Annotated in this window: 14 protein-coding genes; all 14 read left to right on the top strand. The window is 57.4% G+C overall.

Annotated elements, in window-relative coordinates; genetic code table 11:
• The first annotated feature begins 451 nt into the window (after window positions 1-451).
• A complete protein-coding gene (locus tag KR51_RS05625) occupies window positions 452-10,282 on the top strand; it encodes a type I polyketide synthase (protein WP_022605765.1) in 9,831 nt (3,276 codons plus the stop codon).
• Between the two features lie 6 nt (window positions 10,283-10,288).
• Window positions 10,289-16,792 carry a type I polyketide synthase gene (locus KR51_RS05620; RefSeq protein WP_022605763.1) on the top strand — a complete coding sequence of 2,168 codons (6,504 nt, stop codon included), beginning with the start codon at window positions 10,289-10,291 and terminating at the stop codon, window positions 16,790-16,792.
• On the top strand, window positions 16,785-23,984 hold the full coding sequence (locus tag KR51_RS18655; protein ID WP_022605760.1) for a non-ribosomal peptide synthetase: 7,200 nt from the start codon (window positions 16,785-16,787) through the stop codon (window positions 23,982-23,984). Before KR51_RS05620 ends, KR51_RS18655 begins: the two co-directional genes overlap by 8 nt.
• A complete protein-coding gene (locus KR51_RS05610) occupies window positions 23,981-29,926 on the top strand; it encodes a non-ribosomal peptide synthetase (RefSeq protein ID WP_022605758.1) in 5,946 nt (1,981 codons plus the stop codon). Before KR51_RS18655 ends, KR51_RS05610 begins: the two co-directional genes overlap by 4 nt.
• A 55-nt stretch (window positions 29,927-29,981) precedes the next feature.
• Window positions 29,982-30,323, top strand: a complete 342-nt coding sequence (gene panD / locus KR51_RS05605; RefSeq protein WP_022605757.1) for an aspartate 1-decarboxylase — start codon at window positions 29,982-29,984, stop codon at window positions 30,321-30,323.
• Between the two features lie 33 nt (window positions 30,324-30,356).
• A complete protein-coding gene (locus tag KR51_RS05600) occupies window positions 30,357-33,695 on the top strand; it encodes a condensation domain-containing protein (RefSeq protein ID WP_022605755.1) in 3,339 nt (1,112 codons plus the stop codon).
• Window positions 33,696-33,734: 39 nt separating this feature from the next.
• Complete coding sequence (locus tag KR51_RS05595) at window positions 33,735-36,914, top strand: non-ribosomal peptide synthetase (protein ID WP_022605753.1); 3,180 nt, start codon at window positions 33,735-33,737, stop codon at window positions 36,912-36,914.
• Between the two features lie 60 nt (window positions 36,915-36,974).
• Window positions 36,975-37,220 carry an aspartate 1-decarboxylase gene (locus KR51_RS18070; protein ID WP_232214538.1) on the top strand — a complete coding sequence of 82 codons (246 nt, stop codon included), beginning with the start codon at window positions 36,975-36,977 and terminating at the stop codon, window positions 37,218-37,220.
• A 227-nt stretch (window positions 37,221-37,447) separates the two neighbouring features.
• Window positions 37,448-43,522 (top strand): non-ribosomal peptide synthetase, encoded by a 6,075-nt coding sequence (locus KR51_RS05590; protein WP_022605751.1) that lies wholly within the window; start codon window positions 37,448-37,450, stop codon window positions 43,520-43,522.
• Complete coding sequence (locus KR51_RS05585; RefSeq protein ID WP_022605750.1) at window positions 43,519-44,607, top strand: TauD/TfdA family dioxygenase; 1,089 nt, start codon at window positions 43,519-43,521, stop codon at window positions 44,605-44,607. Before KR51_RS05590 ends, KR51_RS05585 begins: the two co-directional genes overlap by 4 nt.
• Entirely contained in the window at window positions 44,608-49,116 is a 4,509-nt protein-coding gene (locus KR51_RS05580) for a non-ribosomal peptide synthetase (protein ID WP_022605748.1), read from the top strand.
• Between the two features lie 8 nt (window positions 49,117-49,124).
• The gene (locus KR51_RS05575) at window positions 49,125-53,510 is read left to right on the top strand and encodes a non-ribosomal peptide synthetase (RefSeq protein WP_022605746.1); all 4,386 of its coding nucleotides are present in this window, start codon (window positions 49,125-49,127) and stop codon (window positions 53,508-53,510) included.
• A gap of 49 nt (window positions 53,511-53,559) precedes the next feature.
• Window positions 53,560-53,781 (top strand): MbtH family protein, encoded by a 222-nt coding sequence (locus KR51_RS05570; RefSeq protein ID WP_022605744.1) that lies wholly within the window; start codon window positions 53,560-53,562, stop codon window positions 53,779-53,781.
• A 188-nt stretch (window positions 53,782-53,969) separates the two neighbouring features.
• A partial coding sequence (locus tag KR51_RS19295) for an FAD-binding protein (protein ID WP_022605742.1) occupies window positions 53,970-54,099 on the top strand: 130 nt, incomplete at its 3' end.

Here is a 54,099-nt window from a genome sequence, read left to right as displayed (position 1 = left end):
TCCCATTTGATATTAGCTTTTGTTATCAAATCTACCTAGATGGCTACGATTAGCGTCAATTCTCGAGGTCAGTTCTACTCCTCTACCCAGCAAAATGACTGAATTTCGCGGTCAAATCATCGATTTGCAGATTGTTCTAGCGCGAATTATTTTCCCTGTTGCAATTTTCCTTAAAGAGATCTATTCTCAGTAGTGTCTAAAAACTAGAAAAGAGATCTGGATTGCCAGATCCGCCTGGGTTTGGAGCTGTGGTTTTGCTGGACTTCTCAGGGATGAGGCCTTTCTGCTGTGGCAACTTGCTTCTGATAAGCCGCTCGTCAAGTTCTGCCTTGGGCTTAGTTGAAACGACAGGAGATTGCCGTATTTGTGTTCGTTTTGAGTTCGGTTGACCTCGGCTAGAGATTTGCCTGCTTCACCATGCGAACGGTTGTTTGTTGAGGCGTACGAGAGAGTGACACAACAAAGTTTGGGGCTTCTTGACACCGCGACTGATTTGGTGGCACTACTCGGTATGCGAGCAAATGCCACCCCCGAAGGCGAAACCTACGCATTCTGGGTTGATGGCGAGGATCGGCTCGATCTCCTTTCAAACCAAGTATTAGACCGCAAGGCTCGCGCGATTGCGGCGCGACTCTTAGCCTGCGATGCCCGGGGCGAGCGCGTGCTGTTGGTGTTCCCAGCGGGATTGGATTACATCGCCGCATTCTTTGGATGTTTGTACGCTGGCGCGATCGCCGTCCCCACCTACCCGCCGCGTCCGAACCGGTCTTTGGAGCGCTTCCAAGCGATCGCGGCGGACGCGCAGCCAACTGTCGCACTGACGACCCCGGAGGTTTTGGAACGGTTGCAACCTAAAGTTGCTGCTCTGACGGATCTCCAAGAGTTGACTTGGATTGCTTGCGATCGCGAGCTCTACGACACTACGACCGATCCAGACTGGCAGCCCCACCAGCCAGCTCCCGAGGATTTGGCCTTTTTGCAATACACCTCTGGTTCTACCGGTGCGCCTAAGGGTGTCATGGTCAGCCACGGCAACTTAATCCACAACCTGAAATGGATCGCCCGGAAATTCGGTCATACACCCGAGTTGCAAGGGGTCATTTGGTTGCCGCCTTACCATGACATGGGCTTGATCGGCGGGATTTTGCAGGCGCTCTATTGCGGCGGCAAGGTTACGTTAATGGCCCCCGTTGATTTTCTCCAGAAGCCCCTACGGTGGCTGCAGGCGATTTCGCGATTTCGCGCCACCACTAGCGGTGCTCCGAATTTTGCTTATGACCTTTGCGTTCGGCGCATTACCCCCGAGGAGCGATCGCAGCTCGACTTGAGCAGGTGGCAAGTGGCCTTTACCGGGGCCGAGCCCGTGCGGTCTAGCACCCTCAAGCGTTTTGCCGAAACCTTTGCAAGTTGCGGTTTTCGCCCACAGGCGTTTTATCCTTGCTATGGCATGGCGGAGGGGACTCTGCTCGTCGCAGGAGGAGACTGCAGTGCCCGCCCGCACGAGTTGCATGTGGATGCTGCAGCCCTACGCAATCGCTGCATCATGTCCGGAACGCCTGGGGCGGCAGACGCGCGCGTGTTGGTGAGCAGCGGCTACACGGTACCCGACCAAACGCTTGTCATTGTCGATCCAACCACGGGGTTGTCCTGCCGACCCAATCGCGTTGGTGAGATTTGGGTCGCGGGGCCAAGCATCGCCCAAGGCTATTGGCAGCGCCCCGAACTCACCCAGGAAACCTTTGGCGCACAGCTACCCGGTTCCGAGTCAGGGCCGTTTTTGCGCACGGGGGATCTGGGCTTTTTGCAGCAGGGCGAATTGTACGTGACGGGTCGCCTCAAGGATTTGCTGATCTTTCGGGGGCAAAACCACTACCCCCAGGACATCGAACGGACCGTTGCCGCCGCCCATGATGCTCTGCGCCCCAATGCTAGTGCGGCGATTGCCATCGAAGTTTCTGGAGCTGACAAGCTCGTTGTAGTGCAGGAACTGGAGCGCCAGCACCGCCGCAATCCGAATGTGCTGGAAATTGCTGCAGCGGTACGCCAAGCAATTGCCAAAACCCACGATCTACAACTCCACAGTCTTATGCTGCTCAAGCCCGGCAGCATCCCAACAACCTCCAGTGGCAAGGTCCAGCGGCATGCCTGTCGGGACGGAGTCGTCGATGACACTCTAGAAGCCATCGCCACTTGGACCGCAGATGAGGGTACTCACGCGTCGCCCTCAGCAACCGATCGATCCGAACGCCCCGCATCATCTACCCAATCTTTGACCGAGCCGGATGCAAACGGATACTCGGTAGGAGCGCTCGAAGCAGAGATCGTCGCGCGGGTTGCCGAACGCTTGCAGATCCCCGCCACCGAAATTGACCCCAACGCCGAGTTTGCCAGTTTGGGTCTTGATTCCGCTACGACGGTCGCCCTTTCGGGAGAACTTGAAGCTTGGTTGGAACGGCGCTTATCGCCAATTGTCCTCTACGACTACCCAACCATTCGCCAGCTAGCCCAGTATCTAGCGGACGAGGGTGCTGAAGCCTCTGCTTCCCAACCTCAGCCAATACCTTGCTCGGGATCGGATACCGACACGACTGAAGTTGCAATCGTTGCCCTCGACTGTCGCTTCCCTGGTGCCGAGAGCCCGGAAGCATTTTGGCAGTTACTCAAACATGGCGTCGATGCGATCGCGAGCGTGCCGAGCGATCGTCAATGGGGCGACCTGCCGCAGATTCCCCAGGCGGGCGGTTTTCTCGACGCAATCGATCGCTTTGATGCGGCTTTTTTTGGGATCTCGCCGCGCGAGGCAGAACACCTCGACCCCCAGCAGCGCTTATTACTAGAAGTGGCATGGACGGCCTGCGAGCGGGGGGGTCTAACGCGAGAGCATTTGACTGGGAGCAATACGGGGGTCTTCGTCGGCATTAGCGGCAGCGATTATGGCCGTCAGGTAGCGCAAACCCCGGACGGTGTCGGTCCCTATGCCGGAACTGGTAATGCTGCGAATATGGCGGCGAACCGCCTGTCTTATTTCTTGGATCTACGCGGCCCCAGCTTGGCGGTGGACACGGCTTGCTCGTCATCACTGGTAGCCATTCATCAAGCGGTCCGGAGCCTGCGGCGGGGCGAATGCGATCTCGCGATTGCCGGAGGTGTCAATGCCATTCTTTCCCCGACGCTGACGGCGATCTTTGCCCAAGCGCAAATGCTGGCGGCGGACGGACGTTGTAAAACCTTCTCTGCCGATGCCGATGGCTACGGACGCGGCGAAGGCTGCGGCCTGATGGTGCTCAAACCCCTAAGCGCGGCGCAGCGCGATGGCAATCGCGTCTTGGCCGTGGTCCGCGGCTCGGCCATCAATCAAGATGGTCGCAGTAACGGTATTACCGCCCCGAATGGTCGCGCCCAACAGGCGGTCATACGTCAGGCCTTGGCCGACGCACGCGTTGCCCCGGCGGACATTCAGTACGTCCAGGCCCACGGCACGGGTACCCCCCTTGGCGATCCGATCGAAATTGCGGCCCTGCGTGCCGTCCTCGATGAGGAGCGAACGCTAGAACAACCCTGTGCGATTGGCTCGGTGAAAACCAACATCGGCCATCTCGAAGCTGCCGCTGGAATTGCCGGTGCGATCGCAACCGTCCTGGCCATCCAGCATGAGGAAATTCCGCCCCAACTCCACTGCCAAACCCTCAATCCCTCCATCGATCTAGATGGTTCGGCGTTAGCAATCGCGACCCAGTCACAAGCTTGGCTGATTGGAGATCGACCGCGTTTGGCGGGGATTAGCTCCTTCGGGTTTGGGGGCACTAATGCCCACATTGTTTTGTCCGACCCGCCCACTGCACCAATGGTAGTGCCCGCTAAGCCGAGCGATCTCCTTCGGCCCCTACACGTATTAACGCTCTCGGCCCCCAATGAAAAGGGCTTGCAAGCGCTAGCCCAACGTTATGTCCGGCATCTGAGCACCTCTCCCGATACCTCATTGGCCGACCTTTGTTTCACGGCCAACACTCGGCGCACGACCTTTGCCCATCGTCTGGCCCTGGTCGCTGAAGATAACTGCCAACTACAATCCCAACTCGAGAACTGGCTGCGCGATCGCCAGAGCGTTCCAGGGCGCGCGATCGCCGGTAGCGTTCCGCTCCAACAGCAGGCTGTCGTGGCCATGCTGTTTACCGGCCAGGGGTCGCAATACCTTGAGATGGGTCGGGAGCTATACGAAACCCAGCCCACCTTCAAGCAAGCCTTGGACCGCTGCGACGACATTCTGCAGGACTCCCTGGGGCAATCCCTCCTTGAGACCCTTTACCCCACCGATCCCACAACCGCAGGCCCTACACTCCTGCACCAAACGGGCTACACCCAGCCCGCCCTCTTTGCGATTGAATATTCCCTCTGCCAACTGTGGCTATCTTGGGGCATTCGACCCCAAGTGGTGATGGGCCATAGCGTTGGGGAATACGTCGCGGCTTGTATTGCAGGTGTCTTCTCCCTGGAAGATGGCCTCAAGTTGATTGCCGCTCGGGGTCGCCTGATGCAGCAACTCCCGGTCGGCGGCACCATGGTCTCGACCCTGGCCCCAGTTGAAACGGTCCGAAGCGCCATTGGCGAGCAACCCGGTGTGGCGATCGCCGCTATTAATGGCCCCGAAAGCACAGTTATCTCAGGCAAAGTCGAAGCCATGGGAGCTGTTGTCGAGAAGCTAACCGCCCAGGGCATCAAGACCACCGAACTAGAGGTCTCCCACGCTTTCCACTCGCCGCTGATGCAGCCGATGCTGGCTGAGTTCGAAACTGTAGCTCGGCAGATAAGCTATGCAGTCCCACAACTGAAGTTTGTTTCCAACGTCAGCGGCACGGTGGCTGGCGATGACGTTGCTACTCCCGAGTATTGGGTGAAGCACGTCCTGGCCCCAGTAAACTTTGCTGGTGGCATGGCAACGTTGCAGGAGTTGGGAGTGAAGTGCTTCCTCGAATGCGGGCCTAAGCCCGTCCTGTTGGGTATGGGGCGGCAATGTTTGCCAGCAAATGTTGGTGTCTGGTTGCCCAGCCTCAGGCCGGGGCAAAGCGACTGGCAACAGTTATTGGGAAGCCTCAGCGAGCTACACGTGCGGGGTATCGCAATTGATTGGCAGGGTTTCGAGCGTAACTACCCGAAGCGGCGTGACGTATCCATCCCCACCTATCCGTTCCAGCGCCAGCGCCATTGGCTGGATATTCCGGCATTCTCCCTATCAAGTCCCGCCGGTTATCGTCAATCCTTGCAACATCCGCTACTCGGTCGCAAAATTGCCCTCGCGAATGCCCAGGGTTATTTCGAATCATTCTTTAGCATTCGGCAGCTTTCCTATTTGAGCGACCATCGCGTTTTCGAGCGGCCTCTATTTCCGACCACAGCTTATTTGGAAATTGGTTTGGCCGCCGGGCAGCAGCTCTTCCCCGAACGGTCCTTCGCGATCGAGAAGATCGCCATCGAGCGAGGCTTTGTTTTACCTGAGGCTGAGTCGGTCGTGCTGCAGACACCGATCGCGTCTGAGGACAGTGAGACCTACCGCTTCGAAATCTTCAGTGCTATCCCCAACGACACCGACGAACCGGGAGCGGATCCCACTTGGCAGCGCTATAGCCAGGGAATCGTCCGTCGTTTATCCCAAGATTCTCCAATTCCCGAAATTTCCCTCGCTGACTGTCAGACTGAGTGCTCCCAAGCTCTGGAGGTGGCCGCACACTACCGCCGCTGTCGCCAGCAGCACATTGATTACGGCAGCACCTTCCAAGGCATCCAGCAACTCTGGCGCGGCTCCGATAAAGCCCTCGCTCGCTTGCAGTTACCCCATTCTCTCGTCCCTGAGGCAGCTCATTACACCTTCCATCCGGCCCTCCTCGATGCCGCCCTGCAGGTGCTGTTTGCCCTTGCTGAGGATGAGACCGGCTCCACTTATTTACCTGTAGCGGTCGATCGCCTCGAACTCTACCGTCGACCGGGCACCAACCTTTGGGCAATCGGCGAGTGGCAAGTCGCGGGCGCACACCCTCAGGCGCAAATCCACCTGCTGGACGAGACCGGTGCTGTGGTTGCCCATATTGCGGGTCTCCAGCTACGACCGGCCAGTGCTAGCGCCCTGATGGGGCAATCCCACTCCCTCGCACGCGATCTTTACGGTGTGGCTTGGAGGCCCCAAGGTCGCTTTGGCCGTCTGAAGGCACCTGAGTTTATTCCCGAGCCCGCCACGATCGCGGCTGCCCTCGAACCCCAGGTCCGCGCCCTCTTGCTCGACAATCCCGAGCTGAATCGGCAGCGACAAGAACAACTGCCTTTGCTCGAAGCAGCCAGCGGACAATTTGCAATCGCGGCGCTGCATCAGCTGGGTTGGAATTACCAAGCGGGGGAATCTCTGCAATTAGTGAGTGCAATTCAGCGCCTCCGCGTCGTTCCCCAACACCAGCGCTTGCTGGGTCGCCTGCTGGAAATGCTGGCTGAGGACGGGATCCTGGCTCGACAAGACGATCGCTGGCAGGTTCTCCAACCGCTGCCCAGTCCGGTTCCCCCAGCCGACGCTTTAGACGTTGACTCGGCGGAGTGGCAGTTGTTGGAACGTTGTGGCTCCAAATTGGCTGGGGTTTTGCGCGGTGCGATCGATCCGGTGCAGTTGGTTTTCCCCGCTGGCGACCTCAGCGCGGCGACCCGTCTCTACCAAGACAGTCCGGCATCGCGCGGGTTCAATTCTCTAGTACAGCAGGCGATCGCCGCCGCGGCAGCTGGCCTTCCCCCCGCTCGCGGCCTGCGCATCTTGGAAATTGGTGCGGGCACAGGCGGAACGACTAGTGCGATGTTGCCTCACCTCACGGAGCGGCAAACGCGCTACTGCTTCACGGATGTGGGCGCGTTGTTCGTGCGAGAAGCCCAGGAGCGGTTCGGTCGCGACTATCCCTTTGTTAACTACAAGGTCCTAGACATCGAACGGGATCCAAGCGATCAAGGGTTCGAACCTTACCAACAAGACGTAGTGGTGGCAGCCAACGTCCTTCACGCGACCCAGAATTTACGGCAAACCCTCGCCCACGTCCGGCAATTGCTGGCTCCCGATGGCATGCTGGTGCTTTTGGAAGGTACCCACAAACAGCGTTGGGTCGACCTGATCTTTGGTTTACTTGAGGGCTGGTGGCGCTTTAGCGATCGCGAGCTGCGTCCCGACCATCCTCTGTTGGCGGCCTCTCAGTGGCAACAGGTGTTACTCGAGACTGGATTTAGCTCGGTTGCGACTCTGCCTGCCGAACCCGAATTGGGCCAAGCCGCGATCGTGGCTCGTGCGGATGAGAGCATGGAACCTTCACCCAAACCCATTGGGGATTGGGTGATTTTTGCCGATACCGATGGCATCGCCCGGAACTTGGCCGAGCGCCTGCACGCCGATGGCGAAACTTGCACATTGGTGTATCGGGATACCCCACCCGATCCCACTGCGGACATCTCAACCCTACAGCTCGATCCGCAAGACCCGGGCAGCACCGACCGTTTGCTCGATCGGCTGCAAGAACGCGGGGCCGGACTCCAAGGCATCGTGCATTGTTGGGGGTTGGATGCCCCAGTAGCAGAAGCGATGGATGCCCCAGCCCTGGCTGCGGCTTCGCGGTTAGGCTGCGGAACGGTTTTAACTCTAGTCCAGGCTTTGATACGCGGTCAGGGGACGGAGTCCGAGCTCTCTGCTCCCAGGCTATGGCTGGTTACTCGTGCCGCCCAACCAGCGGGCGAATCTTTGGTAACTCTTTCCGGTGTCAGCCAGGCCTCTCTGTGGGGTATGGGGAAAGCGATCGCTCTGGAGCATCCCGAACTTCGCTGTAGCCGCATCGATCTTGATGCTAATTTGGCGATTTCGGCCCAAGCCGGGCAATTATGGGCCGAGGTGCGATCGGGAGATCCTGAAGACCAGGTGGCCCTCCGACAGGACCATCGTTTCGTCGCGCGCTTGGTAAGAAATCAGAATTTAGCGATCGCGCAGACAGCAGCAGGCACCGAGCTGCCAGTGGGGCCGTGTCGGCTTGAAGCAACCCAACCCGGTTTGCTCGATAGCTTGCAGTGGGTTGCGGCCCCTCGCCAGGCTCCCGGACCCAAGGAAATCGAAATCGAAGTGCGGGCCACGGGCCTGAATTTCTTGGATGTTGTGGCCGCTCTAGACCTGATTCCCTCCGAAGTAGACGGGGTTTCCCAAGCAGAACTCAAAGCGATGGGTGTCCTCGGGGGTGAATGCGCGGGGGTCGTCGCGGCTGTCGGCGCGGAGGTGACAACTGTTGCCGTTGGCGATGCAGTGGTGGCCCTCGCCCCCGGTGCCTTTGGCAGCTTCGTCACCGTTGGCGCGGAGGCCGTTGCCCCCAAGCCATCGAGTCTGAGCTTCGAGGAAGCCGCAGCTATTCCCGTCAATTTCCTCACCGCTAGCTATGCCCTGCAGGAGATCGCACGGTTGGCTCCCGGCCAGCGCGTACTGATCCACGCTGCTGCTGGCGGTACGGGCATGGCCGCCGTCCGGATCGCCCAACAACTTGGTGCGGAAGTCTTTGCCACCGCCAGTCCGGGCAAATGGGATACCCTCCGCGCCCTGGGCGTGCGCCACATCGCTAGCTCTCGCACCACAGAGTTTGCCAAGGAGTTCCTTGCCCTCACCGACGGGAAAGGGATGGATGTCATCCTGAGCTCGCTAACTTCAGAGGGCTTCGTCGAAGCTAGTCTCTCAACCTTGAGTCCTGGCGGCTGCTTTGTAGAGATTGCCAAGCGCGCAGTGTGGACCACAGAGCGCGTCGAGCAGGTACGTCCGGATGCCGCCTACACCGTTTTAGATATGGTGCGGCTCTCACGAGAGCAACCTGAGACTATCCAGCGGTTACTGGAGCAGATCTCGCAGCAGCTTGAATTGGCCGATCGCACCCCAACCCCCGTTCGGGTCTTCCCCGCTGAGGACGTCATCGCTGCCTTCCGCTGCATGCAGCAAGCCCAACATATCGGCAAGATCGTCGTCACGCCAGCACAACCACCAGCGGAATTGTCCCTGTCTTCCGAGGGGACATACCTAATTACCGGTGGCTTGGGCGGTCTCGGCCTTTTGGTTGCCGAGTGGCTAGTGAAGCATCAAGTACGCCACCTGGCATTGGTGAGCCGCCGCGGCTCCGATGCAACAGTGCAAGCAAAGTTAGCACTACTGGAGGAGCGCGGTGCCAAGGTTGACGTCATCCAAGCCGATGTTACCGACGAGGACGCAATGGCGGCGGCCCTGGAGCGAATCCGGCGATCGCCCTGGCCCCTCAAGGGCATCATCCATAGTGCGGGCGCCCTCGATGATGGCACCCTGCAACAACAAACCTGGGAGAAGTTCGCGACCGTCCTAGGTCCGAAGGTGCAGGGCGCTTGGATTCTGCATCGCCTAACCCAGCCAGACCCCCTGGACTTTTTTGTCTCCTTTTCATCGGCAGCGTCGCTGCTGGGCTCTGCCGGTCAAGCCAATCACTCGGCAGCCAACGCCTTCCTAGACGGATTGGCCCACTACCGCCAATCGGTGGGGCTACCTGGCCAGAGCTTTCAACTGGGGATCGTCGGCCAAGTGGGCGAAGCCGCCGAGCGCGGGGCCGATCGCCGCGGAGAGCGCCAGGGAATGGGGAGCATCAACCCCCAACAGGTGTTAGTCGCTCTGGAGGGGGTGCTGCGTCAACCCGAGATCCCCCAGGTGGGCTTGGCTGCCATTGATTGGACGACAGCAGCCCGACTCTCCCCTCAGTGGCGGGCTTGGCCCTACCTTGCAGACTTTGCCGCGAGCGGGGCAGAGATGTCTCCAGAAGGCGACACCGCGATCGCCTCCTTCGTCCAGCAGCTCCAACAAGCTCCAGCTCCGGAGCAACGCGCGCTCTTAGCAACCTTCGTCCGCCAGCAAGTGGCTCAGGTCCTTGGCATGGCCGATCCCGAAGCGATCGATGCAGAGGCGGGGTTCTTTGACTTGGGGATGGACTCGCTGACGGCGGTCGAGCTACGCAATCGCCTACAAACCGGGTTGGGGATTTCGATTGCTGCGACTTCTTTGATGGATTACCCCACCCTCGCGGCATTGTTGGAATTTTTGGCAGACCGGCTCCTGCAGCCAGAGGCAACGGTGGAGGCCGCGGCGATCGCGCCGGTGCCCCCACCACAAGACGAAGGAGATGCGTCCCTAGAGCAGCAATGGTCTGCTGAGGTCGGGGCGCTCTCTGAAGCAGAGATCGAGCAGCTACTCGATCGCGAATTGTTATCCGGGCTAGAGGACTAGAGACGCATGGCCACCACTGACCTGACCCCCTTACAAAAAGCGATGCTTCTGGTCAAGAAGCTGCAACACGAGCAAAACGTCGCCAATCGCGCCCGCACCGAACCGATTGCGATCGTGGGCATGGGCTGTCGTTTCCCCGGCGGTGCGGTTGACCCAGACGCCTATTGGCAGCTTCTGCAGCAGGGTACCGATGCGATTACGGAAGTTCCGAGCGATCGCTGGAGTCTCGATCACTTCTACGACCCGGATGTTAATGCCCCCGGCAAGATGTACGTGCGCAACGGCGGCTTCGTCGATGGCCTCCAAGAGTTCGATGCGGATTTCTTTGGGATTACCCCCCGGGAAGCCCAGTCTTTAGATCCCCAACAGCGCCTGTTATTGGAAGTTGTGTGGGAAGCCCTGGAAACCGCCAACCTCCCCACTACGGCCCTGACCAATACGCCCACGGGGGTCTACATCGGCATTTGCACCAACGACTACAGCCAACACCTGATGCAGCGGGGCTTCGAAGGTATCGATGCCTATTTGTCAACGGGCAATAGCCACAGTACGGCTGCCGGTCGGCTCTCTTATTTGCTCGGGCTTACCGGCCCCTGTTTGTCGGTGGATACGGCCTGTAGTTCTTCGTTAGTAGCGGTGCATTTGGCTTGCACCTCGCTCCGCAATGGAGAAAGCGACGTGGCCTTGGCCGCTGGCGTCAATCGGATTTTCTCCCCCATCAACACCATCAACTTCTGTAAGGCCCGGATGATGGCCGCCGATGGCCGTTGCAAAACCTTTGATATCAGTGCCGATGGCTTTGGGCGCGGCGAGGGCTGTGGCGTCTTGGTCCTCAAGCGACTCTCCGATGCCCAACGGGATGGCGATAACATTCTGGCTCTGTTACGCGGCTCGGCAATTAACCAAGACGGGCATACCAGTGGCTTGACCGTCCCCAACGGCCCCTCCCAACAGGAAGTCATTCGCCAGGCTCTGAAATCTGGCAACTTGAATCCCAGCGAGATCGGCTATGTCGAAGCCCACGGAACCGGTACGTCCCTCGGCGACCCGATTGAGATGGGTGCGCTGGGAGCCGTATTCGGTCCCCAGCGAACTGACGCCACACCGCTGCACGTGGGGTCGGCAAAAACCAATATCGGCCACCTGGAAGGCGCGGCTGGGATTGCTGGACTGATCAAAGTGGTCCTGCAACTACAGCACGAGGAAATTGCCCCTCACCTTCATTTGCAAAACCCCAACCCCTACATTGACTGGGACCAATTTCCCGTAGAGATCCCCACTAAAGCTATTCCTTGGCCCCGGAGCGAATCCCCTCGCTTAGCTGGAGTGAGTTCCTTTGGCTTCAGCGGCACCAACGCTCACGTCATCCTCGAGGAGGCACCGCTGCGTGAAACGCCCGAGGCCGAAGCCCCTAAAAGATCGCAGCAATTATTGACCCTCTCTGCCAAGGGACCGACCGCCCTCGAAGCGCAGGTCAAACAGTATGTCGAATACTTAGAAGCGTTGCCTACAGACGACTTGGCAGCGGCCTGCTACTACAGCCGCACCGGCCGGACCCATTTCGAGTCGCGGCTAGCTCTGGTGGGACATGATACGAATGATTTTCTTGAGCAGTTGCGTGCTTGGCAGCTTGGGGACAAAAGCACTCCCGCAGCAATTGGCAAGGACATCGCCATGCTGTTTACCGGCCAGGGTTCGCAATACCTTGAGATGGGTCGGGAGTTGTACGAAACTCAGCCCACCTTCAAGCAAGCTTTAGACCGCTGCGATGAAATTCTGCAGTACTCCCTGGAGCAATCCCTTCTTGAGATTCTTTACCCCGCCGATCGTGCAGCTGCAGACGCAGCACTTCTGAACCAAACCGGCTACACCCAGCCCGCCCTCTTTGCCATCGAATATGCCCTGTGCCAACTGTGGCTATCTTGGGGCATCCAACCCCAAGTGGTGATGGGCCATAGCGTTGGAGAATACGTCGCGGCTTGTATTGCAGGTGTCTTCTCCCTGGAAGATGGCCTCAAGTTGATTGCCGCTCGGGGTCGCCTGATGCAGCAACTTCCGGTCGGCGGCACCATGGTCTCGACCCTGGCCCCAGTTGAAACGGTCCGAAGCACCATTGGCGAGCAACCGGGTGTGGCGATCGCCGCGATTAATGGCCCCCAGAGCACCGTTATCTCCGGTGCAACTGAAGCCGTACGGCCGATTGTCGAGAAGCTGTCTGCTCAGGGAATCAAAACGATCGAGTTGAACGTCTCCCACGCTTTCCACTCGCCCTTGATGCAGCCGATGTTGGGCGAGTTCGAAGCTGTGGCCCAGCAGATAAGTTACGCAACTCCAAAACTGAAATTTGTCTCCAATGTCAGCGGCGAGGTGGCTGGCGATGACGTCGCTACTCACGAGTATTGGGTAAAGCACGTCCTGGCCTCAGTAAACTTTGCTGGCGGTATGGCAACGTTGCAGAAGTTGGGAGTGAAGTGCTTCCTGGAATGCGGGCCTAAGCCCATCCTGTTGGGTATGGGGCGGCAGTGCCTGCCAACAGACGATGGCCTCTGGTTACCCAGTCTCAGACCGAACCAGAGCGGGCAGTTACTGCAGAGCCTGAGCGAGTTATACGCCGCTGGGGTTGCGGCCGATTGGCAAGCCTTCGATCGCAACCAGCCCCTGCAGCGGGCTATTTCTCTTCCCACCTATCCCTTCCAGCGCCAGCACCATTGGTTGGCTGCCGAACCCATTGCGCCTGCAACCCCTGCAGCCCTTCCATCCCTCGAACATCCTCTCTTGGGCACTCGCCTGCCCGCCTCGGCCCATCGCCCCGGCGAATTAACTTGGGAGCGGTCGCTGGATCTCAACACCTTGCCGGGTTTGCGGGGGTATCGCGCTGAAGGGACGTCCGTGCTTTCGACTGGGGCTTATTTAGACATGGCCTTGGCCGCCGCACGGATTGCTTGGGGAGAGGGCAATCGCCAGGTTGAAGATTTACAACTCTCCAAGCCGCTTTTTGTCACGGGCGAGCGCAGGCGAGTCCTCCAAGCAGTCTGGATTGCTGGCGAAGATGGCAGCGCCCAATTCCAAGTTCATAGTCGCGAACTGGAGGCAGCAACTGATTGGACGCTCCATGCGACCGCAAATGTGCGGTCCGCCCCAACCGAACTCGTTGCCGCCGTGCCGACCTTTCCCCATTCGGTTGCACAGTCCCAGAATGTAAAAATCCAGCGCGGCCTCAACTTCGGAATCATGTATTTCGCCAGTGGCGAGGTGGATCTCGCCAGTAATCGCTATCGCTTGGTGATGGAAGGGAGCCGTTCCGTCGATCGCAACGGCTTTAGCCGCATCTGGATTCCCGAGCGCCACTATACCGCTCTCGGCTGCTTGTATCCCAACCCGGCCGTACTCCATGCGGCCTTAGCCCGCGAAACCCAGCAGATTCGCCTGCAGGCAGGCAGCGTGGTGATGCCCATCCACCATCCACTACAAGTTGCCGAAGAATGGGCAATGGTGGATAACCTGTCCGGGGGTCGGGTGGGGGTTTCCTTTGCCTCGGGATGGAATCCAGCGGATTTTGCCACGGCGCCAGATAGCTATTCAGAACGCTGGGAGCGCCTGGTTGATGGCATCCAAACCGTGCGTCGCCTTTGGCGCGGCGAGACCATTGAGGTGCTGGGCGGGGACGGCGAAATGCACGAGATCCGCTCGTACCCAACGCCGGTCCAGCCGGAGTTGCCCGTGTGGATGACTGCCGTTGGCAACCCCAGAACCTGCATTACCGCCGGGAAAATCGGAGCCAATCTCCTCACTCACCTGTTCGATCAAAATATCGATGCGCTAGCCGAGAAAATCGCGCTTTATCGCGAAGCCCGGGCCGATGCCGGCTACGATCCGGCCACCGGGAACGTCACCGTCACCCTGCCCACCTTTATTGGGGCTGACTTTGACACGGTCTGCGAACAGGTGCGCCAGCCCTACTGCGACTACATCCGCGCCTACATTCCCTTCCTGAGCGGATTGAGTTACAGCCGGGGGAGTCAAGTCGATCTGACAGCTCTCTCGGAAGAGGATATGGATCAAGCAACGGCGATGGTCTTCGAGCGCCTCGTTCGCGATCGCCGGGTGCTCTTGGGAACGCCCGAAACTTGCTTCCCCTTGGTGCAGGAGCTAGCCAAAATCGGGGTCAATGAATTGGGCTGTCTTCTGGACTTTGGTCCCCATCCCGATCTGGTTCTGGAAGCACTCCCCCATCTCAACCGCTTGCGGGAAGCTTGCGAGTCTTTGGATGTCGTGCTGCCCTCAGCGGCAGTAAGGTCTACCGAAAATCGCGCGACTCCGATCGCGATCCAGTCGCCAACAGCCGTGGCCCTAACCCCGTTGCAACAGCGTTGCACGGCAGCAATGGCCGGGCCAGACTACTACCAACAGCTAGCAACCTTGGGTGTTGAAGTCGATGGGGAGGGACGCGGCATCCAAGAGCTATGGCGGGGTCAAGGTGAGGCGATCGCCCGCCTGCAACTCCCTGATGGAGCCCAACCCGCGGCTGCAAACGATCTGCCTGCGGCTCTCCTGGAAGCCTGTTTGCAAGTTTGCTGGGCAGCACTCCCGGCGGCTGAATTCATGCATGCCGGTGCCCCGCGCTACCTCGGTGTGGGCGTCGGTCGAGTTCGGGTTTATGGGGCATTGCCGGCAGAAGTTTGGAGCCATGCCACGCTGCTGTTAACTGACGATCGCCAAAACCTGACTGGGGAGGTGAGCATCTTTGCTCCCGATGGCACCGTTTTACTGAAAGTTGAAGGCCTGCAATTCCAGCAAGTTGCACCCGGCACCGAAGCACCTGAAAGCGACCTCCTCGCCCAACTTCGCGCTGACTTCTTGCCGGCCCCGGTGGCCCTCGGAGCCTGGGTGCGGGAGCGCACGATCGCCTTAGAACAGCTATCAAAACTAGAGTTCTACCGGCAATTACTCCCGGCCCTGGCCGAGTTGAGCCGCGGCTATTGCCTGACGGCGTTGGCGCAGATGGGGGTCGGGTTATCTATGGGACAACGCCATACCGCCGCCGAACTCGATCGCCAATGTCAGATCGTGCCGGAACACCAACGGCTGTGGCAGCGCGTCTTACAAATTCTCCAGGAGGCCGGAGCGTTGGCTCGCGACGGCGACACATGGGAAGTGCGGCAGGCCCCGGGCAAGACCGACCCCGAGCAAGCCCTACAGGCGCTCCGGAAAATCTACCCGGCCTGCGATGCTGAATTGCAATTACTCGGCAAATGTGGTGGGGCGCTGGCGGCAGTTCTCCAGGGCCGGCAAAGCGCACTGGAACTTCTCTTCTCGGAAGGGTCTCTCGCCAATCTTGAGGCGCTCTACCGACATTCCCCGGCCGCAAAAATCGCCAATCAGTGGGTCCAGGATGCCGTTGCGAAGGCTTTGGAAACACTCCCGGTCGATCGCCCCTTGCGAATTTTAGAGATTGGGGCCGGGACCGGCGGTACGACGGCGTCGATGTTGTCGCTGCTGCCGCGGGATCGTAGCGAGTACGCCTTCACAGACGTATCTCACTTGTTTGTCGCCCAGGCCGAGCAGAAATTTAAGGACTATCCCTTCCTCGATTACCGGGTTCTTGACATCGAGAGAAGCCCCCACGAGCAAGGGTTGGAGGCCTACCACTACGACATTGTCCTTGCGGCCAACGTCCTCCATGCCACCGCCGACATGCGGCGAACCCTCGGCCACGTGCGGCAGCTCCTGGTTCCAGACGGGCTACTGGTGCTCCTCGAAGGCATGCAGCCCCAGGCTTGGGTCGATCTAATTTTCGGGATGACCCCGGGCTGGTGGGCCTTTGCGGATGCGGACCTGCGCCCGGATTATCCGTTGTTGACCTACCACCAGTGGAAGGAGATCCTGCCCGAGATCGGCTTCCCCGCCGTGGAAATCATGACGGCGGCAGCACCGGATTCCCCCCTTGCCCAACAAGGCATGGTTTTAGCTCGGGTTGCCGACCCTGATGCTGCTGACGTTGCGGCCCTGCGTCGCCCTCAGGAAGCGAGCACCTGCCCGGCAACGACCGCTGGCAAGCAAACCGTTCCCGCTGCTGCTGTCGGAGCGGTACAGCAAGAGATGCTGGCCCTTGCCCCCGAAGCCCGTCTGCCCGTACTGGTGACTTACGTCCGGACCGAAGCAGCCAGCGTCATGGGCATTACCCCTGCCGAGCGTCTCGACTGCGAGCGGAGCCTCTTCGAACTGGGGATGGATTCCCTGATGGCCCTCGAGCTGAAGAATCGCTTGGAATCAAACCTCAGCTGCAAGATTCCGGCGGTTGCGGCTTTCGAATATCCCACCATTACGGCCCTTGCGGGGTATCTGGCAACCGACATTCTTGGTTGGCAGTTGGCAGCACTGGAGATACCCCCGTTGGCAGAGCCCCAAGACGAACCCGTCGATGCCATGACTCGGATCGATCGCCTCTCGGATGACGAAGTCGACCGGCTATTTGCTGAAAAATTTGCGAGGTCAGACCGCAATGAGTGATTTTCTCGGGCGAATTCAATCGCTATCCCCCAAACGGCTGGCTCTACTGGCTTACGAGCTCAACGAGCAGCTCGAAAGCCTCCAGCAAGCCCAAAACGAACCCATCGCGATTATCGGCATGGGTTGCCGCTTCCCTGGCGGTGTCGTCGATCCAAACTCCTATTGGCAACTGCTGGCCTCGGGGCGCGATCCTCTCGTTGAGGTGCCGCGCGATCGTTGGGATGTGGAAGACTTCTACGATCCCGATCCCAGCGTGGCGGGCAAAACCTACACGCGACGCGGCGGTTTCATCGACGACGTCGATCGCTTCGATCCGGAATTTTTCAACATCAGCCCCCGCGAAGCCTTGGCCATGGACCCGCAGCAACGCCTGTTGCTAGAGGTTGGCTGGGAAGCCTTAGAACGGGCAGGCTATGCTCCGGAAGCGTTGGAAGGTAGCACCACCGGCGTCTACGTCGCGATCGGGATTGGCGACTATGCCAACCTCCAGGCGAGATCGCACCGATTGGAAGACATCGATGCCTACACCGGCTCCGGCAATGGGTTTTGCTTTACCGCCGGGCGCTTGTCCTATGTTCTGGGACTCCAAGGACCGAGCTTTGCCTTGGATGCGGCCTGTTCGTCGTCATTGATTGCTCTACACTTGGCCTGCCAAAGCCTGCGCGCCCGCGAGTGCGCCCAAGCTTTAGTCGGGGGCGTCAATTTGATCTTGTCCCCGGACTCAAACTTGACGTTCTCAGCGACGAATATCCTCTCGGCCCAGGGCCGCTGCCGCAGCTTTGACGCTGACGCCGATGGCTTCGTGCGGGCAGAAGGGTGTGCGGTCTTGATGCTCAAACGCTTGAGCGATGCCCAGCGCGATCGCGACAATATCATCGCTCTCGTCAAAGGGACCGCAACAAACCACTGCGGTGCGGGCGCGGGGCTCACCGTCCCCAGTGGCGCCGCCCAGCAAACCGTCGCGCGCCAAGCCCTAGAACAGGCAGGGGTTAAGCCGGCAGATGTCCAGTACGTCGAGGCCCACGGTACCGGTACCCCCCTGGGCGATCCGATTGAGGTAACCGCCTTGGGACAGGTCTACAAGCAAGACCGCGACCCGCAAAATCCTCTGTTCCTAGCTTCGGTGAAAACCAACATCGGCCACACCGAGGTAGTTTCCGGGTTGGCCAGCTTAGTCAAAGTGATGTTGGCGATGCAGCACCAAGCACTGCCAGCCCATTTGCACTTCCAAACCCTCAATCCAGAGATCGACTTAGACGACATTCCAGCCAAGATCCCAACCCAACTCACACCTTGGCCGGGCACGGCGGGAAGTCGTTTGGCGGCGGTGAACTCCTTTGGCATGAGCGGCACCAACGCCCACGCCATCTTGGCAGAGGCTCCACTAATACCAGACCTCGCAACACCAGAGCGCGATCGCCCGTTACACCTATTGCCCCTAACGGCAAAAACCCCACGAGCGCTTTGGGAATTGCTGCAGCGCTACGATCGCTACTTAGCAAACCATCCCGAGGTGGACTTAGGAAATCTCTGCTTTACGGCGGCGTTAGGCCGAGCGCACTTCCAGCATCGTTGGAGTGCCGTAGCTGCCAGCGTGACCGAACTGAGAGCGGCGATCGCATCCTATTTCCAAGCCACTCCAGAACCTGAAGCCACCCCGGTGGAGATCGCCGCCGAGGCCCTGCCGGTCCGGCTCGCGCCGATCTTTGTTGCTTCGGTACCCTCAGCGGACCTGTGGAATCGTCTCTGGGATCTAGGGGCACAGCTCGGTCGCACCCAACCGGCCTTCCAATCCACGATCGCACGCTGCCGCGACTGTCCAGGCAACCTGCCCCCCATTGAATTCGGTCCGAACGAACGTCCCTCGCCAGTGGCGCGATTTGCCCTGCAAGTAGCCCTGGTGGAGCTGTGGCGCTCTTGGGGGATCGAGCCTGCAGGTATTCTCGTGTTGCCAGGAAGCGAATTACTGGCAGCCTGGATGGCCGGGGCGGTTCCCCTCGACCGCGCTCTGCAATGGGCCGCACGCGACTCTCACCCCCGGGTAACGGATCTGCAATCGACGGCCATACCCCTGTATTGCAGCCAAACGGGGCAACCCTTGGAGCCACAAACACTTTTCACTCGGTCGGCTGACAGGGCGACGTCTGATGGGATCCAACTTCCGCAGGATCTCGAAAACCCAGTCTTCTTGGTAGCCAGTGACGCGATGCCTACCGGTATGGCACCGAACGAGTGCTGGTTGGCGAGCGCGGCACTTGGTCAGTCCGTTTGGCAAACCCTGCTAGGAAGCTTGAGTGCCCTATATGAGCAAGGGGCAAAGGTCGATTGGAGCGGGTTCGATCGCGACTATTCGCGCCAGCGCCTCCCCCTCCCCACCTATCCTTTCCAGCGCCAGCGTTACTGGAGTGTGGCAGCAGGTCAGGGGGCTCAACTACAACCCGCAGCTGCAACTTCCGTATCGGCTAAAGCACCATTTGCCCTACCAGATTTGCAGCCCCTGACCGAACTGGCTCCCGAAGAGCGGTCGCCCCACCTGGCAGCTTATCTGACGGCTCGTTTGGCCTTGGCTCTTGGAGTCGAAGGCGGTCGCATCACCCCAGAAACACCTTTGCAGGCATTGGCATTGGATTCGATCGTTGCTCTCGAACTCAAGTTCGATCTCGAAAAGGTCCTCGGTAGCAGTGTTGAGCTAGCAGCATTTTTAGCCAGCCCGACAATTGCAGCCTTGGCAGACGGGATTGTGGTGGGCTTGGAGGATTCAACTCCAGTGGACCTGCCAGAGCTAAAGCCCGATGTGGATAATCGCCACCAACCGTTCCCACTGAATGAAATTCAGCAGGCTTACTGGCTGGGTCGAAGTGCGAGCTTCGAGCTGGGTAACGTCGCGGCTCATGTCTTTGCCGAATACCTGAGCCCCGGGCTGGACTGCGCTCGTCTGCAGGCAGCCTTCCAGCACACGATTGCCCGCCACGATGCGCTGCGAACGGTTGTATTGCCCACAGGCCAGCAACAGGTGCTTACCGAAGTGCCTATCTATGAAATCCAGGTCCTCGACCTGAGCGAACTGCCCGCCGCCGAGCGCGAGCAGCAACTGCAAGAACACCGCGATCGCCTCTCCCACGAAGTCCGCAATCCAGAGGTTTGGCCGCTATTCGACGTATTGGTGGTGCGGTTGGAGCCAACGGATCTGCGGGTGCTAATGAGTGTTGATAACCTCTTGGTGGATGGCTCTAGTCTGCAGTTGCTTTGCCAAGAGTGGGGACAGTTTTACCAAGATCTTGATGCGGTTTTGCCTTCCCTAGAGGTAACTTTCCGGGATTACGTCCTGTCCCTGGAGGAATTAGAAGATTCCGCCTTGCAGGCGCGCTCGCGCGACTACTGGCAGGAGCGCCTAGACGCCCTCCCCGCTGGGCCGGATTTACCCCTGGCCGTCGCGCCAGCAAGCGTGACTCAGCCGCACTTCCAGCGCCTGACCGGTCGTTTGCCCGCCGCGACCTGGAAACCACTCCAGCAGCAGGCCAACAAACAGGGCTTGACCCCCTCGGGATTGCTCTTAGCTGCCTTTGCAGAAGTGTTAGCTGCGTGGAGTAAGCAGCGCCAGTTTTGCCTGAATTTAACTACCTTTAATCGCTTACCCCTGCACCCCCAGGTGCGCGATCTGGTGGGAGATTTCACTAACTTGGCCCTGCTGGCAATCGATTATCGCGATACCGCTGGATTTGGCGATCGCGCCCGGGCAGTGCAGCAGCAACTCTGGCAAGACCTCGAACACAGCTATGTCAGCGGCCTGCGAGTGATGCGAGACATGGCACACCAGGGCGATCGCCCGCAAATGATGCCGGTGGTATTCACCAGTTTGCTGGCAACGGCCCCGAACCAAGCTGAGACTGGGTTTGGCACGGATTGGCTGGGCAAGCTGGTAACTGGTGTGGCACAAACTCCTCAGGTTTGGCTCGATCACCAGGTCTATGAAGAAGACGGCGACCTCGTCTACAACTGGGATGTCGTTGCCGAACTCTTCCCCGAAGGCTTGGTGGCGGATATGTTCGCGGCCTATCGGCAGCTCCTCGAAGCATTGGCTGCCAATACCAATGCCGACATCAACCCTTGGCAACAAACCCGCCCACTGCACCTTCCCCTTTGGCAGCAAACGCTTCAACAGGAGTACAACCAGACTACTGCCCCCATCCCGAGCGGCCTACTGCACGCCGATCTGGCTGTAGGTTCGGCAAAACACCCGGAACGACCGGCGGTTATCGCGCCCGATCGCACCCTGACCTACAGCGAGCTGTACCGGGAGAGCAACCGCGTCGCCCAGCATCTGCAGGTGTCGGGGGTCGAGCCGGGTCAACTGGTGGCGATCTCGCTACCCAAGGGTTGGGAGCAAGTCGTGGCGGCCTACGGCATTTTGGCAGCTGGCGGAGTCTACGTGCCCCTCGCACCGGATTTACCCGGCGATCGCCGCGCCGACGTGCTGGAACAGTCAGGGACGACCTGGGTGTTGACACTTCAAGCTTTGCAGGAAGAACTAACCTGGCCGGACTTTGCGCAGGTGGTAGCTCTCGACAATCCGGCACTGCAACAAGCCTCGGACGCACCTCTCTCCGTTTCCCGCCAGCCGGGCGATCTCGCGTATATCATCTACACCTCGGGTTCGACGGGACGTCCGAAAGGTGTCGCGATCGACCATCGGGGTGCGGTCAATACATTCGCGGATATCAACCAGCGTTTTAACGTTGGCGAGGCCGATCGCGTTTTTTCCCTATCCTCGCTGAGCTTCGATCTGTCGGTGTATGACATTTTCGGAGCTATTGCGGCTGGGAGCACGCTGGTGATGCCACCTGCCGATGCTGCTAGGGATCCGGCGACTTGGCTGCAGCTTATTGCCGCCCATGGTGTGACGGTATGGAATTCCGTCCCGGCGCTGATGCAGATGTTGGTGACTCAAATTGGCGATCGCGAGGTGCCGGAGTTGGGTTCGCTGCGTTTGGTCATGATGAGTGGCGATTGGATTCCTCTGTCCCTGCCGAGCCAAATTCGGCGGCTGTGGCCTGGGGCTGAGGTAGTCAGTTTGGGTGGCGCGACGGAGGCCTCGATTTGGTCGATTTTCTATCCCATTGGGGAAATCGACCCCGCTTGGAAAAGCGTGCCCTACGGTCGGCCCCTAACCAACCAAAGCTTCTACGTTCTTGACGCTCAGCTCGAACCCTGCCCCGCCTGGGTGCCGGGAGAACTCTTCATTGGCGGCATCGGGTTGGCTCAATGCTACTGGCAAGATCCCGAGAAAACAGCAGCCAGCTTCATCACCCATCCCACCACAGGCGATCGCCTCTACCGCACCGGCGATCTGGGCCGTCACTTGCCATCAGGCGAGATCGAATTTCTGGGTCGGGAAGACAATCAAGTCCAACTGCGGGGCTACCGGATCGAATTGGGGGACATTGAATCCACCCTCGAACGCCATCTGGAAGTCGGGCGAGCAGCAACCCTCGTCGTGGGCGAAGGAGAAGGCAATCGCTACCTAGGGGCGCTGGTGACCCCGACCCAGAGCACTGTCGAAGCTACTGTCGAAACCACCGTATTTCCCTGGGAATCCCTGGACAGTGCGGCATCACTTTGGGAGCAACTGGTGGCAGCTGGCCTTGAAAGTGCCCGCACCCGCACGCAACCCCAGGATCTGACGGAATTCCATGCGTTTGCGACCCATCTTCAGGCGCTGTACCGCCAAGGCGCTGGAGTTGCTCTCCACAAACTGGGCGTTTTCCCCAACGACGGGCAGGCTCTAAATGTGGAGCAACTGCGCCAACGCGGCCAAATTTTGCCGCGCTACCAACAGTGGTTGCAACGGGCCTGCGAACAACTCGCTGAAGAAGGTTGGTGCGTGCGGGAGGGCCAACGTTTTGCGGCGCGATCGCTGCCGACAGCCATAGAGCCAGAGGCGATCGAACGCGTGCGTGCAGGAGCCGCTGCCGCCATGGATTTGAGCCCCGCTTCCACAGATTTGCTATTGCGAACGGTGGAAAATCTCGCGGACTTGCTTGCAGAACGCCAGCATTCAGCCGAAATCTACACCGCCCAGGAGATCCCCGAGGTCTATGAAAAGCAATTTGTCGGCTGCAACGAGCTGATTGCCGACGCCCTCGTCCATTGGGTACAGATGCGGGCGGGCGAGCCCCTGCATATTCTTGAGGTGGGTGCGGGCATCGGTTCTACAACGCGGCACATCCTGCCCCGTTTGCCTGCGGAGGGGATTCGCTACTGCTTCACGGACATTTCCGCTTACTTCTTACAACGGGCACGAAAGGAGTTTGAGGCTTACTCGTTCCTGGAACACCGCCTGTTGAATTTGGAAGTGGCTCCCGAAGCTCAAGGGTATACCTGCCATGCCTACGATGCGATCGTGGCCTCGAGCGTCCTCCATGCTACCCGCGATATTGCCGAGACCCTGACCCATCTGCGGCGCTTGCTGCGGCCCGGCGGCATCTTACTAATTTTGGAAGAAACTCAATTCCATCCTCCCTTCGATCTGACCATGGGCCTGCAGCAAGGTTTCGATCGCGCGATCGATCTGAGCTTGCGTCCCAAACACCCGCTGCTCTCGCGGCAGCAATGGACCGAAGCCCTGCAAACCCACGGCTTCTCCAAGGTACAGCTGCTTCCCCAAACCGGCACCTTCGCCGACTGGTTGGGCTTTGACGTGTTGATGGCCCAGGGACCGACAACGGTTCGGGGGTTCCAAGCCAAGCCGCTCCAAGACTTTTTGGCCCAGCACCTGCCGAGCTACATGGTGCCTCCCCGCTTCTTGCCCCTAGAGGCGATGCCCTTGTCAGGGAATGGCAAAGTCGATCGCCAGGCCCTAGCAGCGCTCTGGCCGAAAACGGAGACTGCCCGAGAGATTGTGGCACCGCGCAATCCCCTGGAAGAAGCGATTTTGGCCATCTGGATAGAGGCGATGGGCGTGACGGAATTGGGGGTAGAAGATAATTTCTTCGAGCTCGGCGGCGATTCGCTAGTAGCAACCCAGGTGATGGCCCGCGTCCGGGAAACCTTTGGCGTTGAGGTGTCGCTGCAAGCGTTGTTTGCCGAGCCTACCGTCGCTGCCTTGGCCTTAGCCGTCGCCCAAGCCTTGGCCGAGCAAATTGACGGGGATCTGCTCGACGAGTTGGAAACCGAAGGAGGGGAGCAAACATGACCGATTTTGCCAAGCGGATTTCCCAACTCTCCCCCGAGCAACTGGCGCGCTTGACCAAGCGCGTGCGGAAAAATCCCACTAAGCCAGCTATCCCCACCCAGTCTCGGGAGCAACCGCTACCGGTATCTTTTGCCCAGCAACGGTTGTGGTGGTTGCACGAGCTAGATCCGGATAGTCCCGTTTACAACGTTCCGGCGGCCGTGCGTCTTGCGGGACCGCTGCAGGTAGAGGCCTTACTCCAAAGCTTCCAGGCCTTGGGCGATCGCCACGAGCCCCTACGGACGGTCTTTGTCCCGAATGCCGCGAGCGAACCCCTGCAAAAGATTTTGCCGGAATTGGAAATCGATTTGCCGGTGACAGATCTGCAGCACTTGGATGGGGCCGTTCGGGATGCCGAAGTCGAGCGGCTGGCCGTCGCAGCGGCGCGGGAACCCTTCGACTTGGCCTACGGGCCGTTGCTGCGCGCGACGCTGTTACGCCTGGCCCCGGAATACCACGTCCTGCTATTCAACATCCATCACATCATTGCCGATGGTTGGTCCTTGGGCGTTTTAATTCGCGAGCTGGTCCAGCTTTACGAAGCCCAGGTACGATCGCAGCCCGCCAGCTTGCCATCCCTCGCTATCCAATACGCCGACTATGCCGTTTGGCAGCGCGAACAACTGCAGGGCGAGAAGTTGACTGGACTGCTCGATTTTTGGCAGGAGCAGTTGCGGGACGTGCCAGAAGTGCTGGATTTGCCCGTCGATCGCCCCCGTCCGGCACGCCAGAGCGGCCGCGGCGATCGCGTGGCCGTGCGCCTCGATGGCGAACTGGTCCAACACCTGCAAACCTTCAGCCGCCAGAGCCAAGCCACGACGTTCATGGTCGGCTTGGCCGCCTACTTTGCCTGGCTCTACCGCTACACGGGTCGTCAGGATTTGCTGGTGGGAACGCCCGTCGCCAATCGCAACCGCGTGCAAACGGAAGGATTCGTGGGCGTTTTAATCAACACCCTGGCACTGCGAGTGCGGCTGCAGCCCCAATGGAGCTTCCGTCAACTCCTCGACGAAGTGCGGTCGGTGGTAACGGCAGCGAGCGATCGCCAAGATTTGCCCTTCGAGAAACTAATTGAGGTCTTGGCCCCGGAGAGATCGTTGAGTCACGCGCCGCTATTGCAGGTGATGTTTGGTTTGCAGGCCGATCCCCACCAACCGTTTTCCGCTGGGGATCTCGAAATTACACCTCTGGCCTCAAACTTGGGCGCCACCCAATTCGATCTCTTTTTGGATCTGTTTGAGAGTTCCCAAGGGGTGCAGGGCACCTTTGTTTACAACTGCGATCTCTTCGATGCGACCACCGTCGAACGCTGGGCGCGCCATTGGCAAGGGCTATTGGCAGCCGCGATCGCTGAGCCCGACACGCCCATCGATCGTTTGCCGCTGCTGAACAGAGACGAACGGCAGCGAATTCGGGATTGGAACGCGACGCAAACGCCGTTGCCGAATTGGCACACCATGCATGGTGGCTTTGAAGCGCAGGTGGCTCGGACCCCAGAGGCGATCGCGTTGGAGTTCGAAGATCGACGCTACACCTACGCCGAGCTTAATGCCCGAGCCAATCGCCTGGCTGCGTATCTACGCGCGCGCGGGGTCGAACCCGAAACCCGCATCGGTCTGCTGCTCGATCGCACCGCCGAAACCCTTATCGCACTGTTGGCGGTCCTGAAAGCTGGCGGAGCCTACATTCCCCTCGACCCAGCCTACCCTGCCGAGCGCTTGCAATACGCCCTAACTGATGCGGGAGCAGATCTCGCGATCGTCCGAGGGAATGACGATTTGGCCCAGATGGCCCTGGCGGCTGGCGTACCTGTCGTTATCGACCTGCTTGCCGAGACAGATGCGATTGCCCAGCAATCGGCGGAAAACCCCGCTCAGACACCCCACCCCGCCCAACTGGCCTACCTGATCTACACGTCCGGCTCCACTGGCAAACCCAAAGGCGTCCAAATCCCCCACCAAGCCGTCGCCAACTTCCTCAACGCCCACGGGCGATCGCCAGGCATTACCCCCCAAGACACATTGCTGGCGGTCACATCGTTGTCTTTCGACATCGCCGTTCTGGAATTATTATTGCCCCTGACCTACGGCGCGACGCTGCTCTTTGCCAGCCACGAAACTACCCTCGATGGCGCGCAGCTCGCCCAACTGCTACAGCGAGCCACAATGATGCAGGCAACCCCCGCCTCGTGGCGCTTGCTGTTGGCCTCGGGTTGGGACGGGCAGCCGGGACTGAAAATTCTTTGCGGTGGCGAGGCATTGCCCCCGGACTTGGCCGCCGCCCTGACCGATCGTGGCTCCGAGTTGTGGAACCTATACGGCCCCACAGAAACCACGATTTGGTCGGCGCAGCAGCAGATACAAAACGACGCATCCGTTGCCATCGGACGACCAATTGCCAACACTCAAACCTACGTCCTCGACACCCAGTTGCAACCAGCTCCCGTTGGGGTTGCCGGGGAGTTATTTATCGGCGGCCTGGGGTTGGCGCGGGGGTATCAGGGGCGGGCGGGCTTGACGGCGGAGCGCTTCTTGCCCGATCCGTTTGCGACCGAGCCCGGCGCGCGCATGTATCGCACTGGCGACCTAGCTTGCTACCGTACCGACGGCACACTGCAACATTTGGGACGCATCGATTACCAAGTAAAAGTCCGGGGTTTCCGCATCGAGCTGGGAGAAATTGAAGCCTGCTTGCACGACCATCCCGCGATCGCTCAGGGTGTCGTCAGTGCCCATGGCGACACCCTCGTGGCTTACCTGCAAGGGGAGACCGAGTTGCCCGCCACGGAATTGCAACAATGGCTGCGCCAGCAACTCCCGGAGTATATGATTCCCGCTTGGTTTACCTGGCTGCCAGACTTTCCCCTCACCCCCAACCGCAAAATCGATCGCAAAGCACTGCCCGTCCCTTCTGGGGAAGCGCTAACCGCTAACCAACCCTACGTAGTCCCAGAAACCCAGCGCCAACAGACGATCGCGGCGCAGTTTGCTGCGGTTCTTGATTTGCCACCGGAGCGCGTGGGTCTGCACGCCAACTTCTTCGATCTTGGCGGCCATTCCCTACTTGCGACCCAATTGATCTCGCGCCTGCGGCAGGCCTTCGGTGTCGAGATTCCCCTCAAGGTACTGTTCGAAGCAACCACGGTTGCGGATTTGGATCGAGCGATCGCCGCTTTAGAGCAAAGCCAAACTGCCAGACAAGCCCTGCCCGCGATCGTTCCCCTGCCTGCCACCGAACGGGATCCGGCGAATCTACCGCTATCGTTTGCCCAGCAGCGTCTGTGGTTTTTGGATCGTTTCGAAGGCGGCTCGGCTACCTACAACATCCCTGGCAGCTTCCGGATTGAGGGCGTTGCGGATCTTGATGCCATGCAGCAGGCCCTTGATGCGCTAGTCGCTCGTCATGAGAGCTTACGGACCTATTTCCCCCTGAGGGATGGCAGCGACAGCGCCGTACAGTGCGTGCTGCCACATCTCCATGTTCCCCTGGAAATTGTTAGCGCTGTCGACCTCGATTGCATCCCAGAAGACTGGTTAATTCGCCAAACTCAACAACCGTTCGACCTGGCCACTGGTCCGCTCCTGCGCGTCAAAGTAATACAGCTTGCGCCCAACGAAAATATTTTGTCGGTGGTGATGCACCACATCATCAGTGATGGTTGGTCCTCGGGGATTTTCATTCGCGAAATCATTACCCTTTATCAGGGCTATCGCACGGGAGAGTCGACGGAGCTAGCTCCTTTGCCCGTTCAGTACGCTGACTACGGTGTCTGGCAGCGCCAATGGCTAGAGGGAGAAGTCTTAGAACGGCAGTTGAACTATTGGCAGCAACAGCTTGCTGGGGTGCCAGCCCTATTAGAATTGCCCACCGATTATCCTCGTCCAGCACGGCGATCGTTCCAAGGCCGAGTTCAAAATATCGCACTCCCGCCAGAATTAACCGCCGCCGTCAAGACCCTTGCCCAGCAGCAAGAAGTCACCCCATTCATGGTGCTCTTGACTGCATTCCAGCTTTTACTCGCTCGTTACAGTGCACAGCAAGATATCGTCGTCGGCAGCCCAATCGCAAATCGAAATCATCCCGAAGTCGAGGGGCTAATTGGCTTTTTCGTGAATACCTTGGCCTTGCGTACCACGATCGATCCAACTGCGACGGTCGCCGATTTGTTACAGCAAGTGCGCCACACGGCATTAGATGCTTACGCCCACCAGGATGTACCCTTCGAGCGGATTATTGAAGCCGTCGCTGCCGAACGCACCTTGGCTCACACGCCGCTATTCCAGGTGATGTTTATTTTGCAAAACGTCCCGACAGCATCCCTAGAACTTGAAGGGATTACTCTCACGCCCCTGGAGGTCGAAACTGTCGCTGCCAAGTTTGACGTAACCCTTTCCTTGCAAGAGGGCGATCGCGGGTTTTCCGGGCGTTGGGAATATGACAGCGAACTCTTTACTGCCGAAACCATCGCGCGCATGGCCACCCATTTTGAAATGCTCCTTCGCAGTATGGTGGCAGATGTTCGCCAACCGGTGGCAACGCTACCCATGCTGACTTCCCGGGAGCGCCAACAAATTCTCACGGACTGGAATAATACAGCTGTCGATTACCCCCTAGACAACTGCATTCACCAATTATTTGAATATCAGGCGGATCGCACTCCAGAAGCGATCGCGGCAATCTATGGTGCTGAATCCATTAACTATTTCACCCTGAATGCGCGCGCAAACCGACTCGCCCATGCCCTGCAAGAATTCGGTGTAAAACCCGGGATACTGGTAGGCCTTTGTGTCGAGCGGTCTCTCGATGCACTTGTCAGTGTTCTGGGGATTCTTAAGGCCGGTGGGGCTTACGTCCCCCTCGATCCGAGCTATCCCCCGGAACGTCTGGAATACATGCTTGCAAACAGCCAGGTACCATTTTTGATTACACAAAATGCGATCGCCGATCGGCTACCCGAACATCAGGCCAAGACGGTTTGTTTGGATACTGACTGGACCTCCAAAATTCAGCCCCATAGTACTGAAAACCCGACTTCTGAGGTAACGCCAGATAGCGTCGCCTACGTCATCTATACATCCGGTTCTACCGGCAAACCTAAGGGGGTGCAAGGACTCCATCAAGGGACTGTCAATCGACTGTATTGGATGTGGACGACCTATCCCTTTGAGCCCAACGAGCGTTGCTGCCAAAAGACTTCCTTGAGTTTCGTCGATTCGGTTTGGGAATTCTTTGGGGGCTTGCTTCAGGGGATTCCAACTGTAATTATCCCTGCTGAAACTGTCAAAGATCCCCCACATCTGATCGATACTTTAAGCACCCATCAGATTTCCCGGATCGTTCTGGTTCCTTCTCTACTGCGGGCAATACTAGAGACTGGCAGTGAGTTAAAGGATAAACTTCCCCACCTAAAGTATTGGGTAACCAGTGGTGAGACTCTAGAGACCAACTTATGCAAAGAATTCTATGATAAAATCCCCAATAGTTTCTTGATTAATCTCTATGGATCTTCAGAAGTTTCGGCAGATGTTACGCATCACGAAACTTGGCATTCAAAGGTAGATCCATCACCTATTGAATTGGCGTCTGTTGAGTTCCCGGATTCCTCTGTTCGGGGTCGGTTGACCGAACCTCAGCAACCGGAGGAAAAAGCCTTGGCTGAGATCTGGAAAGACGTGCTTCAGCTCGAATGGGTTGGGATCGATGACAACTTTTTCGAGGTAGGAGGCAACAATTATCTTTCAAATTTGACGATCGAACGCCTACATTATCTATTCGGCATCCCTTTACCTAGGGAGAGCTTATATCGCGCCCCGACCATTCGCGAACTTGTCAAGTTGCTTAAAGAACATGAGCCCGAACCCGGGAAAGTCGCCACAATTGCTCGCATTCTGCAGCAATTGTAGATGGTTTCTAGAGCCAACATCAATTTATCATCATCTCAAACTGTAGGAGAAAGCCATGAGAACGCGACTGAGAGCGAAGATCCACAAAGCAACCGTCACCCAAGCTGATGTTAGTTATGTGGGCAGCATCACCATTGACAAAACTTTGCTGGAAAAGGCCGATATCTGTCTCCATGAGAAAGTCCTCGTTGTCAGCAATACATCAGGACAACGATTAGAAACCTATGCGATTGAAGGTCCTGAAGGGTCGGGGGTCATTTGCATGAATGGTGCTGCTGCCCACCTAATCAAAAAAGGTGAAGAAGTCATCATTATGGCGTTCGAGACCTCCAATGTGCCGGTAGAGCCGACAGCTATTTTGGTCGATGGTGACAATCAATTTGTCAAGTACCTGTAAGGACTGGGGTTGAATTCATTCGAGGGCAACTCTATGGATACTTTCCTCACGCAAGATAGGCAGAATCTCCTCAACAATCGCCTCAAGGCATTGGGGTACGAACCCCTGTCTTGGCCTACCGAGCAGTTGCCCGTGCAAGCAGGTTTGGCAAGGCATTTCGATCGCTCAATTATCGGGCGACCGATTGCGAATACCGCAATCTACATCCTCGATCCGCATTTACAGCCGACGCCCATCGGCGTACCTGGCGAGCTGTATGTTGGCGGCATGGGCTTATCTCTAGGCTATCTTTACTCCCCCGAGATGACGGCTCAGAAATTCATTGCCAACCCCTTTGGCGAGGGACGGCTCTACAAAACAGGAGATTGGGCTTGTTACCGTGCCGATGGCACGATTGCGTTTCTGGGGCGCAGGGATAATCAGGTAAAGATTCGCGGTTTTCGTGTAGAGCTCGGTGAAATTGAAACTACACTCGGCAACCATCCCGACGTTCGGGAATGTGCCGTCATGGCGCGCGAGGTGAGTTCGGGAGATCGTCGCTTGGTGGCTTATATCGTTAGCGATGCTGAGTTGGATAGCGAAGCATTACGAACATATCTCAAGCGAAACTTACTGGATTACATGGTGCCGAGCGCGTTTGTTGCGTTAGAGTCCTTACCGTTAACTCCGAACGGGAAACTCGATCGCAACGCGCTAACGAGCTTCGAAAACGATCGCCTTAGCGACACCAGTTTTGTTGCCCCCAACACGCCACTCCAAATCGCCCTCGCGCAGATTTTTGCTGAAATTCTGAGCTTGCCCGTGGAGCAAATTGGCATTCACAATAGCTTCTTCGAACTCGGGGGACATTCGCTGCTGGCAACTCAGGTCGTCGCCCGGATTTGTAATCGATTTCCCGTCGAGCTATCCCTGCGGGCCTTCTTTGAGTCGCCAACTGTTGCTGCGATTTCCACTCGCATCGAGACAGCACAACCCCCCCAAGCCCTGGCAGCTATCGAGCCTTGCGATCGCACCGAGGCTCTACCGCTGTCCTTTGCCCAGGAGCGCTTATGGTTGTTGGATCGGCTTTCGCCGGGCAATAGCGCCTACAACGAAGTCGCACGCCTGGAACTTCTGGGCGATCTAGATTTAGCGGCATTGCAGGCAAGCTTGAATGCCATTGTGGCCCGTCACGAAGTTCTACGGACGACTTTTCCCCAGGCAGGGGGCCACCCCGTACAACGAATTGCTGAAAAGTTGGAGATCGCGCTGCCCCTCATCGATCTCTGTAACCTTAACCCCACCGCCCAGGAGCGGGAGCTAGAAAGACTTGCCACGGCTCATACCCGGGAGCCCTTCGATCTCACTGCCGGCCCGCTACTGCGGGTGAAGATCTTGCGTTTGAGCGGGGATCGCCATCTGGCTCTCTTCGCCGCCCATCACATCGTTATTGATGGGTGGTCCTATGGCATTCTAATTCACGAAATTTCGCAGCTATATGCGGCATTTAAGGCGGGTGAGGCTGCCAACATTTTGCCAGAGTTGCCGATTCAATATGCCGACTTTGCTGCTTGGCAGCGCCAGCAGGATTGGCACGAACAGCTTACCTATTGGCGGCGGCAACTTGGTGGCGATTTGCCAACATTGCAACTGCCCTTAGATAAGCCTCGGACCGCACAACGGAGCGATCGCGGTGCGGCAATCGCGACCGTCATCACACCAGAAATCCTGACCTCCATAGCGCAGCTTGGCCGAGAAGCAAACGTAACGTTGTTTATGACCTTGCTGTCGGCGTTTAAGTTGTTGTTATGCTGCTATACGCCCCAGCGCGATATTCCTGTGGGCACCGATTTGGCCAATCGAAACCGGCAAGAAGTCGAAGCCGCGATCGGCTTTTTTATTAATTTACTGGTACTGCGAACAGATCTTTCTGGAAACCCAACCTTTCGCGAGCTACTGCAGCGCATCAGGACGGTCACCCTCGATGCTTACGATCGCCAGGATGTCCCCTTTGCAAAGTTGGTCGATGTGCTGAAACCAGAGCGTCAAGATGGCTTGATGCCCTTATTTCAGGTGCTCTTCGTCCTGCAAAATGCACCACTGCCTGCGTTAGAAGTGCCGGGTCTGACCCTAGTGCCAGCGGAGCCGGATTATCATGCCGCGAAGTTCGATTTAGCCCTGTTTGTGCGAGAAACTGCTGCCGGACTAACGGTGACATGGAATTACAAAACCGATGTCTTTGAAACTGCAACGGTCGACCAGCTAGCCCAACAATATCTCGACCTCTTACAAGCCCTAATTGCCAACCCCGATACGCCGATAGAAACCATGACCGATCGCTTTAGCCCCGGCGCGATCTCGCCTCAACCGAAACGCAAGCGCTTTCAGAAAGTTAAACCCAAAGCCGTCCGCGTCTCAGCCACTGAAGTGGTGCGGTTTAGCCAACACCCCATCGGCATCGGCCTCTACGAACCCCAAGTTGCGGCTGCAAATTTAGCTGCCTGGGCCACCGAGAATCGTGCCGCTCTAGAGCGACAACTTCAGACATCGGGAGCGCTACTTTTTCGGGGCTTCGACCTACCCGACGCGCGAGCATTTGAAACCGTTTCTGGGGCAATTTGTCCGGAACTGTTTGGCAACTATGGCGACCTCCCTCGAACGGGAGTAAGCGGCAAGGTGTATGGCTCGACCCCCTATCCCGAAGATCGAGCTATTTTGTTCCATAACGAAAGCTCGCACCTACAGAAATGGCCGATGAAGATTTGGTTCTTCTGCGTCCAGCCATCTCCGGTGGGGGGCGAAACTCCAATTGTTAATTGTCGGCAGCTCTACCAGACTTTGCGTCCGGAAACGCGCGATCGCTTTGCTACCAAGCAACTGATGTACGAGCGGAATTTTGTGCCGGGCTTGGATGTAGATTGGCGCGATTTCTTTAAAACTGACGATCGCGCGGAAGTCGAGCGTCGCTGCGAAGCCGAAGGCGTTGAATGGACTTGGTTGGAGAATGGTCGCCTGCGCACGCGTCAAGTTCGTCAAGCAATTGCCCGCCATCCCCATACGCAGGATTTAGTCTTTTTCAATCAGCTTCAACTCCACCATTTCTCCTACATCGATCCCAATACCCAAGCGTCCATCCGTTCCCTTTTGGGAGAGGATTGTTTGCCCCGTCAGGTTTACTACGGTGATGGCTCGGAAATCGAACCTGAAGTCCTGGAAGAGGTTGATGCCGCCTATCAAACTTGCGCGCGTCAATTCACGTGGCAAAAAGGCGATCTATTGATGCTTGACAACATGTTGATGGCTCACGGGCGCAATCCTTTCCAAGGACCGCGCAAAATTGTCGTAGCCTTGGGGGAAATGATACAGCGCGATCGCCTTTCTATGATTGGTTAACCACTTCTTATAAATAATAAAATTAACGGTATCCAAACAATGTTGAGCCACACCGATATTAGCGGCTATCCACTTTCATCGCAGCAGCGTTATCTTCAGTCACTGCCGGGCAGTCCCACCATTAATCATTTGCTGCTGTGCCTGCGCGGCCCGTTGGATCGCGATCGGTTGGCACGCGCGCTCGATGTTGTTGTCGAACGTCACGAGAGTTTGCGGACGAAGTTTTGTCAGCCCAGCACCTTGACCGTGCCCCTACAGATTGTCGAACCCCAAGGGGGTGTGGCTTGGGAATCTGTCGATTGGGGTGCCGAAGAAAATCTAGAGCGGACGATCGCTGCGTGCCGCCAAGCCGCATGCCAGCAGTTCCAATCCCTCGAGACCTTGCCACTGGTTCGGGCGGTTTTGGGCCAGCGCGCCCCTGAAGAGCACTGGTTGCTCGTTTCGGTGCCGGCCATCTGCGCCGATACTGAAAGCTTGCATAATCTTGCCCTGGAATTAGCCGGGGTTTACGGCGATCGCTCGGGCGATCTCATTCCTGCTGACGAAGTGGTTCAGTATCCCCAGTTTGTAGCCTGGCAACAGGAACTGGCCGAGGAGGATGATACCGCCAACGGTCGCGCCTTTTGGTCGGCGATCGCGAGTCCGCCCCTGTCCGCTCCCCTGACTAAGCCCAAAACGCTAGCCGATAAACCAGGGCCAACCCAGATGCAGATGCTGGGTTGGCCTTGGCAGGGCTCCTGTCGGGAAATCGGCGATAACTCCGAAACCGCTGCAATCCTTTTAGCAGCTTGGCTGGTGGTGCTCTGGCGACAAACCGAACGAGAAGAGTTCGCCATCGGCGTGCGGAACTGGGAGCGATCGGATGAAGCCCTCGCCGAAGGCCTGGGGGCGTTCCAAGTGCAGATGCCATTGCAGGTCCAGCTGGATACGGACATGACCGTTGCTGCCCTGACACGGCAGGTCGGGCAAACCTGGCAGCAGATGGATAGCTGGCAGGATTATTTCCAGCCCGAGAGCGTCGATCTGCCTGTTGGCTTTGAATTCGTGCGGGTTCCGAATCTCAATGCTGGCGACGTCGAGTTCGAGATCTCGCGTACTTGGAGCCCCAGCAATCGCAATACCCTCCGCTTGAGGTGTATTGCCCGGGACGAAACCCTACGGGCCGAACTCCATTACGACCCCACAGCGATCTCTCTAGCCGCCGTCCGGGCGATTGCAGACCAATGGCAAACCGCTGTCACCTGGATAAGTTCGGATCCAACACTGTCACTGAGCCGAATTTCCCTGCTCGGCGATGGGTTCCCCACGACCATCACCAGTCCTACCGCTCCCGCCACCATTCCTGTGGAGCCCAATATCCTGCAGACCTTTGCGCGCGTTGCGACCGACTGTGCCGACCGCGTCGCTGTGGCAGACGAAACTCAGCGACTCACCTATAGCGAACTCGATCGCCGTTCCAACCAACTCGCCCATGCCCTGGTGGCGCAGGGGGCCGGCCCGGAGGTGCCCATTGCTCTCTACGCGGAGCGAACGGCGGCAGCAATCGTAGCAATGCTAGCAATTCTCAAAGCGGGAAGTGCTTATTTACCCATCGATCCGGCCCTGCCTGCTGCTGGGGTTGCCCGCCGCCTACAGGATGCTGACGTGCCCCTGGTAATTACCCAAACCAGCCTATCGGAGCGCTTGCCCCAGGATGCTCCACCTGCCCTGTATCTGGATGCTGAGGCTAGCGCGGGCTACCCCGAGACGCCACCAGACTCGAGCCACGCGGGCAAACAGCTAGCTTACTTGCTCTACACCTCCGGTTCCACTGGCGAGCCCAAAGCTGTGGCCGTCGAGCACCGCCAGTTAATGGCCTACACGCGAGCGGCGATCGCTCGCCTGCAGCTACCGGCTGATGCCAATTACGCTGTAGTATCCACCCTGGCAGCCGATCTCGGCCATACGATGGTGTTTCCCTGTTTGGTGCAAGGGGGAACGCTACACCTGTTAACTGGAGTCCGCGCCAGCGATAGTCGGGCCTTTGCCAGTTACTGCCAGGAGCACGGCATTGATTGCCTCAAAATTGTCCCCTCGCACTTGCAGGTACTCCTGCAGGGACCAGATCCGGGGGCGGTATTGCCGCGCCAGCGTTTGATTCTCGGCGGTGAAGCTTGCCGCTGGCCACTAATTGAAACCATCCTGGCCCAGCAGCCGAGCTGCCAAATCTTCAACCATTACGGTCCCACCGAGACCACCGTCGGCGCCTTTGCCCACCCTGTGACCGCAGCAGCAGTGACGGACGCGATTGCTGCCACAGTCCCCATCGGCAAACCGTTAGCCGGAGTGGAGGCCTATGCCTTAGATACCGAGCTGAAGCCCGTGCCCGTGGGCGTACCGGGGGAGCTGTATATCGGCGGCGCGACCCTCAGTCGCGGCTATTTCCAACGCCCCGAACTCAATGCCGAGCGCTTCATCGACTGCGTTTGCCCGGGGGATAGTGGAGCGCTCAGTACTGCTGGTACGAACGGTGCAACGGCGGTGAAACTCTACCGAACCGGCGATCGCGTGCGGTTGTTGCCCGATGGCACGGTGGAATTCCTCGGGCGGGTCGATCGACAGGTGAAGTTGCATGGCTTCCGTATCGAACTTGGAGAAATTGAAACAGTTCTCGGTCGCAACGAGGCCATTAGTGAAGTTGCTGCCGTGGTGCGCGAAGATCGTCTGGGCAACCCAATACTAGTAGCCTACGTAACGCCAGCCTCGGACGGGACTTCTTTTGATAGCACCGCCCTTCGCCAGTATTTGCAAGGCCAATTACCCGAATATGCCATTCCGAGTCTATTTGTGACACTGAAAGCGCTGCCGCTGACCCCCAATGGCAAAGTCAATCGGCAAGCACTGCCCGCACCGGAAAAAGTACGCCCAGAACTCAGCCCAAACTTCGTCGCACCCAGCACGGAACTTGAAGAGGCAATCGCGGAAATTTGGTGCGAAGTCTTACAACTCGAAACAGTCGGCGTGCGCGATAACTTCTTCGAGCTCGGCGGGCATTCGTTGTTAGCCACCCAGGTGCTATCGCGCCTGCAAGAAACCTTCACAATTGAATTACCACTGCAGCGGTTATTCGACGCGCGCACAATCGCTGATATCGCCGAAATTGTTGAAGAAATTCTGATAGCCGAGGTTGAATCTCTCAGCGAAGAAGAAGTCCAGGAGACCCTCGATCGAGTGGGCTAATTCCGAAATCACGTTTGTACAAACCCAAGCATTCTCAATACGCAAATGGAGAGAAAACCAATGAGAACATTTATGCGCTCAAAAATTCATAAAGCAACGGTCACTCACTCTGATGCCAGTAACACCGGCGGCATCACAATTGATAAAACCTTATTGGAAAAATCGGACATCGATCTTTATGAAAAGGTGCTTATTGTTAGCAACACCTCCGGCCATCGGTTAGAAACCTATGTTACAGAAGGCCCGGAAAATTCGGGCAAAATCTGTATAAACGGCGCAGCATCTCACCTTATTAAAGCAGGTTAGGAAGTTATCATCATTGCATTCGGAGATTCTAACCAGATAATCGAGCCGAAAGCAATCTTAGTGGACGGTAGCAACCAGTTTGTTAAGTACCTATGATGAAATCAGACAGGAAAATGGGTCTTGGCAACCACTGCACCTGTCCTGCGAGCTACAAAGATTTCATCAACGGGGATAAACCAATGCACGAGCAAGACGCTCGGAGAAAGATACAGTAGGCGAAGAGTGTGATGGATCGGAACAATTCCAACCGCAAGTCCCAACTATCGGCAGCCAAGCAAGCCCTTCTAGCCAAGCGCTTGCGAGGGAAGGGTGCGAGTCAGCGTCCTACCATTCCACAGCGCGATCCTAAAACTCCAGTACCACTTTCTTTCTCCCAGCAACGTCTTTGGTTTCTCAACCAATTCGAGCCCAATAGCCCATTTTACAATGTCCCCTTTGCCCTACACCTGAGAGGTCAGCTTAATGTCTCTCTCTTGGAGCGGGCGTTTCAAGCTCTCGTTCGACGTCATGAAATTCTCCGCACGACGATTGACAATGCATCGGGCGAACCCCAGCAAATTATTCACGATCGGGGTGCGGTAACCCTGGAGAAAATCGACCTATCTTCAGCTTCAAACGATGTATTGTGGAGCAAGGTCAAACATATCGCTCGGGAAGAAGCTGGGCGTCCCTTCGACTTGCATTCGGGGCCATTTCTGCGGGTAACCTTGCTAACCCTGGCTGCCGATGAATTTGTTTTGCTGGTCACCTTACACCACATTATTTCGGATGTCTGGTCTACGACCATATTGATACAAGAAGTGGCTACCCTCTATCATGCCTTTAGCCAGGGAAAACCTGACCCTCTCCCCACGCTTCCCATTCAATATGCCGACTACACGCTTTGGCAGCGGCAGATGCTTCAAGGCGATCGCCTGCAAACGCAGCTTGACTATTGGCAACAGCAGTTCGCGACACCACCACCACTTTTACAACTTCCCACCGATCGTCCGCGCCCAGCCGTACAGACGTTTAACGGTAGCACCCAAACCTTCATCCTTCCCCCAGAACTAACTGCAGCTCTCAAGACTCTCGGTCAAGAAGCCAATGCCACGCCCTTTATGGTGCTGTTAGCAGGGTTTAAGTTGCTTTTAAGTCGTTACAGCGGGCAAGCCGACATTACCGTGGGTTCTCCGATCGCCAATCGCAATCAGGCGGCGATTGAGGGGTTAATGGGGTTATTTTTGAATACCTTAGCTTTACGCACCGATCTGAGTGGAAATCCGACTTTCCGGGACCTCCTTGCCCGCGTGCGCGAAGTCGCTCTTGGTGGTTACAGCCATCAGGATTTACCCTTTGACAAATTAGTTGAGGTGCTGCAGTTGCCCCGGAACTTGAGCCATACTCCCTTGTTCCAGGTGATGTTTATCCTACAGAATCCTCCCGTTCGTCACTTCGAACTATCGGGATTAAGCTTTGAAGCCTTGGATTTATTGGGTGCAACGGCCAAATTTGATTTGACGTTGACGATGATGGAAAAGGAGGACTGTCTAGAAGGTATATTGGAATACAATGTCGATCTGTTCGATCCCCCAACCATCGAGCGACTGATCGGCAATTTCCAAACACTTTTGGATACCGTGGTTGCGGCACCCGATACGCCAATCCACGGGTTTTCCCTACTCACCTCACCGGAATGGCAGCAGATCGAAGCATGGAATCAAAACCCCGGCCAGTTCGCCATTGATGGCTGCCTGCACCACCTCATTGAAGCCCAAGTGGCGAGAACTCCCGAGGCTGTTGCCGTCACCTATGGCGCGGATTCTCTCACCTATTACGAACTCAACCAACGCGCCGATTTGCTCGCTAAGTGTTTGCGCGGGATTGGCGTCGGTCCAGAGCGTTTGGTGGGGATTTGTCTGGAGCGATCGCTAGAAATGGTGACGGCGCTTTTGGCCGTACTGAAAGCTGGGGGTGCTTATGTTCCCTTGGATCCGGGTTATCCACAGCAGCGCTTGGCCTATATGGTTGAGGATGCCAAAATTGATGTCCTGTTAAGTCAATCCCAACTTTCCCATTTACTACCGGATTACCAAGGTCAGCGACTCTACTTGGATGAGCCCTTACCAGAGCCAGTCGCTGTTGATGAAAAGGCCCCTTCAACCCTACGACCGGAAAATCTAGCCTACGTCATTTATACCTCGGGTTCTACCGGACAACCCAAGGGCGTACAAATTACCCATCGCGGTGTCGTCAATTCTTTACAAGCTCAGAGCGAACGCTTGGGCCTGACCCAAGATGATTGTCTGCTGGCCGTCGCTTCAATCTGCTTTGATATTTCCGTTTTAGACCTTTTTCTACCCCTAATTGTGGGAGCCCGGATCGTCGTAGCCAGCCGCGAGATGGCCTTAGATGGTCGACTATTGGCCGAACAGCTTGACACCCAACAGATTACCTATTTACAAGCAACCCCGGCCACTTGGCGGTTGTTGCTGTTAGCTGACTGGTCAGGGAAACCAGATCTTACGGTACTCTGCGGGGCCGAAGCCTTGCCGCCCGATCTTGCCGATGCCTTGCTCGCACGCTGTGCCACCCTCTGGGATTTGTATGGTCCGACAGAAACCACGATCTGGTCGACCGAACAACAAATTTCCACGAGTGATGATATCGCCGTCGGGACTCAACTCAGTAATATTCAACTGTATTTACTCGATGAGTACCTCAACCCCGTGCCGGTCGGGGTGCCAGGGGAAGCGTACATTGGCGGTCCGGGCTTATCGCGGGGCTATCGCCGCAGCCCTGGCTTAACCGCCGAGCGATTTATCCCCCATCCATTTAGCCAAATTCCTGGCGATCGCCTCTACCGAACCGGCGACCTTGCTCGCTTTCGTCCTGACGGCTCGATTAAAGTTTTGGGGCGGCTCGACAACCAGGTCAAAATTCGCGGTTTCCGCATCGAGCTAGGAGAAATTGAATCGGTTTTAAGCCGCCACGAACGGGTACGAGCGGTAGTGGCTATGGTGCGGGAAGATAGCCCCGGCCAGAAGCGCCTGGTGGCTTATCTCACAGCCCAGAGCACTAGTCCAGAGCAATCTCAGGTCACGGTTAGTGAATTGCGCCAGTGGCTGCAAACACAACTGCCGGACTATATGATTCCCGCCGCTTTTGTCTGGTTAGAGCGCATGCCACTAACACCAAGCGGCAAAGTCAACCGGCGGGAACTACCGGCACCCGATACGGGGGCAACTTTATCGGATAAGCCTTTCGAGGCACCGCACTCTGCAGCAGAGAAGAAACTCGCGACAATTTGGTCGCAATTATTAGGAATTGAATCGGTTGGCATTGACGATAACTTCTTTGAGTTGGGAGGCGACTCAATCCTTAGTTTGCAGATGGTGTTGCGCGCCACACAGGCGGATCTCCATCTAACTCCCAAACAGCTTTTCCAACATCAAACTATTCGCGCTTTGGCACAGGTCGCCGTTACCGTAACTTCGATTCAAGCCGAACAGGGTGCGGTTACTGGTGAGAGTCCGCTTTTGCCCATTCAGCATTGGTTTTTCGATCGCAATCTCCCCGAGCAGAACCATTGGAGTCAGGCGGTTTTGCTGCAAGCAGCGGCACCATTAACTTTCGATAGAATCCGTCAGATCGCAGAAAAACTTCTAGAACAACATGACGTCCTACGATCGCACTTCACCCAAACAACATCCACTTGGACGCAAACCTTTGTCGGGCCTCTAGAGAACATTCCCTGCCAAGAGTACGACCTAACCCAGTTGCCTGCCGAGGAACAAACCGCAGCGCTGGCTGCAACAATCGGGCAGCTGCGCGCGAGCCTTGACCTAACCGCCGGTCCTTTGCTCCACTTTGCCCTATTTCAAACGGCAACCGGCTCGCACTTAGCAATTGTCGTTCACCGCTTGGAAATCGATAGCGGGTCCTGGCAAATCCTCCTTGAAGATTTACAAGCCCTACTGCAAGAGCGAGACCTCCCAGCAAAAACCTGTTCTTACCGGCAGTGGAGCGATCGCCTCCAGAGTTACGATGCCGGACCCCAACGAGAATTTTGGCTGGAGCAGGGCACCGTAGTAACTGCGCTCCCAACCGATTTCCTCAAAGCTGCGCGGCCCGATTCCGAGCGCGACCATCTCACCCTGCAATTTTCCGTGGCAGACACGGCGATCGTGCTCCAGCAAGTCCCGAGCGCCTACCGCATTCAAGTGCCCGAGCTGCTACTAACTGCTCTGACACGAACGATCGCACAATGGTCGGAAAACCCCCAGGTTTATATCGATATCGTCGGCGATGGCCGTGTCGATTTGGGTCTCGATCTCTCCCACACCATTGGTTGCTTCGATACCCGCTATCCCCTCCAGTTCGACCTGACAGGCATCAACGGTTGTGATGCCAGCCTGAAAGCAATTAGAGAGCAGCTTCACCAGGTTCCCGATCGCGGTTTGGGCTACGGTGTCTTGCGCTTCTTCGCAGCCGATAAAGACCTAGCAGCAAAGACCCCAGCCCCTATTCAGTTCAATTACTTGGCACCGTTCGAACTGGATGCTGAAGGGTTGTCCCTGATCGATTCTGAAGCCATCGGCTTACTCCCAGAAACGACCGATCTTGCCACGCACCAGCTCGCGATTGATGCTGAAGTTGTTGCGGGGCAACTTTCAATTCGCTTTGGTTACTGTCAAGCTCAATATCAGCGGGAAACCATCGAACAGCTTGCAGCGGAATTCGAGCGAGATGTGCGATCGCTTATCGCCCATTGCCTCCGGCCGGAAACCCATGGCTATACTCCGGCAGATTTCCCCCTTGCTACCCTCAAACAGCCCCAGCTCGATCGCCTCATTACCGCTAACGGAACCGCAATCTCGGACCTGTATCGGCTCTCACCAACCCAAGAAGGCCTCTTATTCCACGGTCTCTATTCGGCCGATCGCGGCCTTTACACTACGCAGTTTTCCTACACCCTTGAGGGAGATTTAGATATTCCTGCCCTACAGCAGGCGTGGCAAACCGCCATCGCTCGCCATCCGTCCCTCAGAACGGCATTTGTCTGGGAAGGATTGGACGAGCCGCTGCAGTACGTCATGCCGCAGGTGGAGCTACCGTGGACGACTGTCGACCTATCCGAGCTGTCGGCAGACAGTCTTGAAGAGCGTCTCCAGGCAATTCGTTTTGAAGAGCGCGCGCGCGGCTATGCCCTAGAACGAGCACCGCTCATGCGGCTAACCCTCATCCGCCTCCAGACCAACCTCTACGAGCTGATTTGGAGTTTCCATCATCTGATTTTGGATGGATGGTCGCTCGCCCAAGTTCTGAAAATGGTCTCCCAAGACTACGTGGCACTCGCTGCCGGCAGTGCTGGCTCTATCCCAGCTCCCCGGCCCTATCGCGATTACATCGAGTGGCTGACCCACCAAGATCGCTCCGAAGCCCTGGCGTATTGGCAGCAGTACCTCGCTAGGTTCGCCCGTCCAACCTCTATGCCAACCCGGTCTACTGCCGCCCCCGCTACCGGCAGCCGTGCCGAACAAAAGCATGGCTACGCTTGCCTCGAACGAACACTGTCTGCAGACACAGCCACCGCTCTCCAAAACCTGACTGGGCGATCGCGGTTGACCCTCAATACCCTCGTGCAGGGGGCCTGGTCGCTGCTCCTGAGCCACGTCACTGGCGAGGTCGACTTGGTTTTTGGTGCTACTGGTTCGGGGCGTCCGCCTAACCTGTCTGGTGCTGAAGAAATGGTGGGCGTGTTTATCAACACGCTGCCCGTACGCATTCGTATCGATCCCGAGCAAACGCTTTCTGCTTGGCTCCAACATTTGCAAGAGCAACAAATTACCTCCCGTCAATATGACTTTAGTTCCCTGGCCCAAATTCAGAGAGTTAGTAATATCCCCCAGGGAACGCCATTGTTTGAAAACCTGATCGTATTTGAGAATTTCCCCATCGATACTAAGGCACTTAACACTCTCAATACCAACCTGAAGTTGCGAGATTTTCAAGCAACACCCAATAATAACTATCCACTGACATTTCGGTGTAAGCCTGGTAATGCTGTGAAGTTAGATATGTTGGTGGATTTGACCCGGTTCGAACGCACGCAAATCGAATCCTGGTTAGACCGGCTTGTGGGGATTTTGAAACGCATGACCGAGCAACCCGACATCACGCTCGGACAGCACCTCAGCGATTTGTCTGCCGAACAACAACAGCAACAGGCACAACAACAGCAATCGTTAAAGGCTAGCAGTTTGCAAAAGCTCAAACGCATTCGCCGCCGAGCGATCGCCCCCCAGGAGGACCAGTCGTGAATCCGACAGAAAAACCGTCGCTGAAATCCCTCAAAAACCGCCGCCGTCGGGTGCAACTTTCGGCAGCGGACTTGGTGCGCGAGACGCCGTTGTTTGACAGCCAATCCTTGCCGCTATCGATCGAGCCTGTCGCTGCCGAGTTACGCCTCACGATCTGGGCGCAGCAGAATCGCGATCGGCTACTCTCGCGGCTGCACACCTACGGCGGTGTTTTGCTGCGGGGCTTCCAAGTGCGGGATGCCGAGGATTTTGGAGCGTTTGTCGCGGCCATTTCCACGGAGCCCATGACCTACAGTTACCGCTCAACGCCCCGCAGCCAGGTGCATGGCAAGGTCTACACCTCCACAGAATATCCGGCAGACCGAACCATCCCTCTCCACAACGAAATGGCCTATGCCCGTCAGTGGCCGATGATGTTGGCCTTTCATTGCCAACAACCAGCTACCGAACAAGGCGAGACCCCCATCGCTGACAGCCACCGGGTTCTCGCGCAAATTCCTGAGGTTATTCGCCAAGAATTTGCCAATCGCGGCATTTGCTACGTTCGCAACTATGGCGACGGCCTAGATCTGCCCTGGCAAGAGGTGTTCCAAACTCAAAGCCGCCAACAGGTCGAAACCATTTGCCATGATGCCCAAATTGACTTTGAGTGGTGGGGTGACGATCGCTTGCGCACGCGACAGGTTTGTCAGGCCATTGCCACCCATCCCCACACCGGCAAGGCTGTCTGGTTCAATCAGTCCCATCTCTTCCACATCTCCAATGCCGGTGCGGCTCAAGAGTATTTGAAAGCCAATTTCGATCCCATCTGTTGGCCGCGCAATGCTTATTTCGGCGACGGTGGCGAGATTTCGGAAGAGATCCTAGAGGCCATTCGCGCAGCCTTTGCTGCAGAAACAGTGGTATTCCCCTGGCAAGCCGGTGACGTACTGTTACTCGACAACATGGCCGTCGCCCACGGTCGCCGACCTTTTTCGGGGCCGCGCCGAGTTTTGGCAGGTATGGCCGATCCCTATTCCGCCGCAGGTGGCGTGCCAGACGCGGTTGCTGAAGACGTTCCCAAGTTGCAACAGGAGGTGTCCTAAATGTCCGTACAGCTCGATGGCTTTGGGCTATCTCCCCAACAGCATCATCTCTTCGCACGCCAACAAGATCGCCCACACTGGCCATGTTGGAGCCATTGCGCGCTGGTTTGCCCGAGGGATTTGGATGCGGGGCGCTTGGGGATTGCTCTCAACGCCCTGCTCGAACGCCATGAAATTCTCCACACCAGTTTCCAAGCCCTGGAAAGCATGGCGATGCCGCTGCAGGTGATTGAGGAGATCGCGCCTATTGCTGAGATTCCCCAGTTGCCAGCATTCCCTGCCGGGCAAGCCTGCGATCGCGCCAGCTTGCGCCAATTCTTCCGCACCTGGCCCGCGACACCACCGAACTTACTAGCGAGCTCTGGATTGCAAGTCAGGCTGCTCCCTTGGGAAGAATCGCAACTTTTGGTGCTGGCCTTACCAGCCCCCTGTACGGATGCGGCCACCTGGCAGCTCCTGGGCCGGGAACTCGGTCTGTTGTACGCTGCTGCTGCCGACGAGCTGCCCGAGGAGCCGATGCAATATGCCGATTTCGCCGAGTGGCAGCACGAACTCCTGGAAGAGGAAGAAACGGAATCGGGTCGAGCCTACTGGGAAACCCAACCCCAGAAATTCGTGCCACTACAACTGCCGTTTACCCTGCAGGATTCTCTGGGGTTGGGCAACAAGCCCGAATGCCTCACCAAAACCCTGCAGCTAGACACCATTCCCGAACTCAATCGTCTGACCCAAGACCCAGCCATTTCCCTGCGAGGAATTTGTTTGGCCGCTTGGGAATTATTACTGGCGGGGCTGAGTGGTGCAGAAACCTTCCATCTCGCCCTGACCCTAGACGGGCGCAAGTACGCCGAACTCGCAGAAGTTGCAGGCCCGATCGCCAAACTTGCCCCATATCCGGTCGAAATAAAGGATGGCGTGTCGTTTCGCGATCGCCTCCAGGCCGTCGAGCAAAAACTCCAAGAACTCGAAGGCTATCAGGAATACTTAGCTCCTGGCACCGAGCTGCCCCAGATTGGCTTCGGGTACGCCGAATGGCTTGCTGGGGAATCCCCAACCTGGCGACCGCTACTGCAAACTACCGACCCCGAGCCCTTGGCACTGCAGCTACACTGCGATCGCCATGAGGATGGCTTGCATCTGGAATGGCTTTACGACGAGCGGAAATTCACAGCTGCAGGGATTGCTCAAATCGCCGAGCTGTACGTAGCTTTCCTCAACGCTGCCGTTGCCGACCCGGAGCGAGCGCTGGCGCAACTCAGCATCCCAGGCAAGCTCCCCACCCAACCGGAATTAACCTCGCCAGTCCCTTTTGAAACGGTCACTGCCTGGCTCGCAGCCCAAGCAACCCGTACCCCAGATCGCCCTGCGGTCGTCGATCTCACTCAAACTCTCACCTATGCTGAGCTAGACCGTCGCGCCAACCAAATCGCGAACCATCTTCAGAGCCTTGGCATTGGCTTCGAAGATCGGGTGGTTCTCTACGGCGATCGCAGTGTCGATCTCATTGTGGCGATTGTCGGCATCCTCAAAGCTGGAGCGGCCTACGTACCTATCGATGCGGGCACTCCCGCACCCGCCCTACAGCAGCGCCTAGACCTCGTTACCCCCAAACTCGCCATCACGACGACAGCTTATCTCGACCGGCTGCCGACCGAGATGCCGACCCTGTGCTGCGATCGCGACGGGGCTCTGCTGGACGAACAACCGACAACAGCACCAGCGGTGGCACCAACTTCGGAGAATCTGGCCTACATCATCTTCACCTCCGGCTCCACTGGCAAACCAAAAGGCGTGGCGATCGAGCACCGCCAACTCGCGCATTACATCCACAGCATCAGCCAGCATATCGAGTGCCCGGAAGCCGGGCGTTGGGCCTTGGCTTCGACCCTGGCCGCAGATTTGGGTCACACGATTGTTTTCCCCTGCCTGTGTTCGGGTCATAGTTTGCACCTGCTCGCCCCCGAGCGCTGCTTGGACGAAGTGGCCTTCGCGGAAGACATGGCCAAATGGCAAATTGACGTGCTGAAAATCGTTCCCGCCCATTTGCGCGGACTGCTGGCTGGCGATCGCGCCGTTCTCCCGCGCTGGCAGCTGATTTCCGGTGGCGAAGCCCTCGATTGGCCGCTAGTCGATCGTATTCGGGAACTGGGCAATTGCAAAATCCTCAACCACTATGGCCCCACGGAAACGACCGTCGGCGCCCTGGTTTGGGGCGATGCCGACATCGACGGCCCCCGCGATACGGCCACTGTGCCCGTCGGACGGCCCTTGGCCCATGCCCGTGCTTACATCCTCGACAACGATTTGCAACCGTTGCCCCCCGGTGTCCCCGGCCTACTCTACATCGGCGGCGCTGGTGTCGCGCGCGGCTATTGGCAACGAGCTGACTTGACCGACGCCGTTTTCATTGACGATCCCTTTAGCGATACGCCCAGCGCGCGGCTCTATGCTACTGGCGATCGCGCCCGTTACCGCTACGACGGGGCGATTGAATTCCTCGGCCGCCAGGATAACCAGGTAAAAGTCCGGGGCTTCCGCGTCGAGCTGGGGGCAATCGAAGCCGCATTACTGGCAGAAACGAACGTGCGCGAAGCCGCCGTAGTACTGGCAACCCCAGAAGGCAACGGCCACGGTCAACTCATTGCCTACATCGTTCCGGAAGCAGATACCGAATGCTCCACCGACGACCTGCAGGCTGCTCTCAAAGCCCGCTTGCCCGAACAGATGGTCCCCACCGCGATCGCGAGCCTCGATGTCCTGCCACGACTAGCTAATGGCAAATGCGATCGTCGGAACTTAGCTGCCCGTCCTCTCCCAGTGGCCGCTGCCGCTTACGAGCCGCCCCGCAATGAGTCGGAACGAATCCTAGCTCAACTCTGGCAAGAGGTTTTGGGTCGCGACGCGATTGGCATCCACGATAATTTCTTCGCCCTCGGTGGCGATTCGATTCTCTGTATTCAAATGGTCGGTCGCGCAACGCCCTTGGGCCTGCGTTTTACCCCCAAACAGCTCTTCGATTGCCCCACCATCGCCGAGCTGGCGACCGTTGTCGAAACCGCTACAGCCATCACAGCCGAGCAAGGCTTGGTAAGCGGGCCAGTCCTCCTGACGCCCATTCAGGAGTGGTTCTTCGCCCAAGACAATCCCGATCGCCACCATTGGAACCAAGCCGTTTTCCTGCAGAGCGCGGAACCGTTGAATATTTCGACGCTGACTGCGGCCCTGCAGGCGATTTTGGCCCACCACGACAGCCTGCGATCGCAATATCGTCAAACCCCCAACGGCTGGCAGCAAGAGGTCGCGGCCGAGGTGCCCGAGCCCGCTGTGTCGGTCTTCGACCTCTCCGCACTGAGCCCAGACGCGCAGCAGCAAGCTCTCAAAAGTGGCACTGCCGAACTGCAAACCGGTCTGAACTTGACCGATGGTCCGTTGCTGCGGGCGGGTATTTTTGTCCTCGGTCCCCAGCAACCGGAATATTTGTTCCTGGTCTGTCACCACCTCGCAATCGATGGTGTCTCCTGGCCGATTCTCCTAACGGATTTACTCGCGGCCTATCAGCAATGCCAGGCCGGTCGAGCACCCGCCTTACCACCTAAAACAACCTCGTTCCAAGCTTGGTCCACCCAACTTCAAGACTACGCCCAATCCGAAACCCTCCGCCGCGAACTGGATTATTGGCAAGCCCAATTGCAAGCCCCCTGCCCGCCACTACCGCAGGATTTTCCGAAGTGCGAACGCGACCTGAGCCACCAATGCAGTTTGGAATGCGCCCTCTCGGCGGACCTAACCCAGGAGCTACTGCAGGAGGTCCCCGTGGTTTATCAAACCCAAATCGATGATTTGTTGCTTCTGGCCTTGGTGTTGGCGGTGGGGCAATGGACGGGCCAGTACCAACTGCGCCTCGACCTCGAAGGCTATGGTCGTCCAGATCTTTTCTCCGATATCGATATCTCGCGTACGGTGGGCTGGTTTACCACCCTATATCCCGTGGCTCTGGGGCTGGACGCGCCCCAAGACCTGGGAAGCAGCATCAAAACCATCAAAGAAACTCTCCGTCAGGTGCCCCAACAGGGCATCGGCTATGGCTTGCTGCGCTACCTCAACCCCGACACTCGCCCCAAACTACAAGCACTTCAGGATGTGGCACCCGCCCCGATCCGCTTTAACTACCTCGGTCAAGGCGATCGCTCGCTAGCGGCAACTACCACCGCAGTGTCTGCAGCCCCTCTCGAGACTGGGGTGGGCCGCGCCCCATCGAGCCAGCGGCTCTACGCCGTAGACATTGTCGGTATTGTTCGGGACGGCCAGCTCGTTTTGCAGTGGCGCTACAGCAGCGAAATGTTCCGGCGCAACACCATTGAAGCCCTTGCCCAGGGGTACCTCGATAGCCTGGAACGGGCGATCGCCCATTGCCAGGATCCCGATGCGGGCGGCTTTACCCCCTCCGATTTCCCCGACGCCGACCTCGATGGCGACGATTTAGACCAGTTGATGGCGCAGCTCCTGTAGAAAAACCCATGAAAGCCAAAAATATCGCCGACATTTACGACCTTTCCCCGCTACAGCAGGGGCTGCTATTCCACGCTCTCTACGAACCCGAAAGCGGTGCCTACCTCGATCAGCACAGCATTTGCATTCGAGGCCCGCTGCAGCTTGATTGCTTCCGCCAAGCGTGGCAGCAAGCTCTCGAGCGCCACGCCATCCTCCGCACCTCGTTCCATTGGGAAAATCTCAAGCAACCCGTTCAGGTTGTACGTAAAGATCTAACCCTGCCCTGGCACACCGAGGATTGGTCTGAGGTAGCTCCAGGCGATCGCGCGGCCAAATTACACGCTTGGCTACAAGCCGATCGCGCTCGCGGCTTCGACCTCGGCCAAGCACCCCTATTTCGTATCGTGGCGATCCGTCTCGCAGCCGACACGACCCAGATTATCTTCAGCCGCCACCACATTTTGATAGATGGCTGGTCGCGGATGCTCCTGTACCAAGAGATTTTTGCTACCTATCAAGCGCTGGCAAGCGATCGCGTTGCGCCGCCATTGGAATCTCCCCCCTTCCGCACCTACATCCATTGGCTGCGCCAGCAAGATCCCCAGCAAGCCAAATCCTATTGGCAGCAGCAACTCCAAGGCATCGTCGCCCCCACCCGTTTGAGTGGCGACTTGGCCGCCGGGACCGAGCGAAACTCCTTTCAACAGCAGCACCGCCATTTGTCCGTCGCCCAAACCAACGCGCTGCAGACCTTTGCCCGCAAGCACAACCTCACTCTCAATACCCTCGTCATGGCAACTTGGGGCATGTTGCTGGGGAAATTTGCTGGGGAAACCGATGTCATCTTTGGCGTCACCTCCTCGGGCCGACCGCCCCAACTCCCCCAATCCGGACGCATCATCGGTCCGCTGATCAATACCTTACCCCTGCGGGTTAAGCTGCCGGGTCAGCAACCCTTGCTCGACTGGCTGCAAGCTCTCCAAGCCCAACAGGTTGCCATGCGCCAGTACGAGCACTGCGCGCTGACGGAAATTCAGTCCTGGAGCGATGTACCAGCAGGGACACCTCTGTTCGAGAGCTTGGCGATCTTTGAAAATTACCCCGCCGAACGCGCCGATACAGAGGGGGAACAGTCTCTGGAAATCCTCGATTCCGACGCCATCGGCTACTCCCACTATCCCCTCAACCTGCTCGCGATCGATGGCGAATGCCTGCGCCTCGACCTCAACTACTGCAGCGATCGCTATTCAGCCGCCCAAATCGAGCAGTACCTCGACGTCTTCACCGAACTGCTCGCCCAGTTGCCCACCGCTGCCGAGCGGCCGTTGTCTTGCTGGACGGGTCTGAGCCCCAACACGCGCGATCGCATCCTGCAAAAGTGGAACCAAACCCAGCGATCCTTCCCCGAGGGCTGCATTCACGAGCAGTTCGCAGCGCAAGCTGCCCGCACACCTGAAGCCATCGCTGTCAGCGACCCCAACGGCTCCCTAACCTATGGCGAACTCAACGCCCGCGCCAATCAACTGGCCTGTTATCTGCAAACCCGTGGACTAGGGCCCGAGGTGGCCATCGGCTTAGCACTGACGCGCTCAAACGATCTCGTCGTTGCTCTTCTTGCCATTCTCAAAGCTGGTGGAGCTTACGTGCCCCTCGATCCGAGCTACCCTCAAGCGCGGCTGGATTTCATCCTGAACGACGCCAAGGCCGCGCTCCTGCTGACGGATTCCCCCACGAGCCAGAAGTTTACAAACTTTAGCAGCACAACTATCTGTTTCGATACGGCAGCTCCAGAAATTGCTACCCAGAGCGATCGCAATCTCGAGACTCCTCTCACCGCCCAAAACCTGGCCTACATTATCTACACCTCCGGTTCGACAGGGCAGCCCAAAGGCGTAATGATACCCCATGGAGCTCTAAACAACCACATGGCATGGTTCCAGGGTGCGTTCCCTCTGACGTCAGAGGATCGCATTCTGCAGAAAACTCCCTTCAGTTTCGATGCCTCCGTTTGGGAGTTTTACGTGCCGTTGCTCGTGGGCGCTCAGCTTGAAATGGCCGCACCAGACGGTCATCAGGATATGGACTATTTGGTGCGGACAATTCGCGATCGCGAGGTGACTATTCTGCAGCTCGTCCCGAGTTTGCTCCGGGCCTTGTTGGAGCATCCCGAAATTAGCACATGTCGAACGCTACGACAGGTTTTCTGTGGTGGCGAAGCCTTACCCACCGATCTGGTGAAGCGTTTCTTTACCTGCCTGGTCAACGCCGAGTTACACAACCTCTACGGCCCCACCGAAACCTGTATCGACGCAACAGCCTGGACTTGTGGGAGGGAGCCCATCGGCCTGTCTATCCCCATCGGCCAACCCATCGCCAATCTGCAAGCTTATGTCCTGGATTCACACTTGCACCACGTACCCGTGGGCGTGCCGGGGGAGTTGTACCTTGGTGGACGGGGGTTGGCACGCGGCTATTTACAGCGTCCGGACCTTACAGCCGAGCGCTTCATTCCCAATCCCTACAGCACTCGCCCTGGCGAGCGTCTCTACAAAACTGGCGATTTGGTCAAGTATTTGCCCACAGGGGTACTGGAATACCTCGATCGCAGCGATAGCCAGGTGAAATTGCGCGGCTTCCGCATCGAACTTGGGGAAATTGAAACCAAATTACAAACACATCCCGACCTACAACAAGCCGCGGTTGCCGTACGCGCGACAACCGCGGGCGATCGCCTTGTGGCCTACGGCGTGCTAGCAGGCGAGAATGAACCAACCCTGGCTAGTTTGCGAGACTGGCTGCAGACCCGGATCCCCGATTACATGCTGCCGGGGGCTTTTGTTCGCCTCGAACGACTCCCCTTCACCCCTAGTGGCAAAGTCGATCGCCGCGCCCTACCTACTCCGGACGTGCACCCGAGTCTGGCAAGAACGACGCCTTACCTGGCTCCACAAACGGACACCGAACGGCAGCTCGCCAAGTTGTGGGCGGCGTTGCTCTCCGTCGAATTGGACACTGTGGGCCGCAATGATAATTTCTTCGATCTTGGCGGCCATTCACTCGTGTTAATTCGCCTCTTAACTCAAGTGCGAGACACCTATAAGGTCTCGATTCCGCTGCGCAGTCTTTTCAACCGAGCGACCCTTCAAGCTCAAGGCGAGTTGCTCGATGCAGCTCAGCAAAGCATCGACCTCGATCTCGGCAATCGTCCCGACCTCGTCCGCGAAGCCGTCCTCGCTCCGGAAATATCTCCCCCTGCTACTTCCCCAGTCGATATATCCGAGCGTATCTTTCTAACCGGTGCAACTGGCTTCCTGGGTGCTTTCTTGCTAGCCGACCTCTTAGCAAAAACCAACGCCCGCGTGTACTGCCTCGTTCGGGCGGACAGTATGGAGCGAGGAGCGGCTAAGCTCAAAGCCAATTTGGAAACTTATAACCTTTGGGATCGCGATCGCGGCACGCGGATTATTCCCGTTTTAGGGGATTTGGCCAAACCATTATTGGGTCTCAGTCAAGACGAATTCGACACCCTCGCCCGAGAAATTCAGGTTATTTACCACAATGGGGCTTGGGTGAATTTCTTGGCGGACTACCAAACCCTCAAGGAAGCTAATGTCCTCGGTACCCAAGAAGTCCTGCGCCTTGCCTGCAGTGGTGAAATAGCCAAACCCGTTCATCTGATTTCTACAGTCGCCGTGTTTTCTAGTGGCGATCGCCGCGACAAAGTAACCGTTTATGAAACCGATCCTCCCGAGCAAAGCCACCTGCTCCAGAGTGGTTATTCCCAAAGCAAGTGGGTAGCCGAGCAACTCGCCCTGCAAGCACGCGATCGCGGCTTGCCCGTCGCCATCTATCGACCGGGCCGTGTCACCGGCCACAGTCAAACCGGACAGGCGAATGCTGGCGATTTCATTACCAGTATGCTCAAGGGCTGCATTCAGCTCGGCAATATCTACGAGCCGCAGAACGCTAGCGATCCGGTTGACCTGACTCCAGTGGATTATGTCAGTCAAGGGATTGTGGAAATTTCCCTACAGCCGGATGCAATGGGCCAAATTTTCCACCTAATCAATCCCGCCCCTATGTCAGTCGCTCAGTTAAGTCACTGGCTAATGGAAAAATCGGGATATGAGATACAGACAGTAAACTACGATCTCTGGCGACAAAAACTGGTTCAAGCTGCAACTGATGCAGAGGCAAACGCGCTTTACCCGTTTTTGACCCGATTCCCCGAACAGATGCCATCAGCAACAAAAGCTGTTCGGTTGGCGCAACAATTTGACTGCTCCAATGCCTCGCAAGCATTGGAGCAAACAACTGTTCGCTGCTCGCCGGTTAATTCCAAGTTACTTGAGGCCTACTTTCACTACTTTGTCGAAAGTGGCTTTCTGCCCACACCGGTATCTATGCTTTAGCTTTTCTGAATTCTCACTTACTCTGCAACCAAATTTAAAAGAATAGCCCATGACTATTGAAAACTCTAGTGAATCCCAACGCTATAAAGTTGTCTGCAACCACGAGGAGCAATACTCGATTTGGCCTGCAGACCGTGAGAATGCCCTCGGTTGGAATGATGCTGGCCTCAGTGGCACTAAGCAAGAATGTCTTGATTATATTGAGGAGAACTGGACGGACATGCGCCCGCTGAGTCTGCGTCAGCAGATGGACGGAAAGCAGGGTTCCTAGCCATCACCTCTTTTAGGCTTGCCAAAGCTCCTTTCCCTTTGCTTGTTCGGCGAATAGCAATAGTTGAAACAGGCATCGTATGATGCGCGATCTCACATACTTACTGCCGCACTTGCATACATAGAAAGACGAGGAGATCCATAACAGGATATTATCGATATGAGTTAGATTATTGGAGTATATATCTTTTGGAAACCCTTGAATTCGACGTCGTAATTATTGGCGGAGGTCCGGCAGGTTGTAGTTGTGACTTGTACACCTCGCGTGCGGATTTGAAAACAGTCATTCTAGATAAGAACCCTGCTGTTGGAGCCTTGG

This window comes from Rubidibacter lacunae KORDI 51-2 (assembly GCF_000473895.1).
Lineage (GTDB): Bacteria > Cyanobacteriota > Cyanobacteriia > Cyanobacteriales > Rubidibacteraceae > Rubidibacter > Rubidibacter lacunae.
Note: the sequence above shows the minus strand (reverse complement) of the source record. Positions and strands in the feature narration are given on the sequence as shown.

What these genes read in the sequence shown, in the direction of transcription:
- KR51_RS05620 (WP_022605763.1), top strand. Translation starts at nt 10,289, where the DNA reads ATGGCCACCACTGACCTGACCCCCTTACAAAAAGCGATGCTTCTGGTC.
- KR51_RS18655 (WP_022605760.1), top strand. Translation starts at nt 16,785, where the DNA reads ATGAGTGATTTTCTCGGGCGAATTCAATCGCTATCCCCCAAACGGCTG.
- KR51_RS05610 (WP_022605758.1), top strand. Translation starts at nt 23,981, where the DNA reads ATGACCGATTTTGCCAAGCGGATTTCCCAACTCTCCCCCGAGCAACTG.
- panD (WP_022605757.1), top strand. Translation starts at nt 29,982, where the DNA reads ATGAGAACGCGACTGAGAGCGAAGATCCACAAAGCAACCGTCACCCAA.
- KR51_RS05600 (WP_022605755.1), top strand. Translation starts at nt 30,357, where the DNA reads ATGGATACTTTCCTCACGCAAGATAGGCAGAATCTCCTCAACAATCGC.
- KR51_RS05595 (WP_022605753.1), top strand. Translation starts at nt 33,735, where the DNA reads ATGTTGAGCCACACCGATATTAGCGGCTATCCACTTTCATCGCAGCAG.
- KR51_RS18070 (WP_232214538.1), top strand. Translation starts at nt 36,975, where the DNA reads ATGAGAACATTTATGCGCTCAAAAATTCATAAAGCAACGGTCACTCAC.
- KR51_RS05590 (WP_022605751.1), top strand. Translation starts at nt 37,448, where the DNA reads ATGGATCGGAACAATTCCAACCGCAAGTCCCAACTATCGGCAGCCAAG.
- KR51_RS05580 (WP_022605748.1), top strand. Translation starts at nt 44,608, where the DNA reads ATGTCCGTACAGCTCGATGGCTTTGGGCTATCTCCCCAACAGCATCAT.
- KR51_RS05575 (WP_022605746.1), top strand. Translation starts at nt 49,125, where the DNA reads ATGAAAGCCAAAAATATCGCCGACATTTACGACCTTTCCCCGCTACAG.
- KR51_RS05570 (WP_022605744.1), top strand. Translation starts at nt 53,560, where the DNA reads ATGACTATTGAAAACTCTAGTGAATCCCAACGCTATAAAGTTGTCTGC.